The sequence below is a fragment of the Aquabacterium parvum genome, assembly GCF_001447195.1.
Taxonomy (GTDB): Bacteria; Pseudomonadota; Gammaproteobacteria; order Burkholderiales; family Burkholderiaceae_C; genus Aquabacterium; species Aquabacterium parvum.
In genome coordinates, this window is record NZ_LFRI01000386.1 from 280539 (window position 1) to 336283 (window position 55745).

The window sequence follows — 55745 nt, forward strand, 5'->3', positions numbered from 1 at the left end:
GCCAACCAGCTGATGGCCGCGCTCAACCACGTCATCAACTCGTCGAGCTCGGCCGTCAAGGCGCGCATCGACACCAGCCGCCTGGCCGTGGCGGGGCACTCGATGGGTGGCGGCGGTGCGCTGATCGCCGCGCGCGACAACCCCACGCTCAAGGCCTCCTACCCGCTGACGCCCTGGAACATCAACTCGGCCTTCACGACCGTGCGTGTGCCGACGATGATCGTCGGGGCCGATGGCGACACCATCGCGCCCGTGGGCACCCATGCGCGGCCTTTCTATGCGGCGTTGCCCGGCGCCACCTCGAAGGCCTATGGCGAACTCAACGGCGCCACGCATTTCTCGCCGAACTCGACCAACACACCGATCGGTCGCTATGGCGTGGCCTGGATGAAGCGCTTCCTCGATGGCGACACCCGCTACTCGACCTTCCTGTGCGGCACCGAGCACACGCGATACGCGACGGCGCTGGTCTTCGATCGCTACAACCAGAACTGTCCTTACTGATCGGAGGCGCGCCATGGTCATCTCGATCACGTCGCGCCGCCGGCCATGGTCCGGGCCTGCCCTCGCGCTGTTGGCGCTGGTCGGCCTGGCGACCCTGGCCCTGGCTGGCTGGCTGGGGGTGTTTTCGGGCGGCGCTCCACCCGCGGCGAAAGCACCCCTGGTCCAGCCGCCTGGTCCGGATCGCTGGATCCAGCCTGAGGTGCCGGTGCCAGGGCAGCAAAGCGGCTTTTCTTCCGGGGTGTCTGTTGGTGATGAGGGCCCGGTGCGCATTGGCACGGTCAAGCCCTTTCGCACCGATGCCTCGGGTGCCTTGATGCTGGATGCCGACACGGTGGTGACGCTGGAGCAACTGGTGGCCTTCAGCACCCCCGATCAGCTGACAGCCCTGGCCCGCGAAGCCGCCGCTGGCTTGTCGCCCGGCTTGCAGGCACAGGCGCTGGAGCTGGCGCAACGGTTCGACCGCTACCAGGAGGCCGTTCGTCAGCGCATCCAGTCGGAGCAGGCGCCCACCACGGTGGACGACATGGCCCGTGACCTGCAAGCCCTGCAGGTGATGCGCCACGATCACTTCGGCGCTCAGGCCGCTTTGCTGATGTTCGGTGACCAGGAGGCCGTGACCGCCCGGCTCATCGAGCTGATGAGGCAGGACACCCTGGTGGAGACGCCCCTCGAAGAGCGGGCCATGCGTGCGCAGGCGCGCTTGCTGGCGGAGCGCAACGGACGCGACAGCGGCGGCGGCTGACAGGCGCTGCCAGCCTTCTCTGGCTCAGCGCTCGGGGGGGCGAACCTGTGAAGCGAAGGCGAAATCAGGGAGGGCCAGCGTGGCCTCGGCCACATCCAGCAGCCGCTTGTTGTGGTCCATCGAGGCCTTTTGCAATGCGCGAAAGGCCTCTTCTTCGCTCAGGCCCAGGCGCGACATCAGCGCGCCTTTCGCCCGCTCGATGACCTTGCGCTCGTGCAGGGCGCGGCGCGCGGTGTCGAGCTCGGACTCCATGCGGCTGAGCCGGGCGGACTGATCCTGCAGCAGCTCGACCAGGGCCGAACCCGCCCCTGCGCCCGGCGCGTCTTTCAGGCCATCGGGCAGGTTCGACAGCACGGGTGCTTCGGATTGTTCGGCGTCGTTGAAGAAGCGGTCGACCGCGTGGCTGTGTCGCGGCGGGTTCTGGCGCAGGCGCTCGAGCAGGCCCTCGGAGTCTTGCAGGTCTTGCTCGGTGGCGCGGATCTGGGCGTCGCAGTCGTGGCGAACGGCGTGCACCAGGGCCACGAGCATGTTTTCCATCTCACCGATGCGCGCGCTGGTGACCTCGAACCAGCTTTCGCTCAAAGCGGTGTCGAGCTTGGCGCCGGCGCGTGCCGTGCACAGGCTGCGGCGCAAGCGTTCGAGCTGTGCCATGTTGGGCGTGAGCTGCGACTGCTGCCAGCGTCCGCGCAAGGTCGGGTCGGTGAATTCTTCGAAGACGTGCAGGCTGCGCTCCTGCGCGTCGATGAGGTGGATGACGCGCTGCTGCTCGGCCTCGCTGCACTGCCCGGAGGCGAAGAGCTGGGCGCCGACAGCGCGCTCCTGACCGGCGGCCTCTTTGCCCTGAACCAGGTGAACAAAGGCCACCAACAGGCGCGAGATGCCAGGGTGCAGCGTGGCATCGGCCACGTGGAAGATGAGCTCCACCAAGCCGGCGATCAGGCGGCTGTAAGCCGTCACCGCAGCGTGGGCGGTGACCGTGTGTTGCACAGTCTGGGCGCGCAGGCTGGTGAGGGCGTCGAGGTCCAGCACCACCCAGGCCATCAGCGAGAGCATGCGCGCAGACGCGCCCGCCTCGGGGGCGAGTTGCGCCTCGAACAGCTCGCGCAGGCGAGCCTCGATGGGCGTGACCGACTCGAGCGTGGCCTGGCGTTCGCTGGCGAAACGCTGCCCGCTGGAGGCCAGGTAGATGCTGGTGGCCCCGCGCTCGCGCTGCAAGGCGTGGATCAGCTGCCCGATGACATCGACCAGCTCGATGCGGCCGGCGAGGTGCCGGATGCCCTCCAGCTCCAATTGCTTGGCGCGCAGGACGAGGCTGGAGACGGACAGGGACATGGCTTGGGGCAAGGGGCGTCGGACAAGCCTGATTGTCCCTGCTTTGCTCCGGTCTGGCGAGGGGGGCGATGCGGAAGTTGGCATGGCAATGGGTGAGGTCAGCGTCCCGTCAGGCGCAGGCCCAGCAAAACCAGGCAGCCCACAGCGAGCAACAGGCTCAGGCCACGCCAGAAGGCCACCGGGTTGCGCTCGATGAGCGGCGTGCCCCGGTGGTGGTGAGCGGCGGAGCCGCGCGCTGTCAATTCGTGCATGAACTCCGAAAGCGCTTCGTGGCGCCGATGCGGATCAGGGTGCAGCGCCCTGCGCAGGACGATGTCCAGCCAGGCCGGCAGGTCAGGGCGGTGGTCGCGCAGCGGCACATAGCGCAGCTTCTTGACCTCGGCGGGCTCGCGCAGCCGGGCGACCTGCAAGCCGTAGGGCAACTGGCCGGTGAGCATCTGGTAGGTCAACACGGCCAGCGAGAACAGGTCGGAGGCTGCCGTGCCGCCGTGGCCCAGCATGTATTCGGGCGCGGTGTACTGGAGCGAGCCCAGCAGGGCATCGGCACGGGCGTGCTCGCTGCCTTCGGCCAGGCCGGCCACGTGCACCGAGGCGAAATCGATGATGCGCACCGTGCCAGTGCGGTCGATCATGATGTTCTCCGGGCGCAGGTCCTGGTGCAGCATCTCGCGGCGATGAAAGGCCTGCAGCCCTTTGGCGACCTGGTCGATCACCTGGCGCACGCTGTCGAGGTCGGGGTGCCGGTGGTCGTTCATCCACTGCGCCAGCGTCTGGCCTTCGATGTACTCCATGGCGACGAACAGATGCTGGCGCGGGCGGGGCAGGCCACAGGGTTTGAGCACGTGCGGGCTGTCGAGCCGGCGGGCCACCCATTCTTCAAGCAGGAAACGATCGAGGTAGTCGGGCTGCTCGCGCATGTCCACCGACGGGGTCTTGAGCGCGACGTGCTGGCCGCTGAGTTCGTCGATGGCCAGGTGCACGTGGCTGCGCGAGCTGGCATGCAGCGGACGCACGATGGTGTAGCCCTCGAAGCTCATGCGCGCCTGCAAGGGTGGCGGCAGCGTCAGCTCGGCGCGTTGCTGGTGCAGGGTGTGAACGGCCGCCTCGCCCAGCTCTTGCACGCGAACGATCTGCAGCGTCAGGTTGTCCGGGCTGCCCCGCTCAAAAGCCATGTCCGCGAGCGCGGAGGCCGCGGCGTCGAGGTCAGCAGGGTGCGCGGCCAGGGCCTGGTGCACGTCCGCAGCATCGATGAACTCGTGCACGCCGTCGGTGCTCAGCAGGTACACATCGCCGACGTTCAGCGTCCAGGTGCGGTGGTCGACTTCTACCGAGGGGCCCACACCCAGGGCGCGGCCCAGGTAGGTTTCCGAGGCGCTGACCTGCACGCGGTGGTCTTGCGTGAGCGGCTCCAGCGCCTTGGCGTGGAACTGGCACACGCGGGTGTCGCCCACGTGCAGCACGTGCCCCGCGTTGCCTTTGAGGATCAGGGCGCTGAAGGTGCAGACCTGCCCTCGGTCGCGGTCGAAGCGGGCATCGCTGCGCTGGTTCTGCGCATGCAGCCACGAGTTCGTGGCCTGCAGCACGCGCTGGCCCGACCGCTGCACGCTCCAGGCTTCCGTGGTGCAGAGGTAGTCGTCCAGGAAGCCCCGCACGGCCGCCGCGCTGGCGAGCTGGCTGACCGGGCTGCTGCCGATGCCGTCGGCGATGGCCAGCGCGATGCCCTTGTTGCTCAGCAAGGGCTCTTTCGGGATGGCCGCGCCGTGGAAATCCTGGTTGATTTCCTTGCGCCCGGCCCGCGTGTGCTGGCCGAGCGAGACCCGCAGCATCAGGCCGATGCGCGCTTGGGCGCGGTCTTGTAGTGGGTCGAGTAGAGCGTGGCGCCCACGAAGGTCAGGCCGCCCACGAGGTTGCCGAGCACGGTCGGGATCTCGTTCCAGATCAGGTAGTCCATGAAGGTGAAGTTGCCGCCCAGCATCAGGCCGGAGGGGAACAGGTACATGTTCACGATGGAGTGTTCGAAACCCATGTAGAAGAACATGAGGATGGGCATCCACATGGCGATGACCTTGCCGGAGACACTGGTGGACATCATGGCCGCCACCACGCCGGTGGAGACCATCCAGTTGCACATCACGGCGCGCACGAACAACGTGAGCATGCCGGCCGCGCCGTGTGCGGCGTAGCCCACCGTGCGGCCTTCGCCGATGTGGCCGATCTTCTGACCGATGGCGTTGGGCGCTTCGGAAAAGCCGTTGGTGAAGATGATGGCCATGAACACCGCCACCGTCATCGCACCGGCGAAGTTGCCGGTGAAGACCAGGCCCCAGTTGCGCAGCACGCCGGACCAGGTGGCGCCCGGGCGGCGGTCAAACACGGCCAGCGGGGCCAGGGTGAACACACCGGTCAGCAGGTCGAAGCCCAGCAGATAAAGCATGCAAAAGCCAGTCGGGAAGAGCAGGGCGCCGATGAGCGGGTTTCCGGTGTTCACCGAGACGGACACCGCGAAGGCCGCGGCCAGCGCCAGGATGGCGCCCGCCATGTACGAGCGGATGAGCGTGTCACGGGTGGACATCAGCAGTTTCGATTCGCCTGCGTCGACCATCTTGGTGACGAATTCGGCTGGTGCGAGGTAAGCCATGTGTGTGTTCCTGTTGTCAGCGGGGGAGTGGGCCTGCGCGCCTCTGTCGGGTCGTCGTCAGGCGAGCGGGGCGGTGGGCCGCCCTCTGCTTTCGCGGTCTGTCTCTTCGGTACGGTCTGGATCAGGGAGCGGTCAGCGCAGGCTGACCTGCACGAGGCCGCCCTCGGTGCGCACCGCGTGGGCGCTCACCGAAAGTTCGGGCTGCTCGATGCATTCGCCACTCTGCAGGTCGATGTGCTGCTTGTAGAGCGGCGAGGCCACGACGATGCGATCGCCCAGGCTGCCCACCAGCCCGCGCGAGAGCACGCTGGCGCCGGACTTGGGGTCGACGTTGTCGATGGCGAAGAAACGATCAGCGCCCACGCGGAAGACCGCGACGTGGCGGCCCTCGACCAGGGCGCAGACGCCGGTGTCGGGCAGGATGTCGTCGGTCGGGCAGACGTCGGTCCAAGTCGAAGTGGAAGCAGACATGGTGGGAGAGATGACAGCGTTCATGATGGTTCTCTGGCCTCGGCTCAGGCGGTCTCGGTCGTGGCGGCGTCGCGTTCTTCAGGGCGCGCCGGCCGGATCTGACCGCGTTCCTTGACGAAGACGATGCGCTCGTCCTTGGCTTCGCTGTTGACGAAGGAGCGGAAGCGCTTGCGCACCTCGGGGTTGGTCACCGCCGTCTTCCATTCGCACTGGTAGGTGCTCACCACGTGCTGCATCTGCGCTTCGAGCTCGGCGCCCAGGCCCAGCGAGTCGTCGATCAGCACGGACTTGAGGTAGTCCAGGCCGCCTTCGAGGTTGTCGCGCCAGGTGCTGGTGCGCTGCAGGCGGTCGGCCGTCTTGACGTAGAACATCAGGAAGCGGTCGATCATGGCGATCAGCTGCGGCTTGGTCAGGTCGGAGGCGATCAGCTCGGCGTGGCGGGGCTTCATGCCGCCGTTGCCGCACACGTAGAGGTTCCAGCCCTTTTCGGTGGCGATCACGCCCACGTCCTTGCCTTGGGCTTCGGCGCATTCACGCGTGCAGCCGGAGACACCGAACTTGATTTTGTGCGGCGCACGCAGGCCCTTGTAGCGGTTTTCCAGTTCCACCGCCAGGCCGACCGAATCATCCACACCGTAGCGGCACCAGGTCGAGCCCACGCAGGACTTCACCGTGCGCAGCGACTTGCCGTACGCGTGGCCCGACTCGAAGCCGGCGGCGATCAGCTCTTCCCAGATCAGGGGCAGCTGCTCCAGGCGGGCGCCGAACATGTCCACGCGCGCGCCACCGGTCACCTTGGTGTACAGGCCGTACTTCTTGGCGACCTGGCCGACGGCGATCAGGCCATCGGGCGTGACCTCGCCACCGGGCATGCGAGGCACGACCGAGTAGGTGCCGTCCTTCTGGATGTTGCCCAGAAAGTAGTCGTTGCTGTCTTGCAGCTTGGCCAGCTCGGGCTTGAGCACGAAGTCGTTCCAGACCGATGCGAGCACGCTGGCGGCGGTGGGCTTGCAGACGTCGCAGCCCAGGCCCTTGCCATGCTTGGCCAGCAGCTCGTCGAAGGTCTTGATCTGGCCGACGCGGATGAGGTGATACAGCTCCTGGCGCGAGTAGGCGAAGTGCTCGCAGAGGTGGTTGTTGACCTCCATCCCCTGCTTCTTCATCTCGAACTTCATCACCTGGGTGACGAGCGGAACGCAGCCACCGCAGGTGGCACCGGCCTTGGTGCAGGCCTTGAGCTTGGCGATGTCGGTGGCGCCGTCGCAAACGGCGGCACAGATCTGACCCTTGGTGACGCTGTTGCACGAGCAGATCTGGGCGCTGTCGGGCAGGGCTTCGACGCCCAGGCCGGGCTTGGCCTTGCCGTCGCTCGAAGGCAGGATCAGGAACTCGGGGTCGGCGGGCAGGGCGATGCCGTTGAGCGCCATCTGCAGCAGGGTGCCGTATTCATCGGCGTTGCCGACCAGCACGGCGCCCAGCAGCTTGGTGCCATCGGCGCTGACGACGATCTTCTTGTAGACCTGCTTGACCTCGTCCACGTACTGGAACGAGCGGCAGCCTGGGGTGCGGCCTTGAGCGTCGCCGATGGAGGCCACGTCCACGCCCATCAGCTTGAGCTTGGTGCTCATGTCGGCGCCGGTGAAGGCGGCTTGCGCGTCGCCCGCGATGTGCTTGGCGGCCACGCGGGCCATGTCGTAGCCGGGGGCCACGAGGCCGAAGGTCTGGTCGTGCCAGGCGGCGCATTCACCCACGGCGTAGATGTGGTGGTCGCTGGTGCGGCAGTGGTCGTCGATGGCGACGCCACCGCGCGCGCCGATGGCCAGCACGCTCTGGCGGCCGAGTTCGTCGCGCGGGCGGATGCCGGCCGAGAACACGATCATGTCGGTGTCGAGGTGGCTGCCGTCTTCGAAGACCATGCGGTGGCGGTGCTCGGCGCCGTCGACGATCTTGACGGTGCTGTGGCTGGTGTGCACGTGCACGCCCAGTTCTTCGATCTTCTTGCGCAGGATGCGGCCACCGCCGTCATCGACCTGCACGGCCATCAGGCGCGGGGCGAACTCGACGACGTGGGTGTCCAGGCCCATGTCGCGCAGGGCCTTGGCGCATTCCAGGCCGAGCAGGCCACCACCGACCACGACGCCGGACTTGGACTTGGCGCCCGAGGCCTTCATCTGGTCGAGGTCTTCGATGGTGCGGTAGACGAAGCAGTGTTCGCGGTCGCGGCCGGGGATGGGCGGCACGAACGGGTTCGAGCCGGTGGCCAGCACGAGTTTGTCGTAGACGATTTCTTCGCCGTCGACGGTGGTGACGGTGTTGGTGCGGCGCTCGATCTTGGCGGCGCGGGCGGCCAGGCGCAGGTCGAAGCCGGTGCGCTCGAAGAAGCCGGGCTCGACCACGGAGAGTTCTTCTGCCGTCGTGCCCGAGAAGTAGGCCGACAGGTGGACGCGGTCGTAGGCGGGGCGGGGCTCTTCGCAGAGCACGGTCACCTGGGCGCCAGTCAAGCCGGATTCGGCGAGGCTTTCCAGGAATTTGTGGCCGACCATGCCGTGGCCAACAACGACGATTTTCATGATTGCTCCAGAGAAGACGAGGACGTGCAGGTGGGGACCGGCGCAAAGCGCAGGTGCCGACTGAGTCCGCCGTCGTCAGCGGGAGTCGTGCATGACCGGGGCGACTTCACCACCGGGTCGGATGCGTCAGCTCATGCAAGGGCCGTGCCGGTCTGTTTTGGCAGGCGGAGCAGGTTCATGAACAGGCGTTTTGCACCATTGCGGTGCTTTTGCGGCCGTGCTGCCCCGGGTGTGAGGCAGCCAGGCACGCTGAAGGTGCATCAGCGGTAGAAGGCTTCGACCTTGCCCTTGAGCTTGATGCACATGGGGCGGCCCTTGCGGTCCAGCGTCTTGCCAGCGGGCACCTTGACCCAGCCTTCGCTGACGCAGTATTCCTCGACGTCGTTGCGCTCCTTGTCGTTGAAGCGGATGCCGATGTCATGCTGGAACACGGCAGCGACGTGGTGCGGGCTGCGCGGGTCGATCGAGAGGCGGTCGGGCAGTTCGGGGCGTTCGGTCTGGCTCATGGTGTTCGGCGCCGGGCAGGGCGTGGTGAGGGCAAGGCGGCGCCCGAGGGCGCCTGCGCGAAGGGCGACAGTGTACCGAGCCGCAGGCGTGGTGGGGCTCAGCCCGGGCCAGCGGGGTAGCTGAAGGCCAGCAGGTGCACCGCGTTGACGCTGAAATGGGTCAACACCGCGGCTTCGATGCGGCCGGTGCGAGCGAAAACCCAGCCGCTGCCCAGGCCGACGATCGTGGCCAGGGCGGCCATCTTCGGCCCGCCCGCCAGGTGGACCAGGCCAAACAGCGTGGCGGGCAGTGCCACGGCGCACCAGCGGCCACCCCAGCCGCTCGGCGACAACCGTTTCATCAAGGCGGCCTGCAGCAGCCCCCTGAAAAATGCCTCTTCGGCCAGGCAGGTGACCAGCAGGTTGAGGAGCAGGAAAAGTGGCAGCGCCATGGCATGGCCGGGCACGCGGGGCCAGCGCCACGCTGGCTCGGTCAGGCCCCAGGCCCAGCCCAGTCCCAGCGTCAGAGCCGGGGTCAGGCTGGCGATCGACAAGGTGGTGAGCGAGGGGCCCCCACGCCAAACCAGCGGTCGCCCACGCGGTACCACCGTCACCAGCAGCATCAATCCCGCATTGGCTTTGTCGAAGGATGCCGTCAGTGCAAAGGCCGGATCACCCGGCCGCCATCGGACGCCGTCGAGCACCAGCGGGTTGTGAAAGCCTGGCACGGCGTGCAGCGCCAGGGCCAGCGCGAAGGCCCCAACGGCCCAGGGCATCCAGCGCGGCGCAGCGCCCTCAGGCCCGTGCATCGCGGTGTGCGCCCCCCAGCAGGACAGGCCGATGCAGGCGGCCACGGCGGTCACGCCCAAGGCATCCAGCAAACCGCTGCACCCGCCCAGGATCGCGGCAGCCACCCAGCACAGCGCCCAGGTGGGCAGGCCGATGCGGCCCCACCAACTTGGCAGAGCCGGGCTCGGCGCAAGGTGGCCCAGCGCATCGGGCCTGGGTGCTTGAAACCACCAGGCCAGACCGGCAAGTCCGAGCGCGATGAAGGGCAGTGAGGGTGGCATGGGGGGCGATTGTGGGGCCCGATCAAGAAGCCTGGTGCGGCAGTTCGTGGTTGAATCCGCGCATGGCACAGCCCCCCTCCCAGCGTCGCAGCGATCCCGTGGCCGCCCATGTGGCGGACAACGTGGCCGACAACGTGGCTGATTGGGCCCGTCGGTGGCGCACGCCCATGCTGCGCTTCGCACAACTCCACATCCAGCCCAAGGAAGACGCCGAGGACGCCGTGCAGGAGGCCCTGGCTGCTGCGCTGGCGGCTTCGGCCGATGCGCCCCCGGTGCTCGATCCTCGCAGCTACCTGTTCGGCATCCTCAAGCACAAGATCACCGATCGGCTGCGCCAGCGTTATCGGCGTGAGCAGCCCGTCAGCGAGTTGGTGTCGAGCGACCTGGACGAGGCCCTGTTCGACGACAAGGGGCACTGGCACCCTGGGGTCGAGCCCTCGCTGTGGCAGTCCCCCGAAGGCATGCTGGCGTCGGACCAGTTCTTCGCGGTGGTCGACGCCTGCGTGCACAAGTTGCCCAGCAAGCCGGCGCGTGTTTTCAGCATGAAAGAGCTGCTCGAGTGCGAGGCCGATGAAATCTGCGCCACGCTGGGCATGAGCAAGACCGACTACTGGCAGTGCATGAGCCGTGCGCGCAAGCAGCTGCAGGTGTGCCTGACGCAGAACTGGTTCGACGGGGGCGAGCGATGATCAGTTGTCGCCGTTTCACGGACCTGGTGGCATCAGGAGAGCTGGACGATTCGGGTTGGCTCACGCGCCTGCAGGCCGGGCAGCACCGCTTGGCCTGCAGGCGATGCCGGGCTTTCGAGCGCAACGACCGCGCGCTCGACGACATCCTCTCGGCGCACCGAGATCGGCTGATGCGCCCCGATGACCCACCGGATCAGGACGGTTCTGGCGGGTCTGGCGGGTCTGGCGGCTCTGCCGGGTCGCCGGGCTGAACACCACGCTGGCTCAGTTCTGCCAGGGCAGCCTGAACCTGTGCCACCCGCTGAGCCAGGGGTCCGCCCACCCGCAGCACGGGCTCGCTTCGTTCGAGCAGTTGCGCTTCGTACCAGGCGTGTTGCTCGCGCTGGAAGTCGGCACCGCGTCGCGTGCCGTCCTGCACGAAGCCGAAGTCGGGCTCGCACAGCACGATCAGGTCGTAGCGGCGCATGGCCGCCTGGGTCAGCTCGGGCGGCTGCTGCTGGAACATCCAGCCCGCATAGCCCCATGTTGTCAACGGTGAGGTGTCGCACACCAGCCAGCGGTGTGCCTGGGACAGCCGAGCTTCTTCGTGTGCGACCTGGGTATGGGCGATGTCAACGAGGTCTTGCAGCGTGAGTTGGCCACCGCAGGCCAGCCAACGATCGCGACCGTGCTCTGGCACCCACACCGTGCCTTCGGCGTGGGCCAGCGCCTCGGCCAGGGTGGTCTTGCCGCTGGACTCGCCACCCAGCAGGACCACGCGCTGCACGAAGTCGCGGTAGACGTCGGCGTGCAGCCATGTGCGGTGGGCGTGGACGTCCTGGCGCAATGTGCGCGCGCTGATGGGGTGGCGCGCCCGATGGGGGTCGACGCTCACCGGCGTGACGGGCTGAGCCCAGGTGCGTGCCAGCCGTTCGCACGTGGGCCCGAGGTAGGGCTCGCTGGCGAACATGGCGTCAGGGCGCAGGCCGATGGGGCCGTCGAGCAGCCAGGCCAACCAGTCCTGTTGGGCCTCGTCGCTGGCGAGGTTGTCGGGCATGGGGCGCCAGGGCAGTCCGCGCTCGGCGCAGCGCGCTCGCACCCAGTCGTCATCGATCTGGAGGTTGATGACGCCCGGAAAGCGCCGCTGCACCCAGGCCTCGCGGCGCGCGCGTTCGCAACCCGGGAAGCTGGGTTGGCTGTAGCCGAGCACGAGCACCTGCTCGCAGGCCTGCTGCGCCCGGCCGATGACGTGCTCATGGCCCAGGTGCAGGGGCGAGAACTTGCCGACCACGAGGCCCAGTCGGTGGCTTGCCGAGGTGTTCATGAGCTTGGCCTGCGCCACACCCACCAGCCATGCCAGGCGTTGAGCCACAGCAAGGCGTAGAACACGGCGGTGATGTGCAGCCCTCGGCTCAGGTAGAGCGGCACCGAGAGGGTGTTGACCAGGATCCAGCAGGGCCATGTTTCGCGCCGGCCCTGCATGAGCAGCCATTGCGCGATCACGCTGGTGGCCAGCACGGCCGAGTCCCAGAAGGGCGCGTAGGCCTGGGTCCAGTGCGCCAGCAGCGCACCGTAGGCGATCGTCACGCCCAGGCCCAGCACCAGCAGCATCAGCCAATGACTCAGGTCCAGCCGAGGTGTGGCGTGCGGGGCGTGCGCGGCGCTGGCATGCGCCTGCCTGAGCCAGGCTCGCCAGCCCCAAAGACCCGTGCCGATGAAAAATAGCTGCAGCGTGGCGTCAGCGTAGAGCTGGGTGTCGTGGAACAGCCGCATGTACAAGGCGCTGCCCACGATGCCCACGGGCCAGGTGGCGATGTGCCGCCTGGCGGCCAGCACCACGCACAGCGCGGTCGTCAGCGTGGCCGACCATTCCAGCAGGGCGAGCGAGTCAGGCCAGGACATGGGGCGGCTTCAGGTCGCTGGTGTACTGGCGGACTTTGTCATCAGCCTCGAGGGCTTCGATGCGCAAAGGCAGCTCGCCCAGCAGCTCCCACAGGATCTGCCGGATGGTGGCGTGCACCGCGGCGATGTCGGGGGCACCGCTTTGCAGTCTCAGCACCAGCGATCGGTCGCTGTGCTGGTGCAGGGCGTGGCGCTGCAGGTCGAGGTGGCGCAGGCGCTGGCTCAACTCCACGTTGTTGACCCAGCTCCCGTCGGCATGCTGAAAGCTGACCGGTGGGCGACCCTGCAGGTCGCGCAGGGCCGGGCCCAGGGGCGTCCACACCAGCCGCGCGTGGTCGCCGGTTCGGTAGCGCAGCAGCGGCAGGCAGGGGTTGATGCCGCCGGTGAGCGTGACCTCGCCGCGCTCGCCTGTTGGCACCGGTCGGCCTTCGTCGTCGAGCACCTCCAAGTGCAGGCCAGGTTGCAGCAACACGAAGGCATCGACCTCGGGCACGTGTGCCGCGATGGGCCCGGCTTCGTTCATGGAGTACAGGTCGACGACGGGGCAGCCGAAGTGCGCGGACAGGCGGGACCGCAGGCCCTCGCTCATCGCCATCGACGTCGACAGCATCGCTCGGGGGCGATGCCGCAGCGCCAGGGTCGCCAACTCGCTGAGCGAGACCGGGTCGCCCGAGATGAGCTCGGGGGCCATGGCATCGAGGTAGGCGGCTCGGTCGGCGGGTTGGCGCCATTCACCGGGGTGGAGGTTCACCTTCGCCAGGCCGCATTCGCCCCGCATGGGGTTGACCGACACATAGGTGAAACAGCGTTGCTGAAACCCGACCAGCACGATGCCGACGTCGCCGCGACCGGCCTGCGTGCGAACACCGTGCAGACGCAGCGCCCGCTCGTGCAGGACGGCGTAGGCGGCCGCAGCCAGCGGGCTCGACGGCACCCGCAAAGGGTGGCCGGTGGTGCCGCTGGTGCTGAAACACAGCAGGGGCGAGTCGGCGCCGGGCCGCTGCACATGCCGACGCGAGACATGTCGGATCAGGTGGCTCGACAGGTCGGCGCGGCAGGTGGTGCGGACCTGGTGCCAGCCGCGTGACAGGGTGCGCCAATCGGGCCAGTCGGCCACGTTGTGCCGGTTGGCCAGCAGCCAGGGCCAGACCCAGGCAGGGGGCGTGCCGCTGGACACCGGGGCATGCAGCAGCCACGGCTGTCGGCAAAGGGCCTGCCAACGCAGGCTGGCGCCGAGTCGGTGACCGCTCATGTCTCGGAAGCAAGGGGCCGCTGGGTGCTCGCGAAGCCGCCGCAGCATGGCCTGCCCGTGAGCGCTCAAGCCAGGCAGCCGGCGCGGCAAGGTCAGGGCCTGCCAGTCAGCCGAGGTCGAGGACGGGACCGGCGCGTGCACGGGCTCACTCGCGGGTGTACTTGTCGGCGCCTTCCTGGGCCTCGGGGCTGTCCAGGTGCGCCTCCAGGGCGTGTTGACGGGCGCGGGCTTCTCGGCGCAAGCGGCGCTTGCGGGCGAGAGGGGTCTCGTGCGGTTCGGGCTCGGTGGCGTCTTCCGCTGCGCCCAGGATGTCGGCCAAGGCCGCTGCGGCCGCTTGAGCCTCTTCTGAGGCCAGCTCGTCTTCGTGGGCCTTGAGTTCGCGCGTGGCTTCTTGCTGTCGGTCGAAGCGGGCGATCGCATCCAGGCGTTGCAGCCACACGAACCAAACGGGCAGGCCGATGGCCAGCGAGCCCAGCAGCCACCAGCCCAGCGGCGCGACCTCGGGCATGACCGTGTTCAGCCCGAGGTGGGTCAGCGCGCTGACACAGACCAGCCAGAGCGGGCCAGCGACGTAGATCGCGTTCTCGCGCATCTGAAACGGCAGCGCCACGAAGCCGATGGCGAACACCCACACCGGGGCGTCGAAGCTGTTCGCGACCACCAGGGCGCCCACCTGGTGCAACAAGGCCAGCGCGAAGGAGGCGCTGCCCAGCCAGGCCAGCCAGCTCGCGGGGCGCGGCATGACCGGGTGATTGGCCAGCGTGAAAAGGCTCAGGCTTGCGATGACCGACAGTGGCAGCGCCACCGTGCTCGACTGCATCGACTGGCTCAAGCTGCTCAGCCACCAGCATGCCTCCTGCACGATCGGGGCACTGGCTTGCCAGCGATCGGCCGCGATCGGCGCCAGCCAGACGGTCAGCAGCAGCACCAGCGCGCCGATGACCTGCATGCGGCGTTCGGGGGCACGGTCGGGGTCGGCGGACACGCCACCCAGCCATGCCGCACCTGCTGCGATCAGGGGCACAGCCGCGTGCCAGCCCCGCCACCAGCTTTGGCTCAGCTCGGGCTGCCAGGGCACCATCACAGCGATGCCCAGCGCCATCAGGTAGCAGGTCAGGGAGAGCCAGGGAATGCGCGAGACGGACATGGGAAGCCTTGCAGAGCGGACCGGCACTATAGGGCGCACAAGCGGTGCGCAGCCGCGCGCAAGGCCCCACCGCGCAGCACGCTCCCCGACTCTGGTGTCACCAGATGTATCGGCTCGAAGCCCGCAGCAGCGGTGAAGGACAATGCGCGCCTCACAAATCAACAAGCAAGCAGGGAAGTTCAGGCGCCTCGGGTGAGGCGCCTCGATGCGGCGTCCCTGCTCGGTGTCGCCATGCAAGAGCCTGCCAAGACCGTCGTTTCTCCTGTTCGCAAGCACGTGGTGCGAGCATTCGCCGTTGTGGGCTTGCTGTTCTTCGTGCTCATTGGCTGGTTCGCGTTCGACAGCTGGCGCGAGCGGCAAGCCCCGATCCCCGAGGCCGAAACCATCGAATCGATCATGGGCGCGACCTACGGTCGCTACGACGAAGAGCAAAAGGGCTGGCTGTACGTGGGCAACGACAAGCGCAGCTACGTGGTGCGCGTGGTGCACCAGGTCCAGTTGCAGGACAAACGGCCGGGTGATGGCCTTTACTTCGTGGCCAGTGGCACGCCGCTGGATGGGCAGCCAGGGCACCTGTATGGCGTCTTCCAGGTCACACGCAATGCCCAGACCGGTGAGCTGGAGCAGGTGGCGTTGTCCGAGCGCTCTGACTGGGGTGTGCCGCTCACGCCGGAGCGCGTGCGCTTCGAAGCTTTGAGCGACGTGGTGTGGGGCTGGGTCCTCAAGCAGCAGAGCGAGCAGGAAGCCCCCGACATCACCGTGAACGTCACCAACGTGGTGCTGGCCCCGCGCGATGCCGCCATCGTCGAGCTGGCGCGCTTTCGTGCTGCCGCGACGACCAAGCCCAGCGTGAGCTGCGCGCAGGCGGATGAGCGCTACGCGAAGTGGCAAGCCCGCATGGAGAAGGAAGTCATGGAGGCCGAAGAGGCTGCCGAGGAGGCTGCGTCGGCGGCCTCTTCGGCCAGCGGTGCCGCCTCGTCGCAAGAAGAGCCGCAAGAAGAGCCGGAAGACGCCGAGACGGTGCCCGACGCCGAGCCGCCTGCCCGCTGCGATGCAGCCACCTGGACCTACCGCACCGACCCGATCCGCGAGGGAGGGGCCTTCACTCCCTTGCATGTTCGCCAAAGCGGCATGCTCGATGGGCAGCCCCTGCCTGAAAAGAGCTGGAAGATCGTCTTCGACCCGAAGGCGTTTGTGTACCTGGTGCCCGACGAGCTGAAGCGGCATTGACGGAGGGCACGCAGATCGGGGGGCTCGCGGTCAGGGCCATGTGGCGTCCCACAGTTTATTTCTGACCTGCGCTCGATAACCTTCGTTTCATGTTTTCCGGCCTCCCAACATGAAACGCATCGCCTCCAGCCTCTACTTCTGGGTCGTGCTCGCCATCGTCGCTGGCGCCTGCATCGGCATCGTCAACCCGCAGCTCGGCGTGCAGCTCAAGCCGCTGGGCGATGGCTTCATCTCGCTGGTCAAGATGCTGATCGCACCGATCATCTTCTGCACCGTGGTGCTGGGCATCGCCAATGGCAGCGACATGAAACAGGTCGGCCGCGTGGGCGTCAAGGCCTTCACCTACTTCGAGGTGGTCTCGACCCTGGCGCTGGGCATCGGCCTGCTGGTGGCCAATGTGCTCAAGCCGGGTGCCGGCTTCAATGCCGACCCGCACACGCTTGACGGCAAGGCCGTGGCCGCTTTCGCCAAGAAGGCCGGTGAACAGAGCACGGTGGACTTCATCCTGCACATCATCCCCAAGACCTTCACCGACGCCTTCACCGGCTCGGGTGACCTGCTGCAGGTGCTGCTCTTGGCGCTGCTGTTCGGCTATGCCATGCAGCGCATGGGCGGTCGCAGCAAGGCGGTGCACACCTTCATCGAAGAGTGCTCGCACATCTTCTTCGCGATGATGAACGTGATCATGAAGCTCGCCCCGATTGGCGCGGGTGGCGCCATGGCCTTCACGCTGGGCAAGTACGGTGTCGATTCGCTCAAGCCGCTGATGTTCCTGATGGCCAGCTTCTACCTGTGCTGCCTGCTGTTCGTGGTCGGCGTGCTGGGCACCATCGCGGCGCTCACCGGCTTCAACATCTTCAAGCTGATCGCCTACCTCAAGGAAGAGCTGCTGACCGTGCTGGGCACCTCGTCATCCGAGTCGGCGCTGGTGCCGCTGATGCACAAGCTCGAGCGCCTCGGGTGCGCCAAGCCGGTGGTGGGCCTGGTCGTGCCATCGGGCTATTCCTTCAACCTGGACGGCACCAACATCTACCTGACCATGGCGGCGTTGTTCGTGGCCCAGGCCTTGAACATCGAGCTCACGCTGATGCAGCAGCTCTCGCTCTTGGCCGTTGCCATGCTGACCTCCAAGGGGGCCTCGGGTGTGACGGGTGCCGGCTTCATCACCCTGGCTGCCACGCTGGCCGTGGTGCCCGAGGTGCCGGTGGCCGGCCTGGCCCTGATCCTGGGCGTGGACCGGTTCATGTCCGAAGCCCGCGCGCTGACGAACTTCATCGGCAACAGCGTGGCCACCATCGTCGTCGCCCGCTGGGAAGGCCAACTTGACCGCGAGGCCCTGGACCGGGAACTCAGCGGTGGCAGCCTGGCGGGGGCGGTGGCATCGGTTGCGTTGGCCCAGAGCGGCGGCCACCACGCTGAACACACGGTTGAGCCCGCTGCTTCGGTGGGGCGCTCGCAAGCTTGATCGCAGGGCGGGGTGGACAGGGTGCCCCCCGCTGTTCACCTCAAGGGGACGTCGTCGGCGACAATCCAGTCCCGATGAAGTCCTCTTTCGCTTTCCCATCATGATCCAGGGCCTGGTGCTGCTGGTGGCCGGCCAGCTGGTCGGCGAGGCCGTGGTCACGGTGACCGGCCTGCCCGTGCCATCTGCCGTGGTCGGCATGGTGCTTGTTCTGGCCGCGTTGCTGGCGCGCAAAGGGCAGATGCCCGAGGTCAAGCGCGCCGGGCACACGCTGCTGATGCTGGTGCCGCTGTTTTTGGTGCCGGTGAGCGTGGGCATCATGGCGCAGTTCGATGCTTTGCGTGCCGACGCCTGGCCCCTGACCGCCGCGCTGTGCGTGAGCATCGTGCTGGGCATGGCGGCCACCGGGCTGGCCGTGCGCTGGTTCAGCCGATTCGATGGGGCCGAAGCACCGGTCGGTGCAGCGGATTCAATGCAGCAAGGTGATCGAGGGGGCGCTCATGAGTGAGCCCATGCTGGCTCCCGCCCTGGCGGCCCAGGCCACCCATGCCGTCCTCGCCCACCCGATTTTCCCCCTGGGCCTGACGCTGTCGGCTTACGCGGCGGGCACCTGGCTGCACCGCCGCGCCGGGCAGTCGCCCTTTTTTCACCCGCTGATCCTGGCCGTGGCCATCGTCATCGTGGCGCTCAAGGCCATCGGCATGCCCTACGCCACTTACTTCGAGGGCACGCGCTTTCTGCACTGGATGCTGGGGCCGGCCATCGTGGCGCTGGCCATCCCGCTGTACGGCGAACTCACTCAACTCAAGGCGCGCTGGCGCAGCACGCTGGCGGCGCTGCTGGTGGGCAGCGTCGTGGCCACGGGTTCGGCCGTGCTGGTGGCCTGGGCTTTGGGCGGCAGCCAGGGTCTGCTGCTGGCCTTGAGCACCAAGTCGGTCACCACCGCGCTGGCCACCGTGCTGGCGCACGAGATTGGTTCCAACCCGGCCATCGCGGCGACCATCGTGTTGGTCACCGGCCTGTTGGGCGCCGTGGTCGGGCCGTGGCTGTTTGCGCGCCTGCGGCCGGGTGACGATGCGGCCCTGGGCACCGCCCTGGGCACCTGCGCACACGCCATCGGCACCTCGCGGGCCATCCAGCTCAGCGAGGCCTGCGGCGCTTTCGCTGCCCTGTCGATGGGGCTCAACGGGCTGCTCACCGCCCTGGTGTTGCCTGCGTTGATGAAGTGGCTCCAGGGTTGAGCGCTGCGCGCAGCGTGTGATCAGACCGTCGAGCTGACGGCCTGCCCTGAGATCAACGTCGCCCCACACGCGCACTTGTCGCCATGGCGTGCAGCCGGCTGGCCGTCGATGATCATCGTCGGGTCACCCGAGACGATGACGGTGGTGCCGCCATGGCCCTTTTTCGGGCACGTGACCTGGTCGCCGACGCGGGCGATGCGCTTGCCGTGGGTGTCGGTGGTTTGCGAGGAGCCGATGACGACGCCGCCGTGGTCGGTGCGGTCGCCGATGACGATGAAGGGCCGGGACATGGGGTCGGGTGCTCTCTGGGTGATTCGTGTGGCGCGCGGGTGCGTTGCCCGTGCAGGCGCGACTTTAAGCGGGCAGGGGCCCCAGCCTCGTCCCCCCATCCGGGGCAAATTGTTACTGTTTGCGGGGTGGGCCCCGCAGCGGTTCAGTCTTTGGGCATGGGCACGCCCGGCGCCGGCACCACCGAGATGCTGTTGTCCGGCGAGCCTTCGATGAGGCGGTCGGAGTAGCTCAGGTAGACCAGGGTCTGGCGCTCGGGGTCGAGCATGCGCACGATGCGCAGGCGCTTGAAGACCAGCGAGGTGCGCTCGGTGAAGACCTCTTCTTGCCGGGGCAGCTTGCCTTTGACGCTGATCGGTCCCGTCTGGCGGCAGGCGATGGACGCCTCGGAGCGGTCTTCGGCCAGGCCGAGCGCGCCTTTGACGCCCCCGGTCTTGGCTCGCGAGACGTAGCAGGTCACGCCCTGCACCTTGGGGTCGTCGTGCGCGTCCACCACGATCTTGTGGTCCGGGCCGATCAGCTTGAAGACGGTGTCGACCTCGCCGATCGAGTCGGCGTGGGCCTGGTTGGCGAGCAGGCAGACGATGGCGAGGGCCCCCGCCAGGGTGCGACCTGGCAGGAGGCGTCGAGCGGTGTGGTTTGGCATGTCGTGACTTCCTGGTTGCGAGCACATGGGCTCAAGGCTGGTGGGGTGTGGACCGTGCAGCCACGCCATGGACAAAACACAGCTTGTCCAGCACGGTCTCGCTCAGCACAAAGGGGTAGGCGTCGCCATGTCCCAGGCTGCGACCCAGGCTGTTGAGGCATTGCGACAGCGGCAGCCAGGCGTCGATGAGGACCTGGCGGAAGGCCTGCGGATCATCGGGCAAACCGGCGGGTACGCGCGAGGCCAGGGACATGGCAGGCGTGGGAGGGGAGGGCGTGGCGTGGCCGTAAGCCGAGCCGCTGCCCTGGCCGAGGGCCAGACCCCAATGCGCCGCCGTGTCCATGGCATCGACGATGTGCAGCCAGTGCGCCCAGGTCTCGGCCCAATCCTCCCAGGGGTGGGCCGATGCGTAGGCGCTCACCCAATGTGCTGTCCAACCGGCAGGCGGGCCCTGTTCGTGGTGCCTGGCCAGGCTCTGGCCATAGTCGCTTCGCTCGTCGCCAAACAGGGCGCGAAAACCCGCCAGGTGCGGGCCGTTGGCCACCAGCCGATCCCAGTAATGGTGTCCGACCTCGTGACGCAGGTGCCCGGTGAGCGTGCGGTAGGGCTCGCCCATTTGCGCTCGCACCGCTTCGCGCACGGCGTCATCGGCCTCGGCGAGGTTGAGCGTGATGCGGCCGTGCAGGTGCCCTGTCATCACCGGCTGCTCACCGGCCATGTCGGCTTTGAACTCGAAGGTCAGGGCACCCGGGGTGCCGGGCTCGTCAAGGGGCAGGCCCCAGCTCAGCAGCGTGTGGAACAGCCGCCGCTTGGCCGCTTCAAGCTTCATCCAGAGCCGAAGTTGCTCGGGGTCTCCCAGGTCAGGGACCACGGCCGTGTGCTGACAGCTCAGGCACAAGCCCTGGTCGGCGCCCTCGGGCTGCAGCCAGTTGCACGCCGCCAGGCCCGCCAGCTCGGTGGCCGCGTGGGTGCATGCCCGCCACCCTGAACCGACGAGCTGCATCTCGCCTGTTTGCGGGCTGTAGCCGATGGCTTGTCCGCAGTTTTCGCAACGGTTGTTCTCGAAGAAGACCGTTTGCTGGCAGTGGGGGCAGGAAAACGTCTTCAATGTGACGCCTCGGTTAGTCAGATGAGCCTGATCTTATTGCGATGCGAAATGCCGTCAATGACATGGGCGCCTTGGTTCACAAAACCTCACAACATGACGCGTGCAGATGCCGAGTGACGTTGTTGGCGCCCTGGGTATTTGCTTGCTGCTGCGTGGTGTTTGGGTCGCCTGGGGCGTTGTCGCCGGTCGCTTGCGAGCCCGGGTTTTGGGGTCCAATCGGGTCATGCCCCGAGCCCCTGACATGCCCTCTGCCGCCTCCATCCCCTCGCTGAACGAGCAGGTCGATCAACGCCTGACCGAGCTGGAGATCAAGGCCGCCTTCACCGAAGACCTGGTGGAAGAACTCAACCGCACCATCGTGCGCCAGCAACAGCAGATCGACTTGCTGGTGCGCGAGCTGCTGCAGTTGCGTGACCAGGCCGATTCGGCACAGCCTGGCTTTCGCAGCCTGCGGGACGAGCTCCCGCCGCACTATTGAATTGCGCCGGCTTGGACCCCTTGTTGAGCCCCTGACCCGGCTCAAGTTTCACATCGCGCTTGTCGATAGCCCGTCACGGGCGTAGGCTGTGGGTTCACCAGCCTGTCGCGGCTTTTTTGTGCACAAGGAGGGTTCATGGGCATGATGGCGTTTTTCACCCGTCGGGATCCGGCGGCGTGGGCCATGCGCCCGGAAACGCAGCGCGAGGCCATCGTTGGCAGCCTGCTGGCCTGGGCCTGGGCCGTCGAAGCCCGTGACCCCTGGACAGGCGGCCACCTCTGGCGCGTGGCCCGCTACACCGAGTTGCTGGCCGACCGCGCCGGCATGGCGCCCCAGGAGCGCGCGCAGGTGGCGCTGGCCGCTTTCGTGCACGACCTGGGCAAGCTTGCTGTGCCGGACGCCCTGTTGCGCCAGCGCGAACCCCTGAGCGAAGCCGATCACGCCGTCATGCGCACCCATCCCGAAATGGGCGCGCGCCTGCTGGCCGGTCACCCCTATGGCCCCTTGGTGCACGACATCGTGTTGCTGCACCACGAAACCCCCGATGGCCAGGGCTACCCCCGCGGGCTGAGCGGTCCGACCATCCCCACCGGGGCGCGCATCGTGGGCCTGTGTGACGCGTTCGACGCCATGACCACCCGCCGAGCCTGGCGCGACGCCATGAGCGTGGACGAGGCCCTGTCGGCCATCGAGGTGCAACTCGGTCGCCAGTTCGATGACTTCCTGGGCCGGCATTTCCTGGCCCTGGCCCGTGAAGGCGCCCTGCAGGGCATCATCGGGCACAGCGACGAAGGCATGCCGCTTCAGCACTGCGCCACCTGTGGCCCGACCATGGTGCAAAGGCGCGAGCACCGCATCGGCGAGCACCTGCATTGCCCGGTCTGCGGTGCCCGGCATCGACTGGTGGCGGCTGCAGGCGCTGTCGCCGGACCACGTGCGTTGATCGCCGAGCCCACCGGTGCCTTTGGCTCGCCCATGGACATGCTGCCGCAACCGGATCACGCGCTCATCCGCCGGTTCGTGCAGGACACGGTCGGCCTGGCCGTGCAAGCGGGCTACGCGCCTGCCTGAGGCCTGTTCCCAGATGGTGGCAAGCGCTGTGACACACTGCGCCGTTCGCGGGCTGCTGTGCGGGGCCCCGTCACCCTCGGCCGAACCCACATGACCGCTTTCGATCGATTCCTCCTCTTCGGGGTCGTCCCCCTCGTCGCCCTCATCACCGTGCTGGAAGGCTGGTGGCTGTCCCGACGCGCCCGCACCGGGGCCGGCGAGGCCTACGACTGGGGCGCCCCGGCATGTCGGTGCTCGACCTGGTCACGCGCCTGCTGGTCAACCTTTACGTGCCTTTTGCCTTGTCCACCCCGGTGACCAACTGGGCGCGCGAGCACCGCCTGGCCGACCTGCAGCTCGATGGCTGGCAGGCCTTCCTGCTGCTCTTTTTCGGGCTGGAGTTTTGCTACTACTGGTTCCACCGCGCCTCGCACCGCATGCGATGGTTCTGGGTCAACCACTCCATTCACCACTCGCCCAACCAGCTCAACCTGGCGGCGGCCGTTCGCATCGGCATCTTCGGCAAGGTCACGGGCACTTTCGTGTTCTTCGTGCCGCTGGTGTGGCTGGGCTTTGACGCCAAGCTGGTGGGCCTGGCGCTGACGGTGAACCTGCTGTATCAGTTCTGGATCCACGCCACCTGGTTGCCCAGGCTGGGCTGGCTGGAGGGCATCCTCAACACGCCTTCTGCACACCGGGTGCACCACGCTTGCAACCCGCAGTACATCGACGCCAATTACGGCGGCGTGCTGCTGATCTTCGACCGCCTGTTCGGCACCTACGTGCCCGAGCGAGACGACGTCAAACTGCGCTACGGCCTGGTCAAGCCCATCCTGAGCAACAACCCGTTGAAGGTGTGGTTCACCGGCTGGCTCGACCTGCTGCGTGACCTGGCCTCGGCGCGCAGCCTGCGCGAGGCGATGGGCTACGTCGTGATGCCGCCTGGCTGGCGTCCCGGCCTGCCTGTGCCCCGCGCCGATCGCGCCGACCGCGATGCGGTGGAGGTGTCCCAGCCGTGAGCGTGACCGTGCCGGACGCCCAGCGTCGACTCGTTGACCGCCTGCATGAGCGGCTGCTGGAGCAGGCGCATGGCCATGGCGTGGCGCGCATCGAGACGCACCTGAGCTGGGTGCTGGTCACGCCCACCGAGGCTTTCAAGGTCAAGAAGGCGGTGGACCTGGGTTTTGTGGACCAGCGGGGTCGCGAGGCGCGTCGCCAGGCTTGCGAAAACGAGGTGCGCCTCAACCGACGCACAGCGCCTTCGCTGTACCTCGGGGTGCGCGGCATCGATGCCACGGGGCAGTGGGTGCTGCCCGACGATCGCCAAGCTGTGGACCACGCCGTGCACATGCGTCGCTTCGACCCGGCGGCCACGCTCGATCACCTGTTGTTGCCCGGTCAGGGCCTGGATGCGGGTGTGGCCGAAGGTTGCATCGACCAACTCATCGACCAGGTCGTGGCCATGCACGCGCAGGCCCGCCACGTCACGCACGGTGGCTTGCCCGATGATTTGCGCCGCGCCACCCACGAGTCTGCGGAGACCTGGCGCTCGGTGTGCGCCAGCCCCGAACAATGGGGCCGCGTGGACAGCGTGCTGCACGACATCGCGCAGCGCGAGCAGGCGCTCGACGCCTTGCTGCGCCAGCGTCGCACCGACGGCTTCGTGCGCGAGTGCCATGGTGACCTGCACCTGGGCAACGTCTGCGTGTTCGAAGGCCGCGTCACGGTGTTCGATGCCATCGACTTCTGCGAGCCCCTGCGCACGCTGGACGTGATGAACGACCTGGCCTTCCTGATGATGGACCTGCTGGTGCGCGGGCAGCCGCAACTGGCCTGGCGTGCCTTGTCGCGCTACCTCGATGCCACGGGTGACCACGCGGGCATCCCGCTGCTGGCGTCGGCCATGGCCTGGCGCGCGCTGGTGCGCTTCAAGGTGGAGCGGCTCAAGGGCGATCCGCAGGCCGATGCCTGGGCCGAGCGTTACCTGTCCGGGGCGCTGCGCCTGCTGGCGCCGCGCCAGCCGGTGCTGGTCGCCATGCAGGGGGTCTCGGGCAGTGGCAAGTCGGCGATCTCGCAGCGCCTGCTGGCCTGGCTGGGCGCGATCCGCTTGCGCTCCGATGTCGAACGCCACCGCCTGGCTCGGCCTGGCGAGCCCGCCGATTACGCCCCGCATGCACGAGACGAGGTCTACGACACCCTGTTCGACCGGGCCGAGGGACTGTTGAGGGCCGGGCAGCGCGTGGTGCTGGACGCCACCTTCCTGCGCGCCGATCAGCGCCAGCGTGTGCAGGAGCTGGCCGAGCGCCTGCAGGTGCCCTGGGCCTGGGTGCAGTGCGAAGCCCCGGTCGAAGTGATGCTGGCCCGCCTGGCTGCCAGGCAGGGCGATGCCTCCGAGGCCGATGGCAGGGTGCTCTTGCACCAACTGGCCCACACCCTCGAGCCCTTCGAGGAGTCGCAGCAAGCCCGCCTCATGCACGTGAGCACGACATTGCCGTTGACGCACTGGGAGGCCCCCGCTTCGTGGTTGCCTCTGTGGTGCCTGTTGGGGCTGCCTCCGTTCAACGTGGAGCAGGCTCAGGGCTGAGTGCTTGAGGGCAGCAGGCCGGCAACCAGCCCGGCCACCGTCAGGTCCAGCATGACGTCCAGGGTGTGGCCTGGGTCGCGGCCATCGAGCAGGTTGAGCCGATCGAGTTCGACCAGCCCATGCAGCCCCGCCCACAGGGCCATGCCGACGTCTTGTGGATCGTGGGCCAAGGGCAGGGCGCCAGACAGCTCCAGCACGAAGGCCCAGATGGCGTCGTGGCTGGGCGAGGTGTGTTCGCCGCAGCGCACCTCGGCCATCTTGACCTGGTAGAGCGCGGGCCGCGAGCGGGCGAAGTCCAGGTAGGCGCGGGCCAGTGCGCGCAGCGCGAGCAGCGGGGGCTGGCCTTCGCTGGCTTGGCGCAAGGCGGCCAGCAAGATGCTGCTGCCGGCCTCGGCCAGCGCCGCCACCAGCTCGGCTTTACCGGGGTAGTAACGGTACAGCGCGTTGGGTGCCACCTGCAACTCGGCGGCCACGGCGCGCATCGACAGGGCCTGCGAGCCCTCGCGCTCGAGCACGCCCAGGGCCACCTCCAGGATGGCTTCTTGGCTGAGCTTGCGGGGGTAGGACATGCGGGCGAATGTACCCGGGTTGACGGATGCGTTGTGCAAAGTGTACGCTGTCCACCATGATTCAGTTCCAGCTCAATGGCCGCCCCGTGCAGGCCGACGTCGAACCCGACATGCCCCTGCTGTGGGTGCTGCGCGATGAACTCGGCCACACCGGCACGAAGTTCGGCTGCGGGGTGGGCGCCTGTGGCGCTTGCACGGTGCACCTGCAGGGCGCGGCCATCCGCTCGTGCGTGATACCGGTGGTGGCGGTGGCCGGCCAGTCGGTGCAGACCATCGAGGCCGAAGGCGATGCGGTGCTGGAGCGCCTGCAGGCGGCCTGGGTCCAGCACCAGGTGCCGCAATGTGGCTACTGCCAAAGCGGCATGCTGATGGCCGCAGCCTCGCTGCTGCGCCAGAACCCGCACCCGAGCGATGTCGACATCGACGCGGCCATGACCAACCTGTGCCGCTGCGGCACCTACGTGCGCGTTCGTGCCGCCATCCACACGGCGGCCGAGACGCCCGCTCCGCCGAAGACGGAGATCGCATGAAGCCGCGTGTTGACGCCAGCCGCCGCCGCTTCCTGCTCGCGGGTGCCGCGCTGGGCGGCGGCCTGCTGGTCGGCTGCAGTGCCCCCACGCCCGAAGACCGCCTGGGCAGCCCCGATGTGCTGCCCGTGCGCGAAGGCCACGTCGCCCTCAATGGCTGGGTGCGCATCGCCACCGATGGCACCGTGACGGTGGCCGTGCCGCGCGCCGAGATGGGGCAGGGCGTGTTCACCGCTTTGCCCCTGCTGCTGGCCGAAGAGCTCGATGCCGACTGGGACGACGTGCGTTCCGAGCCCGCCCCGGTCGACCGCATCTACGCCAACCAGGCCATGATGCTCAACGCCTTGCCCTTCGGTGTCGAAGAAGAAGGCTGGATGGTGCGCGCCGGGTCGGCCGCGCTCGAGCGCCTGGGCAGCGTGCTGTCGCTGCAGGCCACCGGCGGCTCCAGCAGCATCCGCGACGCCTGGGGCCCACTGCGCGTGGCCGGTGCCACCGCACGCGCCATGCTCGTGCAGGTCGCTGCCAAGCGCTGGCAGGTCGACGCCAGCACTTGTCGCACCGAGGCGGGCCGCGTCATCCACCCCGATGGTCAGCGCAAGCTGGGCTATGGCGAACTGGCCGCAGACGCCGCCGTGCTCGCCCCGCCCGAGCGCGTCCGCTTGAAGGACCCCAAGCAGTTCCGACTGATCGGCCGCGCTGCGCCTCGCCAGGACATCCCCGCCAAGGTCAATGGCTCGGCCGTGTTCGGCGTCGATGTGCGCGTGCCCGGCATGGTCTACGCCGCCTTGATCCAGGCGCCGGTCTTCGGCGCCGATGTCGTGTCCTTCGATGGCAGCGAGGCCCTCAAGCAGCGCGGCATCCTGCAGGTGGTCCGCATCCCGCACGCGGTGGCGGTGATCGCCGACAACTGGTGGCGTGCCAAGCAAGCACGCGAGAGGGTCAAGGTGCAGTGGACGGCCACGCCCCACGACGCCTACACCTCGCAGGACCTGGCTCGCGCGGCCGACGAAGCGCTGCGCGATGGTTTCGGCATGCCGTATGTCATGCGTGGTGATGCCGAAGGGCGCATCGAGCAGGCGCGACACAGCGGGGCAGGGCGAGCGCAGGATGGCACTCCGGCAAAGGGCGCCGGACCTCGCGTGCTCGAAGCGCGGTATCACGCGCCGCACCTGGCTCACGCTGCACTGGAGCCGATCAACTGCACGGCCCGCGTGCACGAGGGCCGTGTCGAGCTGTGGGTGTCGACCCAGGTGGCTTCGCTGGCGCGCTGGCGGGCGGCCCAGGTGGCCGGTGTCGACACCGAGCAGGTCACGCTGCACCTGGCGCTGGTGGGCGGTGGCTTCGGTCGTCGCCTGGAGGTCGACATGGTCGAGCAAGCGGTGCAACTGGCCATGCAGACGCAAGGCAAGCCCGTCAAGATGGTATGGACGCGCGAGGAAGACACCCAGCACGACTTCTACCGACCCGCGGCCTGGGCCGATTTCCGGGCTGCGCTCGACGAGCAGGGGCGCGTCATCGCCTGGCACAACCGGGTCGCGGCCCAGCCGCCCACCAACATGGCCACGGTGCGCCTGTTGCCCTGGGCGTCGAGCAAGCTGCCAGACAAGAGTCAGATCGAAGGTGCCTTTGATGTGCCCTATGCCATCGAGCACATGAAGGTGCAGCAGCTGCAGCTGGAGTCGCCCGTGCCCGTGGGCTTCTGGCGCAGCGTGGGGCACTCGTACAACGCCTTTTTCACCGAATGTTTTGCCGACGAACTGGCGCACGCCGAAGGCGCCGACCCGTTGGCCTGGCGGCGCGCGCGTCTGGGCTCTCAACCCCGTCACCGCGCGGTGCTCGACGAGGTCGCGCGTCGCTCGGGATGGGGCACGCCTTTGCCCGCCGGGCGCGCCCGGGGCATCGCCTTGCAAGGCAGCTTCGGCTCCATTTGCGCGCAGGTGGTCGAGGCCTCGCTCGAGGGCGGCGAGGTGCGCGTGCACCGCGTCACCTGCGTCATCGATTGCGGCGTGGTGGTGCACCCCGACACGGTGGTGGCGCAGATGCAAGGCAGTGTCGCGTTCGCGCTGACGGCGGCTTCGCATGGCGAAATCACCGTGGCGCAAGGGCGGGTGCAACAAAGCAGCTTCCCTGACCAGCCACTGCTGCCCATGGCGCGCATGCCGCGGGTCGATGTGCACCTGATGCCCAGCGCTCACCCACCCGGTGGCGTGGGCGAGCCGGGCGTCCCGCCGCTGGCGCCTGCCCTGGCCAACGCGCTGTTTGCCCTGACCGGCGAGCGACTGCGCAGCTTGCCTTTGCGCCCCCAAGCCAGGGGCGACGTCACGGCGGTGTCCTGAGTCCGCATGTTGGTGAACCCCGCATCGCCTCCCGCACCTCGGGTCGTGGCCCTGGTGCTGGCCGCCGGTCGCGCTCGCCGCTTTGGCTCTGACAAGAGGCAGGCCTGCCTGCCCGATGGCCGCAGCCTGTTGCAAGCCGTGCTGCAGACGCAGCTGCAAGCCTGCAGCGATGTGCGTGTGCTGCTGCGCGAGGGCGACGACTGGGGCCAGGCCTTGTGCGCGCAGTGGGGTGCGGCGTGGCAGGTGGTCCCCGATGCCGACCAGGGCATGGGGCACACCCTTGCGGCCGGACTGCGTGCGCTCGTGACCGAGGAGGTGGTGGGCACTGGCGGCGACCACGGTGATGCCCAGTGCGCAGCCCACGGCGCCCGTCGCTTCGACGCTGCCCTTGTGGCGCTGGCCGACATGCCCGCCGTGCAGCCCGACACCGTGCGCGCCCTGATCGAGGCCTTTCACCGAGACGGCCGACTGGCCTGGCCCTGGTACGCGGGCCGGCCGGGCCACCCACGCCTGCTGCCCCGCTCGAGCTGGCCCGCTTTGCTCGACCTGCAGGGCGACGAGGGGGCGCGTCAGCGGCTGGACTGGTCCTTGGCCACGCGGGTCGATGTGCCCGACGCTGGCATCCTCGTCGACATCGACACACCTGGCGACCTGGGCGGCTAACATCCCGTCCAGGCTCTCTGCAGCGCGGCTGCAGTCCGGCTTGGTCCGATCACCTTTTGCTTGCCTGCGGTGCACTCCCGCCTTGCCATGTCCGACGCTGACGCCCGAACCAAGACGACCTCCGCCCAACGCAGCCCCCTGCGCAGCCTCACCCGCGTGCTCGTGGGCGTGGCGCTGGTGGCCCTGACCTGGACAGGCCTGGTTGGGCATTGGCTGCCCGGCTGGCTGCGCCCACGCGTGGAGGCCGCAGCGACCGAGGCCCTGGGCACCCCGGTGAAGCTGGGGGCCCTGGCCATCGCGCCATGGCGACTGGAGGTCACCGCATCCGACCTCGCGGTGGGCCCCACCGAGCGACCCTGGCTGAGGCTCAAGCAGGCCGAGGTCGGGCTGTCGCTGGAGTCGCTGTGGCGCTTTGCCCCCGTGATCAAGCGCGTGGACCTGCATGCCCCCCAGCTCGATGTCGAGCGAGTGAGCGCCGACCGCTTCAACTTCTCGCCGCTGCTCGACAAGCTGAGCCAGCCATCGCCCGATGCCCAGGCCGATGCCGAGCCAGCGCGCTTCGCCGTCTTCAACATCAGCCTGCGCGATGGGGTGGTGCGCTATGCCGACCGCGTGCTCGACCAGTCGCACCTGGTCGATGGCATCCGGCTGGAGGTGCCCTTCCTCAGCAGCCTGCCCAGCCACGTCGAAGTGACGGTGCAACCGCTGCTGGAGGCCCGCATCGACGGCAGCGCCTTGCGCGTGGCCGGGCGCACGCTGCCCTTCCATGCGGGCCTGCGCAGCGAGGTGGACGTGCGCTGGCAGGACGTGGACCTGGCCCATTGGCTGGAGGCCGCGCGCCCTTTGCTGCCACCGCCATGGCGACCGCAGGCGCGCAGCGGTCGACTCGACACCGACCTGAAGGTTGTGTTCGAGCAGCGACCCTCGCCCGCCATGCCTGTGCTGGCGGTGCAGGGCCGGCTGGGGGTGAAGGCGCTTGACTTGTCTTTGCCGGCGGTGCCGGGCGCGGGGGCGCTGGACGCTGGCTGGCAGCAGCTCGAGCTCAGTGGCCTTGACCTGCAACCCCTGAACCGCCGGGCTGCCTTGGCCAAGTTGCAGCTCGATGGATTGAGCGTGAAGCTGCGTCCGTCGGACGCGGGCGCCGCGTTGCAGGCCAGGGCTCCTGAGCGCGACGCATCGCCGGCGAATGGTGCATCGGTGTCGGGTGCAGCCGCGTCGGGGGCATCCGCGCCTGCGGGGTCGAGCACCAAGCCCGCCGCACCCTGGAGCTGGTCTGTCGGCCAAGTCCGCATCGGTCTGCGGGACATCGACGTGCAGACCTTTGCTTCGCCCTGGCCGCGCCTGACGCAGGGCCTGGTCGAGGTGCAGGGCCTGGACAGCAGCGAGCGCGCACAGGCTGCCAAGTGGACGCTGTCGCTGCGCGACGAACACGAGGGCCTGGTGTCTGCCCAAGGGCAGGTGCAGGTGGCCGCGCAAACCGCTGAGCTCGACCTGCAGGTTGACAAGTGGAGCCTGCCGCCTTGGCTGGCGCCGGTTCAGCAAAGTGGCCTGCTGCCGGTCACGGTGAGCCAGGGTCTGTTGAGCCTGCACACCCGCATGCGCCTCAATGCCCTGCCCACGGCAGCAGGCCAGCCGCCTGCGCTGCGCATCGAGGGCACCGACCTGGCCGTCCAGGGTGCGCAGGTCTCGCTGGGGGCACCGCCGGTGAGCAAAGGCTCGGTCAAATCCAACGCAGCGCCATCTTCCCGCTCCGATGCCGACCAGGCCAAGTGGCAGTTGTTGAGCCTCGATGGCATCGAGGCCGATGTGGGTCTGGCCACCGGCGGATCGGGTGGGGCGGGCGCATCAAGTGCATCAGGCCTGCAGCGCCTGAAGGTGGGCGCAGTCACCCTGGACGCGCTGGACGCATCGATTTCGCGCGACGCCCAGGGCCGTGTGCTGGCTGGACTGAGCGCCCAGTCATCGACCGAGCAGCCTGGCCGGCGAGCCCCTGCGCCATCGCGAGCCGGCTCGCCTGCTGCCAACCAACCCGCCATCTCCGTCGACACCGTGCAGTGCCGTGGCTGCGCCGTGCGCTTCACCGACCACAGCGTGCAGCCCGCTGCCCGCTTCGCGCTGCAGCAAACCGATCTGAGCGTGCAGGGCGTGTCCCAGCGGCTTGACCAGGTGTTGAAGGTCGACCTGCGCACCCGCGCCCAGGGACGGGGGCAGCTGGGGTTCCAGGGTGAGGTGCGGCCCGAGCCCTTGCAACTCAAGGGGCAGGTGTCCGTGGCCGCGCTGGAGTTGCGCGCGCTGCAGCCCTACCTTGATCCGCACGTCAACGTGACCCTGGCCGGTGCCGCCGCGCTGGCCCAGGGGCGCGTAAACGTCGACACGGTGCGCCAGCGGGGCAGCGATGCGCTCAACGTCCGCTACCAGGGGCGATTGGGCCTGCAGGACCTGCGACTGCGCGACCGCGTCAACGACGCCCTGCTGCTGCGTTGGGCCAGCTTCACGCTGGACCGGGCCGACCTGGCCTGGCGGGAGGGCGCCATCGACGCCGACCTCGGGTTCATCGCGCTGAAAGACTTTTACGGGCGCGTCATCGTCAACCGCGACGGCAGCCTGAACCTGGCCAGCGTCGTTCGAAAAGCGGGCGATGCCGAGGGCACCTCGGTGACCACACCCCAGCCAGGTGGCAAGCCGGCCGTGGCCGCACCCCAGGCTGCGCCTGCCTCGTTGCCGGCGCCCGAAGCAAGCGCTTCGGCGGCCAACGCCACCGCGGCGTCGAGCCCTGACCAGGTCGCCTCCACGCCCCCCCGCCTGCGTTGGCAGGGCATCCACCTCGAAAAGGGCGAGGTCGATTTCACCGACACCTTCATCCAGCCCAACTACTCGGCGCACCTCACCCGCCTGGCCGGTGACATCTCCGCGGTCTCATCGACCCAGCCCGAGCCCGCCAAGGTCGAGGTCAACGCCACGCTCGACGACAGCGCGCCCGTGCGCATCAGCGGGCAATTGCACCCACTGGGCCCCAGGCTGCTGACCGACATCCAGGGTGTGGCCAAGGGCATCGAGCTCACCCGCCTGACCCCGTACGCGGCCCGCTACGCCGGCTACCCCATCGAGAAGGGCACCCTGTCGGTGAACGTGCACTACCGAATCGATGGCGGCAAGCTGCAGGCCGACAACCAGGTCTTCCTGGACCAACTGACCTTTGGCGAACGCGTCGACAGCCCGGATGCCACCTCGCTGCCGGTGCTGCTGGCGGTGTCCTTGCTGAAGAACTCGCGTGGCGAAATCGACGTCAGCCTGCCCGTCTCCGGCTCGCTCGACGACCCGCAGTTCTCGGTGGGCGGCATCGTCTGGCGCGTGATCGTCAACCTGCTGACCAAAGCCGTGACCGCGCCGTTCTCGCTGCTCGCCGGTGACGACGGCGGTGAGCTGGGCAACGTGCCTTTTCAACCCGGCGTGGCCCAACTGGACGAGGCCGCTCGCACGCGCCTGGACAAGCTTGCCGACAAGCTCAAGGACCGGCCGTCCCTCAAACTCGAAGCCACCGGCTGGGCCGATGCCGACCTGGACCGCGAAGGCCTGCGTCAGGCCCATGTGGAGCTGCTCATGCGGCGAGCCAAGGCCAAAGCCAAGGGGTTGGATGTGGACGAGGTGGTGGTCGAGTCTGGCGAGCGCGGCACCTGGCTGAAGGCCGCCTACCAAGCCGCCGACATCAAGAAGCCGCGCAACCTGATCGGCATGGCTCAGAGCCTGCCCGACGAGCAGATGACGGCTTTGCTCAAAGCCAGCGCCGTGGTCGACGCGGCCGTCCTCAAGGCCTTGGCCGACGACCGTGCCGGCGAGGTCAAGGCCTACCTCAGCGACCGGCTGGACCCGGAGCGCGTGCGCCTGACGGCCTCTCGCGTCGGGGCCGAAGGCAAGGTCGATGAAAAATCGGGTGACAGCAGCGTGCAGTTCCAGCTGCGCTGAAGCGGCGGCTGGTGCGGGCCTTTGAAGGCCGCTGAAAATGGAAAACCCGCTGCCTGGTGACCAGGACAGCGGGTAAACCCTTTTGAACCCGAAGCGTTCGCGTCGTTCGGGTCGATGACAGCGCCGAGACACAGACCTCACACCCGGCTTGCTGCCTTGGGCGTCATGAAGGCTGTGTGCTGAATTTCTTTAGAATGAAACAGATTGTCAGGTTGATGCGCTGCGCCGTCCTGAAGAGAGTCTGAAAAACTCCTGAAGCGCCCCCGTTTCTTCCCCGCCGGCAGGACGCCGGTGCTGCAGCCGATCGAGGCACGTCCGAGGAACCCTTGGCACAACGTTACCGGTTCGATGGCTTCGAGCTCGACACCTCCGAGAGGCTGCTGTACCGCGAGGGCCAGCCGGTCGGACTGGGCGCGAGGGCCATTGCCCTGCTCACCGCGTTGTTGGGACGCCCAGGCCGGCTGTTGACCAAAGCCGAGCTGCTGGACCGTGTCTGGCCCGGGCTGGTGGTCGAAGAAAACAACCTGCAGGTGCAGGTTTCGGCGCTGCGCAAGGTGCTGGGTGCGCACACGATCGTCACCGTGCCGGGTCGGGGTTACCGATTTGTGCAGGCCGTTCACGCTGTGCACACCGTGGCACCCGGTCCACCGAACGCTGACACGACACAGGCCACCAGGCTCACTGCCAGGCCAAACCGAGCCTGGCACACCCACGCTGCCGCCGACGCCCTCTCGGTGCTCCCCGAGCCAACGACCCGCCTCTTGGGGCGCGACAGCGACCTGTCCGCACTGGATGCCTGCCTGCCAGCCGCCCTGATCACCGTGGTGGGTCCGTCCGGCATGGGCAAAACCGCTTTGGCTTTGGCCGCTGCCCACCGCTGGCGGGCGGATCGCCCCGATGGATCGGCCTGGATCGACCTGTCTGCCCTGCACGACCCCGCCCAAGTCGTGAGCTCGGTGAGCCAGGCATTGGGACTGGGTGTGGTCATCGATCCCGAGCGAGGGCTCTCGACCTTGGTGGAAGCCTTGCGGCCCCTGAAGGTCCTGATCGTGCTCGACAACGCGGAGCAGGTGGGGGGCGCCGTGGCTGAACTGGCTGCCGCCATCCTGAGCGGCGCCACTGGGGTGCGGCTGCTGGTGACCAGCCAGGTGCCGTTGAAGGTGGCTGGCGAGCGCGTGTTTCGCCTCGGCCCCCTGGCGGTGCCACCACCCGAGGCCAGCTCGCATGAGGCCATGACCCATGGTGCCCTCGAGCTGCTGCTGGATCAGGTGCGTGCGGTCGATCGGCATTTCGAGCTGCAGGCCAACCAGGTCGCCGAAGCGACGCAGCTGTGCCGGCGACTCGATGGGATGCCCCTGGCCATCAAGCTCGCGGCCGCCCGGGTCCCCTTGCTGGGCTTGAGCGGGGTTCTCAAGCGCCTGGACGAACGCTTCGAGCTGCTCGCCCAAAGTCAGGTCGGCTCGCCAGAGCGCCACCAGACCCTGCAGGCCGCACTCGACTGGAGCCACGGTTTGCTGGAGCCGCCCGAGCAGGCCATGTTCCGTCGCCTGGCGGTGTTCGCGGGCAGCTTCCCGCTGTCGCTGGCGTCGATCCTCGGGCATCCTGGGCCCAAGGGCGAAGCGCTCGACGAGTGGCGCGTGCTCGACACCCTGGGTGCGCTGGCCGAGCGATCCCTGGTCGTGGTCGAAGGCGGTGAGCAGCCGCGTTATCGCCTGCTCGACAGCGTGCGTGAGCACGCCTTGCTCAAGCTGCAGGCCAGCGGCGAGCAGGCAGGTCTTCAGCGCCACCACGCCTTGGCGGTGGCCGACTTGCTCGAAGTGGCCTATGACACCCATTGGTCGTCTTCCGATGTCGACTGGTTGGGGCGCCACGCGGCCGACATCGACAACGTGCGGTTGGCGCTCGATTGGGCGACCGAGCACGCGCCCCCCCTCGGCGTTCGACTCCTCGGCTCGGCGGGGCCGCTCTTTGCGCTGCTGGGGCTGGCGCCCGAGGCGCGCCGCCGGAGCGACACGTTGGCGGCGTCGGCGTTGGCGCAGGGGGCGGTGCCCGAAGCCACTCGCTTCTGGCTTGAATGCGGTCGCATGCAATGGGGCGTTGACAACGACCGCATGCTGGCCTGGTCCCAGCGTGCCACCGAAGGCGCGCGCCAGGGCCGAGACCAGCGAGGCATCTTCCTTGGCCTGCACGGCCAGTTGAGCAGCGGCCTGCTGAGCGGCGAGCAGGCTCATCAGGCGCTGCGCGAGATGGCCCGCCTGGAGTCGTCCACCTGGCCCCCGCGCCTGCTCAGCCAACGCCTGCTGGCCGAGGTGGGGGTGCTGCGCGCGCAAGAGCGCATGGCCGATGCACGCCGCACCTGCCAGGGACTCATCGTGCAAGCCCAGGCTGCGGGGCTTGATGGTGTGCTGTCGGCTGCGCTGAGCGACCTGGCTGCCATCTGCCTGGCTTTGGGCGACACCGATGGTGCCTGGCGCGTGAGCCAGCAGGTCCTGGCGCGCAGCCGCCACCGGCGTGACCATTTCGTGGCCCATGCGCTGGCCACCGTGGCTTGCGTGGCCTTTGTGCGGGGCGACTTGGCACAGGCCCGGGCCAGCCTGCTGGCATTCGCTGAGGCTTCGCGCAGCCGCAGTTGGGAATGGTTTGGCCGCTACTCGGTCTTGTTGGCCCTGTTGGCTTCGCAGGAAGGGCGCATGGAAACCGCGGCGCGCTTGCTGGGCCACGCCGAGCGGCAGCGCGCGCAATGGGGGGCCGGCGATGTCTTGGGTGTCTACGCCCGGACCCGGGTGCGCGCCGCGGTGGAAGATGAGCTGGAGCCATCGGTGCTGCGCAGCCTGACCGAGCTGGGTGGTCGGCTCGCGCCCGAAGAGGTGTGCGCCTGGGCGTTCGGGCCGTCAGCTGGGCAGATGCCGAGCAATCCGCACGATCACGGGCTCTGAATCGAGGCAGGCGGGTGACGCGGCCCAACTGGCGCGGCACACTGTGCACACCAGGAGGGCGCCATGAACGTCACATCCATTGCCTTGAGCGGCGTGCAGGCGGCGTCCACCCGCCTCGACGCCGCAGCCAACAACATCGCCAACAGCCAGACGCCGGGCTTCCGGCGCGATCAGGTCATGCAGCAGACCCAGGAGCAAGAAGGCGTGCTCACCGTGGTCGGCAAGGCCCAGGAAGTGGGCCCCGATCTGGCCGCCGACCTGGTTGAACAGATGCAGGCCACCTACGCCTTTCGCGCCAACCTGCGCACCATCGAGGCGGAAAAGCGCATGACCGGCAGCCTGCTCGACATGCAGGCCTGAGCTGAGCAACTGGCTGAGCCGGATGGCGCAGGCGGTCTGAGGGCACGGCGCCTGCGTCGGTCGCCGGCTCGCGCGACAATGCGTTGGTTGCCCAGCACCTTGCTTGCTTGGGCGCTCCAACGTGACCGAGCCCCAAACTGATCGCCTCATCGCCCACCTCGACATGGACGCTTTCTACGCGTCGGTCGAACTGCTGCGTTACCCGCAACTGCAGGGGCAGCCGGTGGTGATTGGCGGTGGTCGACGCCACCAACCAGAGGCCTTGGTCGATGGCGCGCACCGCTTTGCGCGGCTTCGCGACTACGCGGGCCGAGGCGTCGTCACCACCGCCACCTACGCCGCCCGCGCTTTCGGCGTGCACTCCGGCATGGGCCTGATGAAGGCCGCAGCGCTGGCCCCCGATGCCGTGCTGCTGCCCGTCGATTTCGATGAGTACCGCCGCTGCTCGCGCCTGTTCAAGGCGGCGGTGGCCGAGATCGCGCCGGTCATCGAAGACCGCGGCATCGACGAGATCTACATGGACCTCGGTGACGTGCCCGGCGCGCGCGATCGAACCCCCGAAGACCCGCTGTCCGGCGTGCGCGAGCTGGCCGAGCGCATCAAGCACGCGGTGCGCCGCGCCACCGGGTTGAGTTGCTCGATCGGTGTCACGCCCAACAAGCTGCTCAGCAAACTCGCCTCCGACCTCGACAAGCCGGATGGCCTGACCCTGCTCACCCACGCCGACGTGCCCTCGCGCGTGTGGCCTTTGCCTGCCGCGCGCATCAACGGCATCGGCCCGAAAGCCAATGCGCGACTGGCCGAGCGCGGCATCCACACGATCGGCGAGCTCGCTGCCGCCGACCCGGCACAACTCATCGAGACCTTTGGGCGAAGCTATGGCCATTGGCTGCATGAAGCCGCTCACGGCATCGACAATCGCCCGGTCGTCACCTGGCGCGAGCCCAAGTCCATCAGCCGCGAAACCACCTTCGAGCGCGACCTGCACCCGCGCGAAGACCGCGCCGCGCTCACGCCCATCTTCACGCGGCTGTGCGAACAACTCGCCGCCGACCTGCAGCGCAAGGGCTACGCTGGCCACAGCATCGGGGTCAAGCTGCGCTACGACGATTTCCGCATCGTCACCCGCAGCCTCACCTTGCCCCATGCGACGCGCGACGCCGCCGTCATCCGGCAATGGGCGGGCCGTTGCCTCAAGACCGTGCCGCTTGATCAGCGCCTGCGCCTGATTGGCGTGAAAATGGCGTCCCTGGTGCCTGGCGACGGGGGGGAGCCCCCGCAGCGCGAAGCCGTGCCGCAATCCTTGCCTTTGTTCGATCAGACCGACGCGGCACCAGCCTGACCGGTTCCGAATCTTTTTTTGCAGTCCACACCATGTCCATGTTTTCCATCGACCGCCTCGTCGTTGCCCGCTCGCTGATTCGCACGACCGCCGCCACGGCCTTGCTCGTGTCGATGTCAGGTTGCAGCGTGCTGGCCGTGGCCGATGCAGCGGTCACGGTGGCCGCCACCGCTGTCAGCGTGACCGCCACGGTGGTCGAGACCACGGTGGACGTGGCTGCCGCGGGTGTGCGCGCGGTCACTGCGGAGGACAAGGACCAGAAGGCGGGAGAGGGCGGCAAGGCCGATGACAAACAAGGCGCCGAGCAGCGCCGTGAGCCCGCGCCGGATGCCCCTGCAACACCCGCTGCGCCCCAGCGAAACTGGCAGGCCCCGGATTGGCCAGCCAGCCGCTGAGCTGGCAGGGTGCGAGGCCATGTCCCCACCGACCACGCCCCTTGACACCCACCCGCCCGTGACTGGCGGCACCTGGCTGACCTTGCAGCCTTTGGGTTTGCGCGTGCCCGTTCGCCCTGGACAGAGCCTGCTGGAGGCCGCCTTGGCTGCCGGCGTGGACATGCCCCGCTCCTGCCGCAACGGCACCTGCCGAGCCTGCCGTTGCCGGATGACGCAAGGCCGCGTTCGTTACCGCACCGAGTGGCCGGGCCTGAGCCCGGATGAGCACGATGCAGGGGAGGTTTTGCCTTGCGTGGCGCTGCCCGATGGCGACGTCACGCTCAACCAGCCACTGGCGCGTCAGGTGTCCACCTGAAGCGGGCCTGGCGCTTGCCTTCGATCACCACCTCGCCGGTGAACATCTCGAAGGGCCGCACCCACAGCGCGCCTTCGCCGTACAGCGGGCGATAGACCACCAGTGCTTCGTGTGTTTCGCTGTGGCGGGCCACGCCAAACACCTCGTATTGGCCGCCCTTGTAATGGGTGTAAAGGCCGGTGGGGAGGGTGGGCAGGGGCGTGAGGTCGTCGTCGTTGCGCATGGCGGTTGGGCTTTACATGGCCTTTACGGGCCGTTACGGGCGCGATTGTCCACGGTGCGGGGCAAGTTGGCGTTGAACAAGCCAAGGGCGCATGCCCTGACCCCTCAACCTCGAATCAAGGACACCACCATGAACATCCGCCTGATCGCTGCTGCCCTGGTCGCCGCCGCTTCGGCTTCGGCTTTTGCCCAGGCGCCTGCTGCCCCGGCCGCCCCGGCTGTTCCGGCAGCGCCCGCCGTCACCGCTGCCCCGGCTGCATCCGGTGCCCACAAGGCTGGCCACGAGTTGCGCAAGGAGCGCCGCGATGTGCGCGAAGAACGCCGCGAAAAGCGCGAGGCCCGTCACGACCGCAAGGAACAGCACAAAGCCGCTCATGCCGCGCACCACGCTGCTTCGGCCGCCCCGGCCGCATCTGCCGCCAAGTGACCGGCCCGAGCCTGTGGCGCAGGCACAATGACAGGCTTTGGCCGCGCGCGCCAGCGCATGGCCGATGTGTTCGCCTGACATCCTGCTGCCCGCGCCCATGCTCTGGTCCTCCCTGAACCGACAACTCGACCGCCTGCGCCCACAGCGCCAGGCGGTCGTCCTGCTGGCGGACGCCTGCCTGATCCTGCTGGCCTGGCACCTCACCTACCTCTTCCGAATGGGGGTCGAGCGCTGGTTGCACGAGCGTCCGTCGTACGACTGGGCCGTGATCCTGGGCGTCATCGCCATCTACAGCGTGCTGTCCTGGGCACTGGGCGTGCCGCGCGCCACCTGGCGCTACGTGAGCTTCCATGACATCAGCCGCCTGGGCTGGGTTTGCCTGGGGGCTGGCCTGACCAGCGCCGTCATCGTGCTCATGGCGCAACTGGTTGAAGTGCCGCGAGCCGTGCTGGCGCTGCATCCGCTGCTCGCCCTGACGCTGCTGGCCATCGGGCGCATGGCCGTGCGCATGCTCAGTGAATCGTCCCGCGCGCGTCGCGCCGGGGCCTCGCCCAACGGGCAGCAGGCGCTGGTGCTCGGCGCCGGGGCCGCTGCCAAGCTGCTGATCGCCGGCATCCAGCACCGGGGCTGGACCGTGGTCGGTCTGCTCGACGATGAACGGCGCAAGCACGGCAGCACCATCTCGGGCGTCACCGTCTGGGGCGGCCTCGAGCTGCTGCAGGACCCGGACACCCTGCGCGACGTCACCCACCTTATCCTGGCCATGCCCTCTGCCAGCCAGGAAGAGCGCAAGCGCGCCCTCGACCTGGCTGCGGCCACCGGTCTGCCCGTGGCCACCGTGCCCTCGGCCGATGAACTGCGCGAGGGCCGCTCGCGCATCGACCGCGTGCGCGACATCGAGCCCGAAGACCTGCTGGGCCGCCAGCCCGTCAAGCTCGACGAGAGCGCCGTGTCAGGCCTCATCAGTGGCCAGACCGTGTTCGTGACCGGGGCAGGGGGCTCGATCGGCTCCGAACTCTGCCGCCAGATCGCCCGCTTCGGCCCCAGCCGCATCGTGCTGTTCGAGCTCAGCGAGTTCGCGCTTTACCAGGTCGAGCAGGAGCTGGGCGAGCACTTCCCGCACCTGCCGTTGGTGCGCCTGGTCGGCGACGTCAAAGACCTGGGCGCCCTGCAGCGCGCCATGGCCCAGCACCGCCCCGACCTGGTCTTCCACGCCGCCGCCTACAAGCACGTGCCCCTGATGGAAGACGACAACGCCTGGATCGCGCTGCGCAACAACACCCTGGGCACCTACTTGTGCGCCCAGGCCGCGGCCGAAGCCGGCGTGCAGCGTTTCGTGCTCATCTCCACCGACAAAGCCGTCAACCCGACCAACGTCATGGGTGCCACCAAGCGCGCCGCCGAGATGGTGGTCTCGCACTGGGCGGCGCAGGCCCCGGGCACTCGCTTCATGGTCGTGCGCTTCGGCAACGTGCTGGGCTCCAGCGGCAGCGTCATCCCCAAGTTCAAGGAGCAGATCGCCCGGGGCGGGCCGGTCACCGTCACCCACCCCGAGATCACGCGGTTTTTCATGACCATCCCCGAGGCCGCCCAGCTCGTGCTGCAGGCCGCCTCGCTGGCCGACACCGGTCAGGTGTTCGTGATGGACATGGGCCAGTCGGTCAAGATCGCCGACCTGGCGCGCGAGCTCATCCGCTTGAGCGGACACACCGAAGCCGAGATCCCCATCGTCTTCAGCGGCCTGCGCCCGGGCGAAAAGCTCTACGAAGAGCTGCTCGCCGACGCCGACACGACCCTGCCCACGCCGCACCCGCGTCTGCGCCTGGCCCGCCTCAACGGCGAGTTGCCCGCCGACTGGATCGAGCGCCTGCTGGCCCTGGCGCAAGACGAGGCCGCCGGCACACCGTCGGTGCTGCGAGCCAGGCTGCACCAGCTGGTGCCCGAATACGCGCCACGCTGAGCCCCTGGGCCAACGCACTTCGGCGCCTGCGACCTCTGCCGTCTGTCGTCGATTCGATTCAATCGCGGGCAATCCCTGCATCTGGGCCATGACAAGCCGCCTGATCGCCTGCGCAAGGCACTTGCCACACCCTATACTGCCTCCCACACTGTGAACGTGGGCCTCACTCCTGCCATGACTTCCAAACTCAAGATTGCCGGCTGGGTTGCGCTGGGCGCGCTCGCCGGCGGCCTGACCACCCTGCAATTCGGTGCCACCGCACGCAACACGGTCTCGCCCCTGCCCCTGGAAGAAATGCAGCAGCTCGCGGCGGTCTTCGGCATGATCAAGACCGATTACGTCGAGCAGGTTGACGAGAAAAAGCTCATCAGCGACGCCATCGGCGGCATGGTTTCGGGGCTGGACCCGCACTCGGTCTACTTCGACAAGACCACGTTCAAGGAATTCCGCGAAGGCACCACCGGCAAGTTCGTCGGCGTGGGCATCGAGATCGGCATGGAAGACGGCCTGGTCAAGATCGTCTCCCCGATCGAAGGCTCGCCCGCCTTCCGCGCCGGCCTCAAGAGCGGTGACCTCATCACCAAGATCGACGACACCTTCGTCAAGGGCCTGACCATGGACCAGGCCGTCAAGCGCATGCGCGGCGAGCCCAGCACCAAGGTCGTGCTGACGGTGTTCCGCAAGTCCGAGAACCGCAGCTTCCCCGTCACCATCGTGCGCGAAGAAATCCGCGTGCAGTCGGTGCGCGCCAAGATCGTCGAGCCGGGCTACGGTTGGGTTCGCGTCAGCCAGTTCCAGGACCGCACCGTCGAAGACTTCGTCACCAAGGTCAACGCGCTCTACAAAGAAGACCCCAAGCTCAAGGGCCTGGTGCTCGACTTGCGCAACGACCCGGGTGGCCTGCTCGAAGGCGCCATCGCCATCTCGGCGGCCTTCCTGCCCAAGGACGTGACCGTGGTCTCGACCAATGGCCAGCTGCCCGAATCCAAGGCCATCTTCAAGGCCCGTCCGGAGGACTACACCCGCCGCTTCGGCTCTGACCCGCTGGCCAAGCTGCCGGTCGCGATCAAGACCGTGCCCCTGGTGGTGCTGGTCAACGAAGGCTCGGCCTCGGCTTCTGAAATCGTTGCCGGCGCCTTGCAGGACCACAACCGCGCCGCCATCCTGGGTGGCCAGACCTTCGGCAAGGGCTCGGTGCAGACCGTGCGACAGCTCACCGCTGAAACCGCGCTGAAGATCACCACCGCGCGCTACTACACCCCGAGCGGCCGCTCGATCCAGGCCCGCGGCATCGTGCCCGACGTCATGATCGACGAGACCGAAGACGGCAACGTCTACGCCGCGCTGCGTGTGCGCGAAGCCGACCTGGAAAAGCACATCACCTCCGGCCAGGGCAAGGAAGAAAAAGACGCCGCCCGCGAGAAGGCCCGCGAAGAAGCCATCAAGAAGCTCGAAGAGGCCAGCAATGGCAACGGCAACGGCAAGAAGGCCGACGCGCCCAAGCCGCTGCCCGAGTTCGGCAGCCCCGAAGACTTCCCGCTGCGGCAGGCCCTCAACAAGCTGCAAGGCAAGCCCGTGACGGTCTCCAAGACCATGACCGAGCGCAAAGCCGAAGGCGCTGCGGCCGCGGCGTCTGGTGCAGCGGCTGCCTCTGCCCCGGTCGCCCCTGCTGCCCCGGCGCCTGTGCCCGCTTCCTCACCCGCCAGCGCTCGCTGACCCCTCTGCCTGCGCACTCGACCACGGTCGGGCGCCAGGTTTGCTCACCGTGCAGGACGATCAGGAACTCCGCTACAGCCGCCACCTGCTGCTCGACGAATGGTCCGAAGCAGCCCAGGAGCGGCTGCTGCGTGCCCATGCCGTGGTCATCGGGGCGGGCGGGCTCGGAGCGCCCGCCCTCATGTACCTGGCCGCGGCCGGCGTTGGCCGCATCACCTTGGTCGACCCCGACACCGTCGAGCTCAGCAACCTGCAGCGCCAGGTCGCGCACACCACGGCCAGCATCGGTGAGCCCAAGGTCGCGTCCGCCGCCCGAACCCTCGCCGCGCTCAACCCCGACGTGCGCGTGCACACCTTCGCGCAAGCCGCCGATGAGGACTGGCTCGCCAGCCACCTGCCCGGTGCCGATGTCGTGCTCGACTGCACCGACGCCTTCGCCACGCGCCAGCGCATCAACCGCGCAGCCTGGGCCGCCGGCGTGCCCCTGGTCTCGGCTTCGGCCCTGCGCTGGGACGGCCAGATCAGCGTGTTCGACCCGCGTGACCCCGGCAGCCCCTGCTACGCCTGCCTTTTCCCTCCCGAGCCTGCGCCCGAAGAAACACGTTGTGCGCTCATGGGCGTGTTCGCGCCGCTGGTCGGTCAGATGGGGGTCATGCAAGCCGGCGAAGCCATCCGCCTGCTGGCGGGTCTGACAGGGGTTGACGGCTCGGCCTCGGGGCACCGCTCGCTCACCGGCATCTTGCAGATGGTCGATGGCCGCGACGGCAGCGTCACCCGCCTGCGCGTCAAGCGCCAGCCCGCTTGCCCCGTCTGCGGGGGCGATCACCCGACGACGCCTTCGGTCTCGGTCTCGGCCTCTGCCTGATCACCCGGGCCGGCCTGGCTCACGCGGCCCACACGGCTCGCGAGGCAGTCGCGTCGCCGCAACTCTGCCCGCTTGATCGGCCTTTTCTGCGCCTGAGCCCGAAGACATCGCACCATACTGACCTCCAGGCCCCGTGAAGGGGCGAGACCAGGATCGCCGAGCATGAACAACCCCACGGAACTGCGCGAACGCAATTTCCCCACCGCCGGCCAGGACGCTCAGGCCGCCGCGAAGTCACCGCTGTACGGCGGCCCGGACAGCAGCTACGCGCTGGCCTTCACCGACACCGACTTCCTGCTCGACCCCGAAATGCGCCCGGTGCGCATGCAGCTCGAGCTGCTCAAGCCCGAGCTCATCCAGCGCGAAGAGAACATCGAGTCGACCATCGTCGTGTTCGGCAGTGCCCGCATCCAGCCCGCCGACGTGGCCCGCGAACGCCTGGACGAGGCCGAAGCCCTGCCGCCCGGCAGCGCCCGTGAGCAGGCCATCCGCGCGGCCAAAAGCCAGCTCGGCATGTCGCGCTTCTACGAAGAGGCCCGCCGTTTCGCCAGCCTGGTCACCGAGCACTCGGCCCGCCTGGCGCACCCGATCTACGTCGTCACCGGTGGTGGCCCCGGCATCATGGAAGCGGGCAACCGGGGCGCGCACGAGGTCGGCGGCAAGAGCATCGGCCTGAACATCGTGCTGCCTCACGAGCAAGAGCCCAACCCCTACATCACGCCCAAGCTGTGCTTCCAGTTCCACTACTTCGCGCTGCGCAAGATGCACTTCCTGATGCGCTCGGTGGCGCTGGTGTGCTTCCCGGGCGGCTTCGGCACGCTCGACGAACTCTTCGAGACGCTCACCCTGATCCAGACCGGCAAGTGCCGCAAGCGCCCCGTGTTGCTGTTCGGGCGCGAGTTCTGGACCAAGCTCATCAACTTCGACCACCTGGTCGAGACCGGCATGATCAGCCCCGAAGACGTGCACCTGTTCCGCTTCGTCGAAACCGCCGACGAAGCCTGGACCACCCTGCAGCAGCTCTATGGCCTGGGGCAACCCGGGGCCGACTCGGCCTGCGGCTGGTGAGGCCCTGCCAAGGATTGCCGTTTCGCGGTGCCCAGAGATGTCCACCAGCGCACCTCAACCCAGCGATCCTGCTAACTTGCAGTCAGGCGCACCGACCTCGTCCAACGCAGCAGCCATGAGCAAGCCTGACAAGACCGCACTGATCCTGACCGGGGGTGGCGCGCGAGCTGCCTACCAGGTGGGCGTGCTCCAGGCCTTGCAGCTGATCCGCCGCGACGCGGGCGAGAAGCGGCGCACCAGCCCCTTTCGCATCATCTGTGGCACCTCGGCGGGTGCACTCAACGCCATGGCCCTGGCCAGCCGGGCCGACCACTACGACCTCGCCTTGCGCGCCATGGTCGAGGTCTGGCGCGACTTCCGCACCGAGCAGGTCTACCGCTCCGACTCCTTCGGCGTCATCCAGAGCGGCGCCAAGTGGCTGACCCTGTTCTCACTGGGCTGGGCCGTGGCCCGCTGGCGCCGCGCCCGTCCGCGCTCGCTGCTCGACAACGAGCCCCTGCGCGAGTTGCTGCCGCATCTGTTCGACATGGGCCGCTTGCCGGATCTGATGGCCAAAGGGCACCTGGACGCGGTGGCGGTCACGGGCTCAAGCTACACCAGCGGCGAACACGTCACTTACTACGACAGCGCCGAGCCCATCGAGCCCTGGACCCGTTCGCAGCGCCTGGCCGTGCGCGAGCGGCTCACGCTCGACCACCTCATGGCCTCGTCGGCCATCCCCTTCGTCTTCCCAGCCGTCAAGCTCGGCGTGCAGGGCCGTCCGCACTACCTGGGCGACGGCTCCATGCGCCAGGCCGCACCCATCTCCCCAGCCATCCACCTGGGCGCCGATCGCATCCTCGTGGTGGGCGCCGGTCGCCTGCACGAGCCCCAGGCCGAGCGCCCGATGGCCAGCGAGTACCCCAACCTGGCGCAGATCGCCGGCCACGCCATGTCCAGCATCTTCCTGGACGCGTTGGCCGTGGACATCGAGCGCATGCAGCGCGTCAACAGCACCCTCAAGCTGCTCACGCCCGAGCAGCGCGAGCAGACCCAGCTGCGCCCGGTCGACATCCTGGTGATCGCGCCCAGCCAGCGCATCGACGACATCGCCGCGCGCCACCTGTGGGCGCTGCCGCCCGCGGTGCGCGCCATGCTGCGCGCCGTGGGTGTGTACGGCACCGGCCGCAGCGCCCGGGGCACGGCCCTGGCCAGCTACCTGCTGTTCGAGTCGTCCTTCACCCGCGAGCTCATCCACCTGGGGTTCACCGACGCGCTGGCCAAGCGCGACGAGGTGGTCAACTTCTTCGGCTGGGGGCAGGGTGCTGGCACGCAGGAGGGGGGCGCTGACGCATCCCCCAGCGCCTGGGGCGACCTCGACCCCGCTGACTTGACAGCCAACCCAGCCCAGGGTAGAGTCGCGAGCTTCGCGTAATTTGCCCGTCAAAGCCATGGGGTGCGCCTTTGGGTGTTCCCTTGACGTTGAATGCGGCGCTGGGATCGCAATGTCATGCGGTTTCACATCGCGCGAAGATCCAAGCTCTTTTCCTGAAAGGTCTCAACATGTACGCGGTCATAAAAACCGGCGGCAAGCAATACAAAGTTGCTGCTGGCGAAAAGATCAAAGTAGAACAGATTGCTGCGGACGTTGGCCAAGAGATCGTGATCGATCAAGTTCTGGCAGTCGGCACCGGCGCTGAACTCAAGGTCGGCACGCCCCTGGTGGCTGGCGCAACCGTCAAGGCAACCGTGGTTTCCCACGGCCGCCACGACAAGGTCCGCATCTTCAAGATGCGTCGCCGCAAGCACTACCAGAAGCGCCAAGGTCACCGTCAGAACTTCACCGAGCTGGAAATCAGCTCCGTGAACGGCTGATCCGTCCCGTCCCACTGCCCAAAGCTGAAGGAGCAATTCCATGGCACAGAAAAAAGGCGGCGGTTCCACGCGGAACGGCCGTGATTCCCAACCGAAGATGCTGGGTGTGAAGGTCTACGGCGGTCAAGTGATCTCCGCTGGCTCGATCATCGTTCGTCAACGCGGCACGCGCTTTCACGCTGGCCCCAACGTCGGCACCGGTCGCGACCACAGCCTGTTCGCGCTGGTCGATGGCACCGTGTCCTTCGCCGTGAAGGGCCCCCTGAACCGCAAGACCGTGGTCGTCACCCCGGTCTGATGTTCAGTCCCTGTCGCTTGGTGCCCTGGTGGCGCTGGCGACACCCCGAAGCCCCGGTCCGCCGGGGCTTTTGTCATTCTCAGGCTCCGTCCACGACGGGGCCCTGCGCGCACCATGCGCCCTGCGTCGATAATCGCCGCACCCAACCCGAAACGATCAGGACACGTCCATGAAATTCGTCGATGAAGCCACCATTGATGTGGCCGCCGGCAACGGTGGCAGCGGTTGCATCAGCTTCCGTCGCGAAAAGTTCATCCCCTTCGGCGGCCCCAACGGCGGCAACGGGGGGCGCGGCGGCCACGTCTACGTCGAGGCCGACCGCAACATCAACACCCTGATCGACTACCGCTACGCCCGCCGCCACGAGGCGCGCAACGGCGAGCAGGGCCGCGGCTCCGACCAGTTCGGCGCGGCCGGCCCGGACATCACCCTGCGCATGCCGGTGGGCACCATCATCCGCAACGCCGAAACCGACGAGGTGATGATCGAGTTGCTCGAGCACGGTGAAAAGCGCCTGCTGGCCAAGGGCGGTGATGGTGGCTTCGGCAACCTGCACTACAAGACGGCCACCAACCGCGCCCCGCGCAAGAAGACGCTGGGCTGGCCTGGCGAGCTCTTCAAGCTCAAGCTCGAGCTGCGCGTGCTGGCCGACGTGGGCCTGCTGGGCATGCCCAACGCCGGCAAGTCGACGCTGATCACCGCCATCTCGAACGCCCGCCCCAAGATCGCCGACTACCCCTTCACCACGCTGCACCCCAACCTGGGCGTGGTGCGCGTCGGCCCTGAAAAGAGCTTCGTGGTCGCCGACATCCCCGGCCTGATCGAAGGCGCCTCGGAAGGCGCTGGCCTGGGGCACCTCTTCCTGCGCCACCTGCAGCGCACCCGCGTGCTGCTGCACGTGGTCGACCTGGCACCGTTCGACGACGATGTCGATCCGGTCAAGCAGGCCCGCGCCATCGTCAACGAACTCAAGATCTACGACGAAGAGCTGTTCAACAAGCCACGCTGGCTGGTGCTCAACAAGCTGGACATGATCCCGGAAGAAGAGCGCGTCGGCCGCGTGGTGGACTTCGTGCGTCGCTACGGCTGGAAGGGTCCCGTTTTCCAGATTTCGGCGCTCACGCGTGAAGGCTGCGAAAAGCTGGTGCAGACCATCTACCAGCATGTTGCCAGCATGCAGGAGCACCACGAAGAGTCCGACGTGCGCTTTGACGTCGAGGCGTCGCTGCCCACGGGTGCAGAGCTGCTGGCCCAGCACGGCGTGAAGTACGACGCCGACATCGAGGCGCTGGTCAAGCCCAAGTCGGCCGCCAAGAAGAAGGCTGCACCCGCCAAGAAGGCTGCACCTGCGAAGAAGGCTGCACCTGCGAAGAAGGCTGCACCTGCGAAGAAGGCTGCACCTGCGAAGAAAGTGGCCGCCGCCAAGAAGGCCAAGCGCTCATGAGCGACACCCTGAAAAACGCCCGCCGCATCGTCGTGAAGGTGGGCTCCAGCCTGGTCACGAACGAAGGCAAGGGCGTTGACGCCGAAGCCATTGGCAACTGGTGCCGCCAGATGGCAGCGCTGGCCGCCGACGGTCGCGAAGTCATCATGGTATCCAGCGGCGCGATCGCCGAAGGCATGAAGCGCCTGGGTTGGACCACTCGCCCGAAAGAGCTGCACGAGTTGCAAGCCGCTGCCGCCGTCGGCCAGATGGGCCTGGCGCAGATGTACGAGACGCAGCTGCGCTCGCATGGCATGGGCAGCGCCCAGGTGCTGCTCACCCACGCCGACCTGGCCGACCGCGAGCGCTACCTCAACGCCCGCTCGACGCTGCTGACGTTGCTGTCGCACAAGGTGGTGCCGGTCATCAACGAGAACGACACGGTCGTCACCGACGAGATCAAGTTCGGCGACAACGACACCCTGGGTGCCCTGGTGGCCAACCTGGTCGAAGCCGATGCGCTGGTCATCCTGACCGACCAGAAGGGCCTGTACAGCGCCGACCCGCGCAAGGACCCAGCCGCCCGTTTCATCGACGTGTGCACCGCGGGCGACCCGGAGCTTGAGCGCATGGCCGGTGGTGCCGGCTCCAGCGTGGGCACGGGCGGCATGATCACCAAGGTGCTGGCAGCCAAGCGCGCCGCGCGCAGCGGGGCCTCCACCGTCATTGCCTGGGGCCGCGAGAGCGACGTGCTCGTGCGGCTGGCTCAAGGCGAGTCCATCGGTTCGCTGTTTGTGGCGGCCACGCAGAAGGTCACCGCCCGCAAGCAGTGGATGGCCGACCACCTGCAACTGCGCGGCGCCGTCGTGGTCGACGAAGGCGCGGCCACCCGCCTGCTCGAGGGCGGTGCCAGCCTGCTGCCCATCGGCATGGTCGAGGTGCTGGGTGATTTCCACCGCGGCGACGTCATCGCCGTGCGCAACCTGAGGGGCGAAGACATCGCGCGCGGCTTGGCCAATTACGCCAGTTCCGAAGCGCGCCTGCTGGTGCGCCGGCCCTCTGTCGAGATCGAGGCCCGCCTGGGTTTCGTCAACGAAGCGGAGATCATCCACCGGGATAACCTCGTCCTGGCTTGACGGCTCGCGCCAGGGTGAAATCAGGGTTATCCCCGGCCTGTGGGTGAGGGGGGCGGGGGCATTTTTGACCGCTGCTGTGGTCACTTTCCGGCTGGTGACAATTGCAGGGTTGAATTGACGGCATGATGATCGGGTGCCGCACGGGGCACCCGGTTCCCCCAGAAGGACGGACCAAGGGTTGTCACTGTCGGACACACCCCCACGCGGGGCGTTACAACGCTGTACCCGATCGGTTTCCGCCCCCACCTTGGAGTCCTGTTCCATGTCCTTGTTCTCTCGCGCAATCTCGCGTTCCAAGCCCCTGGCCCTGGCCGCATCCGCCACCATCGCTGCCCTGGGCGTTGCCCCCGCAGCGCAGGCCAAAACCCTGGTCTGTGTCTGGGACGTCGCCGGCAAGACCGGTGATGTCTATGCCCAGGCCACCGACTACGCCATCTCCATGCAGAAGCAGAAGGTGGACATCGAGCTCAAGGGCTATGTCGACGAACGCGTGGCGGTCGAAGACTTCCGTGCCGGTCAGTGCGATGCCGTCATCTCCACCGCCCTGCGCCTGCGTCAGTTCAACCAGGTCTCGACCTCGATCGACTCCATCGGCTCGACCACCATCGTCAAGGGCGGCAAGGTCGACATCGACGCCTCGTACGAAGTCGTGCGCAAGGTCATCCAGGTGTTCGCCGACCCGAAGGCCTCCAAGCTGATGGTCGATGGCAACTACGAAGTCGCTGGCATCTTCCCCCTGGGCGCCGCCTACCCGATGGTGCGCGACCGCAAGGTCAATTCCGTTGAAGCCCTGTCGGGCAAGAAGATCGCCGCTTTCGACTACGACAAGGCCCAAAGCGTGATGATCCAGCGCATCGGCGCCCAGCCCGTGTCGGTGGACGTGACCAACATCGGACCGAAGTTCAACAACGGCAACGTCGACATGGTGACCCTGCCGGCCGTGGCCTTCAAGCCGTTCGAGCTGCACAAGGGCCTGGGCAAGACGGGCGGCATCGGCAAGCTGCCCATCATGATCCCGACCGTGCAGATGGTCATCAACCGCAGCAAGTTCCCTGACACCTTCGGTCAGGTCTCGCGCGAGTACTGGCTGACCAAGTTCGACCACGCGCTCAAGCTGATCAAGGCTGCAGAGTCCGGCATCCCCGCGCAGTACTGGGATGAACTGCCCGCTGAAGCCGTGCCCAGGTACGTGATCATGTTCCGCGAGTCGCGCATCGACATCGCCAAGGCCGGCCACTACAACAAGCAGGGCTTGAACATCATCAAGCGCGTGCGCTGCGGCATCAACCCGGGCGACGCCGAGTGCGTCAGCAAGACCGAGATCGACTGATCAACGGTGGGCGGCTCGCGCCGCCCGCGCCTGGCTCAACGGTGGCGCCCTTTGAGGCCAGGTGCGGCCCGTTGGTGGCCTGTCAGTGGATCACTTGCAGCTCACTTGGCACCGATTGAATTCAGCCCACCTGGTTCGTCGCTCGCCAATTCGGCGTCGGCCGCGTTGCTGGCGTGGGGCCAACCCAGGTCTTCGCATGCCTCCGCGAAATCTGCCCGGCTGGCCTGTGCGCCGCGCATGCTGCCGCGCAGGTAGCGGTTGCCACCACCGCCGCCATTGAGAGGCTTTGGCAGGAAGCGAGCCAGCTCGGACAGCGCCAACTGGTAGACGTCACGCTTGAACTCGATGACCGTCTCCAGCGGCACCCAGTACTCGTGCCAGCGCCAGGCGTCGAATTCAGGGTGGGTGCTGGCCCGCAGGTTCATGTCGCAGTCGCGACCCATGAGTTGCAACAAGAACCAGATTTGTTTCTGGCCCTTGTAGTGCCCGCGCGCGTCTTTGCGGATGAAGTGCTGAGGCACCTCATAGCGGAGCCAGTCCCGCGTGCGCGCCACGATGCGCACGTGCTCGGGCAGCAAACCCACCTCTTCGTGGAGTTCGCGGAACATCGCCTGCTCAGGCGACTCACCATGCTTGATGCCGCCTTGAGGGAATTGCCAGGAGTGGGTGCGGATCCGCTTGCCCCAAAATACCTGGTTCCGGTGGTTGAGCAGGATGATGCCGACGTTGGGCCGAAAGCCTTCACGGTCGAGCATAATCAACTCCGAATTTTCAACTGGTTTCATTATTGCACCGCTGAGCCGAAACGCCTAGAGCGTTTGTCAAGGCCTCAATCGAGCGGTGCTCTTTTTTTCTGCCATGAAAGCCTCTCAGTTCTTCATCTCCACCCTGAAAGAAGCCCCGGCTGATGCCGAGATCGTCAGCCACAAGTTGATGATGCGCGCGGGCCTGATCAAGAAGCTGGGGGCGGGCCTGTACAACTACATGCCCATGGGGCTGCGCTCGATCCGCAAGGTCGAGAACATCATCCGCGAGGAGCTGAACAAGGCAGGTTGCGTCGAGCTGGTCATGCCCGTGGTACAGCCCTCCGAGCTGTGGCAAGAAACCGGCCGCTTCGACAAGATGGGCGACGAGCTGCTGCGCTTCAAGGACCGCCATGGCCGCGACTTCGTCATCCAGCCCACGGCTGAAGAGGTGATCACCGACATCGCGCGCCAGGAGCTGCGCAGCTACCGCCAGCTGCCCAAGAACTTCTACCAGATCCAGACCAAGTTCCGCGACGAGCGCCGCCCGCGCTTCGGCGTGATGCGTGGCCGCGAGTTCACGATGAAGGACGCCTATTCCTTCGACCGCGACGTGGAAGGCGCTGGCAAGACCTACGACGCGATGTACGCGGCCTACTCGCGCATCTTCGAGCGCCTGGGTCTGCAATTCCGCGCCGTGGCCGCCGACACGGGCGCCATCGGGGGCGACCGCTCGCACGAGTTCCAGGTGATCGCCGACACGGGCGAGGACGCCATCGTTTACTGCCCCACGAGCGACTACGCTGCCAACATCGAGCTGGCCGAGGGCGTCGCGCTGATCGCCACCCGTGGGGCCGCAACGCAAGCGATGGAGAAGGTTGCCACGCCGGGCAAGAGCACCTGCCCCGACGTGGCCGAGCTGCTGGGCCTGCCGCTGAGCCAGACCGTCAAGTCGCTGGTGCTGGCCACCGACGAGACCAACGACCAGGGCGAGATCGTCAAGTCCACCATCTGGCTGCTGCTGGTGCGCGGCGACCACGACCTCAACGAAGTCAAGGCCGGCAAGATCGAGCTGACCGATGGCAGCGGCCAGACCACGGGCCTGAAGGCAGGCTTCCGCTTCGCCACCGAATCCGAAATCGTCGAGCACTTCGGCACCAAGCCCGGCTTCCTCGGTCCCATCAACCTGAAGAAGCCCGTCAAGGTCATCGCCGACCGCACCGTGGCCCACATGGCCGACTGGGTGTGTGGCGCCAACGAGGCGGGCTTCCACATCCGTGGTGTGAACTGGGGCCGTGACCTGCCCGAGCCCGACCTGATCGCCGACATCCGCAACGTTGTCGAAGGCAACCCCTCGCCCGACGGCAAGGGTGTGCTGGCCATCCAGCGCGGCATCGAGGTGGGCCACGTGTTCTACCTGGGCACCAAGTACTCCAAGGCGATGAACGCCACCTTCCTCGATGTGGACGGCAAGCCCAAGCACTTCGAGATGGGGTGCTACGGCATCGGCGTGACGCGCATCCTGGGCGCGGCCATCGAGCAAAAGCACGACGAGCGCGGCATCATCTGGCCGGACAGCATCGCCCCGTTCACCGTGGTGATCTGTCCGGTGGGCTACGACCGCTCCGAGGCCGTCAAGGCCGCCGCCGACGAGCTGCATGCGCAGCTGCTGGCCAAGGGTGTGGACGTCATCCTCGATGATCGCGGCGAGCGCCCGGGCGCCATGTTCGCCGACTGGGAGCTGATCGGTGTGCCGCACCGCGTGGTCTTCGGCGACAAGGGCTTGAAGGACGGCGTGGCCGAGTACCAGGGCCGCCAGGACACGGAAGCGACCAAGCTGCCCGTGAACGAAGTCCTGAGTCAGCTGCTTTCTCGCTTGCAGATCGGCTGATCGGGGCGATGTCGCTGGGTTAAGGTTGTCTTTGTCATGCTGCCGCCTTTGCGCCTTTTCTCGTGGTCACCTGCCTTGCCTGCGTTGCCTGCGTTGCCTGCGTTGCAGGAGGCGCGTGGCTGGGTGAGGCGCAGCCGGCTTGGTTTGGCGGTGCTGTGCCTGGCGATGGCGCCGCGACTGGCTCAAGCTGGTGCCCAGGCCGAAGAGCCCCTTGCAGACTCGGTGCGCACCGCGCTTTCTGCGGCCATCGGACGCAGCGCGCCAGCCCTGAGTTTTGCCGATGCCCGCCAGCGTCAGCAGTGCGAAACCTGGGCCGCGTCGCTGGAGAGCAAGCTCCTCAAACGCAAGCCCGATGAGCTGGTGCGCAAGGAGTTCCTGGTCACCGTCTGCTACGAGGCCAAGCGCGCAGGGCTGGAGCCCAGTCTGGTGCTGGGCCTGATCCAGGTCGAGAGCGGTTTCCGCAAATACGCGATCTCGTCGGTGGGCGCTCGGGGCTACATGCAGGTCATGCCCTTCTGGTCGCGCCTGATCGGCACGGGCGACCCGGCCAGCCTGTTTCACATGCAGACCAACCTGCGCTTTGGATGCGTGATCCTGCGTCACTACCTCGACCGCGAAAAGGGCAACCTCTTCATGGCCCTGGGTCGTTACAACGGCAGCCGAGGTCGGGCCGAGTACCCGAACATGGTCACGGCGGCGTGGCGCACCTGGAAGGGCGCCGATGACGTGCTGGGCACCACCCGCATGGCCGGCGCCGAGAACACCGGTGCAGGGGTGAGGCTGGTCAGCGAGGCGCCTCAGCGCTGATCGGGCAGGGCTGGCCGTTGGACGCCGTCGCTCGGCGACGGCTTCGCCAGGTTGCCCCTCAAAGCCCCTGCCACTCGCTGGGCCGAGCGCCTTCGATGCCCACCAGTTGCAGCACCCGCTCGACGGTGTCGTCGATCAGCTGTGCAATGGTCTGCGGCTTGTTGTAGAAGGCCGGAAGCGGCGGAAAGACGATGCCGCCCATCTCGGTGACGGCCGTCATGTTGCGCAGGTGGGCCAGGTTGAAGGGCGTTTCGCGCACCATCAGCACCAGGCGCCTGCGTTCCTTGAGGGTGACATCGGCCGCGCGCGTGAGCAGGTTGTCGCCGAAGCCATGCGCCACGCAGGCCAGCGTCTTCATGGAGCACGGAGCGATCACCATCGCGTCGGTGGTGAAGCTGCCGCTGGCGATGCAGGCACCGACGTCGCCGGGCGCGTGGGCCTGGGTGGCCAGGGCTTCGAGCGAGCTTCGGTCAAGCCCCAGCTCGTGGTGCACGTTGAGGATGCCAGCCGGTGTGGCCACCAGGTGGGTCTGCACGCCGATGTCGCGGGCGCGCTCAAGCAGGCGCACCCCGTAGGCCGCGCCGCTCGCGCCGGTGATGCCGACGATCAGGCGCGGCACCCTGGGGCTCACTTGGCCAGTTCCTGCTGCAGCTCGCCGGACTGGTACATCTCCATCATGATGTCGGAGCCGCCAACGAACTCACCGTTGACGTAGAGCTGCGGGATGGTGGGCCAGTTGGCGTATTCCTTGATGCCCTGGCGGATGGCTTCGTCTTCCAGGACGTTGACGGTCTGCAGGTCTTGGACGCCGCAGGCCTTGAGGATCTGCACGGCGCGACCGGAAAAACCGCATTGCGGGAACTGGGCGGTGCCCTTCATGAACAGGACCACCTTGTGGCCTTTGACCAGGGCATCGATGCGTTGTTGAACGTCGCTCATGGGTGCTTCTCTCGGGGGAAATCGAAAACAGGCCCGGTTATATCAGGCCTGTTCACCTGAGCGTGGCGCAGGGACACCCGGCTTGCAGGGGCTCGGACCCTCGTTGGCGCTTCAGAAGGCGTAGCCGACCGAGACCTTGACCACCGGGCGCATGCGCAGGCCGCGCACCAGGTCGCTCACCGAGCGGTCGCCCTGCAGCAAGCCGGTGAAGCGGTCGGTGCTGTCCGGGTCTGTGTTGAGCAGGCCTAAATCGGCGTTGAAGCGCCAGGTGCTGGCCTGCCCGATGGATTCGGTGCGGGTGCTGTAGCCTGCGCCCACGTAGGCCTGGGCCTGGGGCAGCAGGTTGCGGCGCCTCAGGCCAAGGGGTGAGCCGAGGGTGTCGAGTTGCTGCAGGCTCAGGTTCAAGCCGCCACCGTGTTCGCCACTGGACCACCAGGCCTGACCGGCTTCGCCGCTGACCAGGCCGACGGTGGCGCGAAAGCCGCCTTCGACGTAGTGGTCGGCCAGGACGTGCAGGCTGCGCATGCGCAGGCCGCCTTCGACGGGTTGGGCCAGCACGAAGCTGTCGCGAACGGGGTTGACAGGGCGCTCGATGACGGCGCCGATGCGCCCTTCCCAGTCGGGCCAGGGGCCGCTGTCGCGCAGGGCGAGGCCACCACCGTCGATGCCGCCTGTCGCACGCTCGGCGGAGGCAGGTGAGCCCAGGCGCGCGGGCCAGGGCAGGCGGGCGGTGGTGATCCCGTCACCCGTGC

At 67.8% G+C, this 55745-nt stretch carries 52 protein-coding genes and 1 pseudogene (2 of these 53 cut by a window edge); 33 read left to right on the plus strand and 20 right to left on the minus strand.

From position 1 onward, the window contains the following. On the plus strand, positions 1 to 504 hold the 3' portion of the coding sequence (locus ABG80_RS15395) for an alpha/beta hydrolase family protein (RefSeq protein WP_058088494.1). The gene continues 336 nt to the left of window position 1, outside the view; only the last 504 of its 840 coding nucleotides appear in the window; the start codon falls outside the window, past its left edge; its stop codon occupies positions 502 to 504. Positions 505 to 517: 13 nt separating this feature from the next. Further along, entirely contained in the window at positions 518 to 1246 is a 729-nt protein-coding gene (locus ABG80_RS15400; protein ID WP_058088495.1) for a hypothetical protein, read from the plus strand. 24 nt (positions 1247 to 1270) lie between these two features. Here the strand turns inward: ABG80_RS15400 and ABG80_RS15405 are convergent, their stop codons facing one another. From ABG80_RS15405 to ABG80_RS15435, 7 genes are all read right to left on the minus strand, one after another. Further along, positions 1271 to 2578: a nitrate- and nitrite sensing domain-containing protein gene (locus ABG80_RS15405; RefSeq protein WP_058088496.1), complete on the minus strand. Its 1308-nt coding sequence runs from the start codon at positions 2576 to 2578 to the stop codon at positions 1271 to 1273. Positions 2579 to 2676: 98 nt separating this feature from the next. Next, positions 2677 to 4404, minus strand: coding sequence for a bifunctional protein-serine/threonine kinase/phosphatase (locus ABG80_RS15410; RefSeq protein ID WP_058088497.1), 1728 nt, complete (start codon positions 4402 to 4404; stop codon positions 2677 to 2679). Then, complete coding sequence (locus ABG80_RS15415; RefSeq protein WP_058088498.1) at positions 4404 to 5216, minus strand: formate/nitrite transporter family protein; 813 nt, start codon at positions 5214 to 5216, stop codon at positions 4404 to 4406. Before ABG80_RS15415 ends, ABG80_RS15410 begins: the two co-directional genes overlap by 1 nt. A gap of 132 nt (positions 5217 to 5348) precedes the next feature. Beyond that, complete coding sequence (nirD, locus tag ABG80_RS15420; protein WP_200964327.1) at positions 5349 to 5711, minus strand: nitrite reductase small subunit NirD; 363 nt, start codon at positions 5709 to 5711, stop codon at positions 5349 to 5351. 20 nt (positions 5712 to 5731) lie between these two features. Further along, complete coding sequence (gene nirB, locus ABG80_RS15425) at positions 5732 to 8257, minus strand: nitrite reductase large subunit NirB (RefSeq protein ID WP_058088500.1); 2526 nt, start codon at positions 8255 to 8257, stop codon at positions 5732 to 5734. Positions 8258 to 8517: 260 nt separating this feature from the next. Beyond that, complete coding sequence (locus ABG80_RS15430) at positions 8518 to 8763, minus strand: DUF3297 family protein (protein WP_058088501.1); 246 nt, start codon at positions 8761 to 8763, stop codon at positions 8518 to 8520. Between the two features lie 98 nt (positions 8764 to 8861). Continuing rightward, complete coding sequence (locus tag ABG80_RS15435; protein ID WP_058088502.1) at positions 8862 to 9812, minus strand: CPBP family intramembrane glutamic endopeptidase; 951 nt, start codon at positions 9810 to 9812, stop codon at positions 8862 to 8864. A gap of 62 nt (positions 9813 to 9874) precedes the next feature. On the opposite strand from ABG80_RS15435, the gene ABG80_RS15440 reads away from it, so the two are divergent. Beyond that, on the plus strand, positions 9875 to 10501 hold the full coding sequence (locus ABG80_RS15440) for a sigma-70 family RNA polymerase sigma factor (RefSeq protein ID WP_083506152.1): 627 nt from the start codon (positions 9875 to 9877) through the stop codon (positions 10499 to 10501). Positions 10502 to 10694: 193 nt separating this feature from the next. On the opposite strand, the gene ABG80_RS15445 is transcribed toward ABG80_RS15440, so the two are convergent. The 4 genes from ABG80_RS15445 to ABG80_RS15460 are packed head-to-tail and all read right to left on the minus strand — an operon-like array spanning position 10695 to position 14781. Beyond that, positions 10695 to 11804, minus strand: coding sequence for an AAA family ATPase (locus ABG80_RS15445; RefSeq protein ID WP_152987650.1), 1110 nt, complete (start codon positions 11802 to 11804; stop codon positions 10695 to 10697). Next, positions 11801 to 12382 (minus strand): nicotinamide riboside transporter PnuC, encoded by a 582-nt coding sequence (pnuC, locus tag ABG80_RS15450; RefSeq protein ID WP_058088504.1) that lies wholly within the window; start codon positions 12380 to 12382, stop codon positions 11801 to 11803. Before pnuC ends, ABG80_RS15445 begins: the two co-directional genes overlap by 4 nt. Then, entirely contained in the window at positions 12369 to 13775 is a 1407-nt protein-coding gene (locus ABG80_RS15455) for an AMP-binding protein (protein WP_200964328.1), read from the minus strand. Before ABG80_RS15455 ends, pnuC begins: the two co-directional genes overlap by 14 nt. A gap of 4 nt (positions 13776 to 13779) precedes the next feature. Continuing rightward, positions 13780 to 14781, minus strand: coding sequence for a hypothetical protein (locus tag ABG80_RS15460; protein WP_058088505.1), 1002 nt, complete (start codon positions 14779 to 14781; stop codon positions 13780 to 13782). A 231-nt stretch (positions 14782 to 15012) separates the two neighbouring features. On the opposite strand from ABG80_RS15460, the gene ABG80_RS15465 reads away from it, so the two are divergent. From ABG80_RS15465 to ABG80_RS15480, 4 genes are all read left to right on the plus strand, one after another. Then, entirely contained in the window at positions 15013 to 16011 is a 999-nt protein-coding gene (locus tag ABG80_RS15465; RefSeq protein ID WP_152987651.1) for a hypothetical protein, read from the plus strand. Positions 16012 to 16129: 118 nt separating this feature from the next. Then, positions 16130 to 17476 carry a dicarboxylate/amino acid:cation symporter gene (locus ABG80_RS15470; RefSeq protein WP_407638764.1) on the plus strand — a complete coding sequence of 449 codons (1347 nt, stop codon included), beginning with the start codon at positions 16130 to 16132 and terminating at the stop codon, positions 17474 to 17476. Positions 17477 to 17576: 100 nt separating this feature from the next. Beyond that, positions 17577 to 17981: a CidA/LrgA family protein gene (locus ABG80_RS15475; RefSeq protein WP_058088507.1), complete on the plus strand. Its 405-nt coding sequence runs from the start codon at positions 17577 to 17579 to the stop codon at positions 17979 to 17981. Positions 17982 to 17985: 4 nt separating this feature from the next. Next, entirely contained in the window at positions 17986 to 18714 is a 729-nt protein-coding gene (locus ABG80_RS15480; RefSeq protein ID WP_058088660.1) for an LrgB family protein, read from the plus strand. A 20-nt stretch (positions 18715 to 18734) separates the two neighbouring features. On the opposite strand, the gene ABG80_RS15485 is transcribed toward ABG80_RS15480, so the two are convergent. From ABG80_RS15485 to ABG80_RS15495, 3 genes are all read right to left on the minus strand, one after another. Continuing rightward, entirely contained in the window at positions 18735 to 19004 is a 270-nt protein-coding gene (locus tag ABG80_RS15485; protein ID WP_058088508.1) for a PAAR domain-containing protein, read from the minus strand. A 143-nt stretch (positions 19005 to 19147) separates the two neighbouring features. After that, complete coding sequence (locus ABG80_RS15490) at positions 19148 to 19648, minus strand: CreA family protein (protein WP_058088509.1); 501 nt, start codon at positions 19646 to 19648, stop codon at positions 19148 to 19150. 31 nt (positions 19649 to 19679) lie between these two features. Further along, a complete protein-coding gene (locus ABG80_RS15495; protein WP_058088510.1) occupies positions 19680 to 20756 on the minus strand; it encodes a zinc-binding metallopeptidase family protein in 1077 nt (358 codons plus the stop codon). Between the two features lie 223 nt (positions 20757 to 20979). Here ABG80_RS15495 and ABG80_RS15500 point away from each other — a divergent pair, with 223 nt between their 5' ends. The 4 genes from ABG80_RS15500 (at position 20980) to ABG80_RS15515 (ending at position 24868) form a co-directional block, all read left to right on the plus strand. Further along, the gene (locus ABG80_RS15500; protein ID WP_235513882.1) at positions 20980 to 21234 is read left to right on the plus strand and encodes a SlyX family protein; all 255 of its coding nucleotides are present in this window, start codon (positions 20980 to 20982) and stop codon (positions 21232 to 21234) included. A gap of 144 nt (positions 21235 to 21378) precedes the next feature. After that, a complete protein-coding gene (locus tag ABG80_RS15505) occupies positions 21379 to 22305 on the plus strand; it encodes an HD-GYP domain-containing protein (RefSeq protein ID WP_235513883.1) in 927 nt (308 codons plus the stop codon). 224 nt (positions 22306 to 22529) lie between these two features. Continuing rightward, positions 22530 to 23303: a sterol desaturase family protein gene (locus ABG80_RS15510; protein WP_152987652.1), complete on the plus strand. Its 774-nt coding sequence runs from the start codon at positions 22530 to 22532 to the stop codon at positions 23301 to 23303. Then, positions 23300 to 24868 (plus strand): bifunctional aminoglycoside phosphotransferase/ATP-binding protein, encoded by a 1569-nt coding sequence (locus ABG80_RS15515; RefSeq protein ID WP_058088513.1) that lies wholly within the window; start codon positions 23300 to 23302, stop codon positions 24866 to 24868. The genes ABG80_RS15510 and ABG80_RS15515 overlap by 4 nt, the downstream gene beginning before the upstream one ends. Here ABG80_RS15515 and ABG80_RS15520 read toward each other — a convergent pair. Then, positions 24859 to 25437 (minus strand): TetR/AcrR family transcriptional regulator, encoded by a 579-nt coding sequence (locus ABG80_RS15520; protein ID WP_058088514.1) that lies wholly within the window; start codon positions 25435 to 25437, stop codon positions 24859 to 24861. The two genes, ABG80_RS15515 and ABG80_RS15520, sit on opposite strands and share 10 nt — an antisense overlap. A gap of 56 nt (positions 25438 to 25493) precedes the next feature. Between ABG80_RS15520 and ABG80_RS15525 the strand changes: the two genes are divergently transcribed. The 9 genes from ABG80_RS15525 (at position 25494) to ABG80_RS15565 (ending at position 38314) form a co-directional block, all read left to right on the plus strand. Beyond that, the gene (locus ABG80_RS15525; protein WP_058088515.1) at positions 25494 to 25967 is read left to right on the plus strand and encodes a (2Fe-2S)-binding protein; all 474 of its coding nucleotides are present in this window, start codon (positions 25494 to 25496) and stop codon (positions 25965 to 25967) included. Then, complete coding sequence (locus ABG80_RS15530; RefSeq protein ID WP_058088516.1) at positions 25964 to 28300, plus strand: xanthine dehydrogenase family protein molybdopterin-binding subunit; 2337 nt, start codon at positions 25964 to 25966, stop codon at positions 28298 to 28300. The genes ABG80_RS15525 and ABG80_RS15530 overlap by 4 nt, the downstream gene beginning before the upstream one ends. A gap of 6 nt (positions 28301 to 28306) precedes the next feature. Then, entirely contained in the window at positions 28307 to 28963 is a 657-nt protein-coding gene (locus ABG80_RS15535; RefSeq protein WP_083506156.1) for a nucleotidyltransferase family protein, read from the plus strand. 87 nt (positions 28964 to 29050) lie between these two features. Further along, positions 29051 to 32926 carry a DUF748 domain-containing protein gene (locus tag ABG80_RS15540; RefSeq protein ID WP_058088518.1) on the plus strand — a complete coding sequence of 1292 codons (3876 nt, stop codon included), beginning with the start codon at positions 29051 to 29053 and terminating at the stop codon, positions 32924 to 32926. A 326-nt stretch (positions 32927 to 33252) separates the two neighbouring features. Continuing rightward, positions 33253 to 35862, plus strand: coding sequence for an ATP-binding protein (locus ABG80_RS15545; protein ID WP_058088519.1), 2610 nt, complete (start codon positions 33253 to 33255; stop codon positions 35860 to 35862). A 63-nt stretch (positions 35863 to 35925) separates the two neighbouring features. Further along, on the plus strand, positions 35926 to 36222 hold the full coding sequence (locus tag ABG80_RS15550) for a flagellar basal body protein (RefSeq protein WP_058088520.1): 297 nt from the start codon (positions 35926 to 35928) through the stop codon (positions 36220 to 36222). A gap of 121 nt (positions 36223 to 36343) precedes the next feature. Continuing rightward, positions 36344 to 37564, plus strand: coding sequence for a DNA polymerase IV (dinB, locus tag ABG80_RS15555; RefSeq protein WP_268760984.1), 1221 nt, complete (start codon positions 36344 to 36346; stop codon positions 37562 to 37564). Between the two features lie 32 nt (positions 37565 to 37596). Next, the gene (locus ABG80_RS15560; protein WP_058088521.1) at positions 37597 to 37959 is read left to right on the plus strand and encodes a hypothetical protein; all 363 of its coding nucleotides are present in this window, start codon (positions 37597 to 37599) and stop codon (positions 37957 to 37959) included. Positions 37960 to 37978: 19 nt separating this feature from the next. Next, entirely contained in the window at positions 37979 to 38314 is a 336-nt protein-coding gene (locus ABG80_RS15565) for a 2Fe-2S iron-sulfur cluster-binding protein (RefSeq protein ID WP_058088522.1), read from the plus strand. Here ABG80_RS15565 and ABG80_RS15570 read toward each other — a convergent pair. Then, on the minus strand, positions 38280 to 38537 hold the full coding sequence (locus ABG80_RS15570; protein WP_058088523.1) for a DUF1653 domain-containing protein: 258 nt from the start codon (positions 38535 to 38537) through the stop codon (positions 38280 to 38282). The two genes, ABG80_RS15565 and ABG80_RS15570, sit on opposite strands and share 35 nt — an antisense overlap. Before the next feature lie 129 nt (positions 38538 to 38666). Here ABG80_RS15570 and ABG80_RS23270 point away from each other — a divergent pair, with 129 nt between their 5' ends. From ABG80_RS23270 to ABG80_RS15625, 11 genes and pseudogenes are all read left to right on the plus strand, one after another. After that, positions 38667 to 38963, plus strand: coding sequence for a hypothetical protein (locus ABG80_RS23270; RefSeq protein WP_058088524.1), 297 nt, complete (start codon positions 38667 to 38669; stop codon positions 38961 to 38963). Positions 38964 to 39060: 97 nt separating this feature from the next. Further along, entirely contained in the window at positions 39061 to 40923 is a 1863-nt protein-coding gene (locus ABG80_RS15580) for a polysaccharide biosynthesis protein (protein ID WP_058088662.1), read from the plus strand. Between the two features lie 174 nt (positions 40924 to 41097). Further along, positions 41098 to 42639 carry a S41 family peptidase gene (locus ABG80_RS15585; RefSeq protein WP_083506157.1) on the plus strand — a complete coding sequence of 514 codons (1542 nt, stop codon included), beginning with the start codon at positions 41098 to 41100 and terminating at the stop codon, positions 42637 to 42639. Between the two features lie 49 nt (positions 42640 to 42688). After that, a complete protein-coding gene (locus tag ABG80_RS15590) occupies positions 42689 to 43504 on the plus strand; it encodes a HesA/MoeB/ThiF family protein (protein ID WP_058088663.1) in 816 nt (271 codons plus the stop codon). 162 nt (positions 43505 to 43666) lie between these two features. After that, positions 43667 to 44572, plus strand: coding sequence for an LOG family protein (locus ABG80_RS15595; protein WP_058088525.1), 906 nt, complete (start codon positions 43667 to 43669; stop codon positions 44570 to 44572). Between the two features lie 115 nt (positions 44573 to 44687). Then, positions 44688 to 45986, plus strand: coding sequence for a patatin-like phospholipase family protein (locus ABG80_RS15600; protein ID WP_152987654.1), 1299 nt, complete (start codon positions 44688 to 44690; stop codon positions 45984 to 45986). 128 nt (positions 45987 to 46114) lie between these two features. Then, complete coding sequence (gene rplU, locus ABG80_RS15605; RefSeq protein WP_058088526.1) at positions 46115 to 46426, plus strand: 50S ribosomal protein L21; 312 nt, start codon at positions 46115 to 46117, stop codon at positions 46424 to 46426. 40 nt (positions 46427 to 46466) lie between these two features. Further along, positions 46467 to 46724, plus strand: a complete 258-nt coding sequence (gene rpmA / locus ABG80_RS15610; protein WP_058088527.1) for a 50S ribosomal protein L27 — start codon at positions 46467 to 46469, stop codon at positions 46722 to 46724. Between the two features lie 169 nt (positions 46725 to 46893). Continuing rightward, positions 46894 to 47946: pseudogene (cgtA, locus tag ABG80_RS15615) on the plus strand (Obg family GTPase CgtA); the annotation flags it as partial. Between the two features lie 218 nt (positions 47947 to 48164). After that, a complete protein-coding gene (gene proB, locus ABG80_RS15620; protein ID WP_058088528.1) occupies positions 48165 to 49283 on the plus strand; it encodes a glutamate 5-kinase in 1119 nt (372 codons plus the stop codon). Positions 49284 to 49545: 262 nt separating this feature from the next. Next, on the plus strand, positions 49546 to 50613 hold the full coding sequence (locus ABG80_RS15625) for a putative solute-binding protein (RefSeq protein ID WP_058088529.1): 1068 nt from the start codon (positions 49546 to 49548) through the stop codon (positions 50611 to 50613). Positions 50614 to 50714: 101 nt separating this feature from the next. Here the strand turns inward: ABG80_RS15625 and ABG80_RS15630 are convergent, their stop codons facing one another. After that, a complete protein-coding gene (locus tag ABG80_RS15630) occupies positions 50715 to 51368 on the minus strand; it encodes an RNA pyrophosphohydrolase (protein ID WP_083506159.1) in 654 nt (217 codons plus the stop codon). A gap of 103 nt (positions 51369 to 51471) precedes the next feature. Between ABG80_RS15630 and ABG80_RS15635 the strand changes: the two genes are divergently transcribed. Both ABG80_RS15635 and ABG80_RS15640 read left to right on the plus strand, forming a co-directional pair. After that, positions 51472 to 53247: a proline--tRNA ligase gene (locus ABG80_RS15635; protein ID WP_058088530.1), complete on the plus strand. Its 1776-nt coding sequence runs from the start codon at positions 51472 to 51474 to the stop codon at positions 53245 to 53247. Between the two features lie 165 nt (positions 53248 to 53412). Beyond that, on the plus strand, positions 53413 to 54054 hold the full coding sequence (locus tag ABG80_RS15640; protein WP_058088664.1) for a lytic transglycosylase domain-containing protein: 642 nt from the start codon (positions 53413 to 53415) through the stop codon (positions 54052 to 54054). A 58-nt stretch (positions 54055 to 54112) separates the two neighbouring features. Here ABG80_RS15640 and ABG80_RS15645 read toward each other — a convergent pair whose 3' ends face one another. The 3 genes from ABG80_RS15645 to ABG80_RS15655 form a co-directional block, all read right to left on the minus strand. Further along, on the minus strand, positions 54113 to 54685 hold the full coding sequence (locus ABG80_RS15645; RefSeq protein WP_058088531.1) for a UbiX family flavin prenyltransferase: 573 nt from the start codon (positions 54683 to 54685) through the stop codon (positions 54113 to 54115). Beyond that, a complete protein-coding gene (gene grxD / locus ABG80_RS15650) occupies positions 54682 to 54993 on the minus strand; it encodes a Grx4 family monothiol glutaredoxin (RefSeq protein WP_058088532.1) in 312 nt (103 codons plus the stop codon). Before grxD ends, ABG80_RS15645 begins: the two co-directional genes overlap by 4 nt. Positions 54994 to 55104: 111 nt before the next feature. Next, positions 55105 to 55745: the 3' portion of a hypothetical protein gene (locus tag ABG80_RS15655; RefSeq protein ID WP_058088533.1), read on the minus strand. The gene runs 175 nt beyond the window's last position; only the last 641 of its 816 coding nucleotides appear in the window; its start codon lies off the right edge, out of view — the gene reads right to left on this strand; the stop codon is at positions 55105 to 55107.

What these genes read in the sequence shown, in the direction of transcription:
- ABG80_RS15585 (WP_083506157.1), top strand. Translation starts at nt 41,098, where the DNA reads ATGACTTCCAAACTCAAGATTGCCGGCTGGGTTGCGCTGGGCGCGCTC.
- ABG80_RS15510 (WP_152987652.1), top strand. Translation starts at nt 22,530, where the DNA reads ATGTCGGTGCTCGACCTGGTCACGCGCCTGCTGGTCAACCTTTACGTG.
- ABG80_RS15540 (WP_058088518.1), top strand. Translation starts at nt 29,051, where the DNA reads ATGTCCGACGCTGACGCCCGAACCAAGACGACCTCCGCCCAACGCAGC.
- ABG80_RS15630 (WP_083506159.1), bottom strand. Translation starts at nt 51,368, where the DNA reads ATGCTCGACCGTGAAGGCTTTCGGCCCAACGTCGGCATCATCCTGCTC.
- ABG80_RS15430 (WP_058088501.1), bottom strand. Translation starts at nt 8,763, where the DNA reads ATGAGCCAGACCGAACGCCCCGAACTGCCCGACCGCCTCTCGATCGAC.
- ABG80_RS15440 (WP_083506152.1), top strand. Translation starts at nt 9,875, where the DNA reads ATGGCACAGCCCCCCTCCCAGCGTCGCAGCGATCCCGTGGCCGCCCAT.
- ABG80_RS15500 (WP_235513882.1), top strand. Translation starts at nt 20,980, where the DNA reads ATGCCCCGAGCCCCTGACATGCCCTCTGCCGCCTCCATCCCCTCGCTG.
- ABG80_RS15570 (WP_058088523.1), bottom strand. Translation starts at nt 38,537, where the DNA reads ATGCGCAACGACGACGACCTCACGCCCCTGCCCACCCTCCCCACCGGC.
- ABG80_RS15460 (WP_058088505.1), bottom strand. Translation starts at nt 14,781, where the DNA reads ATGTCCGTCTCGCGCATTCCCTGGCTCTCCCTGACCTGCTACCTGATG.
- ABG80_RS15485 (WP_058088508.1), bottom strand. Translation starts at nt 19,004, where the DNA reads ATGTCCCGGCCCTTCATCGTCATCGGCGACCGCACCGACCACGGCGGC.
- rplU (WP_058088526.1), top strand. Translation starts at nt 46,115, where the DNA reads ATGTACGCGGTCATAAAAACCGGCGGCAAGCAATACAAAGTTGCTGCT.
- ABG80_RS15410 (WP_058088497.1), bottom strand. Translation starts at nt 4,404, where the DNA reads ATGCTGCGGGTCTCGCTCGGCCAGCACACGCGGGCCGGGCGCAAGGAA.
- ABG80_RS15435 (WP_058088502.1), bottom strand. Translation starts at nt 9,812, where the DNA reads ATGCCACCCTCACTGCCCTTCATCGCGCTCGGACTTGCCGGTCTGGCC.
- ABG80_RS23270 (WP_058088524.1), top strand. Translation starts at nt 38,667, where the DNA reads ATGAACATCCGCCTGATCGCTGCTGCCCTGGTCGCCGCCGCTTCGGCT.
- proB (WP_058088528.1), top strand. Translation starts at nt 48,165, where the DNA reads ATGAGCGACACCCTGAAAAACGCCCGCCGCATCGTCGTGAAGGTGGGC.
- ABG80_RS15475 (WP_058088507.1), top strand. Translation starts at nt 17,577, where the DNA reads ATGATCCAGGGCCTGGTGCTGCTGGTGGCCGGCCAGCTGGTCGGCGAG.
- ABG80_RS15490 (WP_058088509.1), bottom strand. Translation starts at nt 19,648, where the DNA reads ATGCCAAACCACACCGCTCGACGCCTCCTGCCAGGTCGCACCCTGGCG.
- ABG80_RS15480 (WP_058088660.1), top strand. Translation starts at nt 17,986, where the DNA reads ATGCTGGCTCCCGCCCTGGCGGCCCAGGCCACCCATGCCGTCCTCGCC.
- ABG80_RS15505 (WP_235513883.1), top strand. Translation starts at nt 21,379, where the DNA reads ATGGCGTTTTTCACCCGTCGGGATCCGGCGGCGTGGGCCATGCGCCCG.
- ABG80_RS15580 (WP_058088662.1), top strand. Translation starts at nt 39,061, where the DNA reads ATGCTCTGGTCCTCCCTGAACCGACAACTCGACCGCCTGCGCCCACAG.
- ABG80_RS15640 (WP_058088664.1), top strand. Translation starts at nt 53,413, where the DNA reads ATGGCGCCGCGACTGGCTCAAGCTGGTGCCCAGGCCGAAGAGCCCCTT.
- ABG80_RS15535 (WP_083506156.1), top strand. Translation starts at nt 28,307, where the DNA reads ATGTTGGTGAACCCCGCATCGCCTCCCGCACCTCGGGTCGTGGCCCTG.
- ABG80_RS15635 (WP_058088530.1), top strand. Translation starts at nt 51,472, where the DNA reads ATGAAAGCCTCTCAGTTCTTCATCTCCACCCTGAAAGAAGCCCCGGCT.
- ABG80_RS15595 (WP_058088525.1), top strand. Translation starts at nt 43,667, where the DNA reads ATGAACAACCCCACGGAACTGCGCGAACGCAATTTCCCCACCGCCGGC.
- ABG80_RS15445 (WP_152987650.1), bottom strand. Translation starts at nt 11,804, where the DNA reads ATGAACACCTCGGCAAGCCACCGACTGGGCCTCGTGGTCGGCAAGTTC.
- pnuC (WP_058088504.1), bottom strand. Translation starts at nt 12,382, where the DNA reads ATGTCCTGGCCTGACTCGCTCGCCCTGCTGGAATGGTCGGCCACGCTG.
- ABG80_RS15465 (WP_152987651.1), top strand. Translation starts at nt 15,013, where the DNA reads ATGCAAGAGCCTGCCAAGACCGTCGTTTCTCCTGTTCGCAAGCACGTG.
- ABG80_RS15625 (WP_058088529.1), top strand. Translation starts at nt 49,546, where the DNA reads ATGTCCTTGTTCTCTCGCGCAATCTCGCGTTCCAAGCCCCTGGCCCTG.
- ABG80_RS15550 (WP_058088520.1), top strand. Translation starts at nt 35,926, where the DNA reads ATGAACGTCACATCCATTGCCTTGAGCGGCGTGCAGGCGGCGTCCACC.
- ABG80_RS15520 (WP_058088514.1), bottom strand. Translation starts at nt 25,437, where the DNA reads ATGTCCTACCCCCGCAAGCTCAGCCAAGAAGCCATCCTGGAGGTGGCC.
- nirD (WP_200964327.1), bottom strand. Translation starts at nt 5,711, where the DNA reads ATGAACGCTGTCATCTCTCCCACCATGTCTGCTTCCACTTCGACTTGG.
- ABG80_RS15415 (WP_058088498.1), bottom strand. Translation starts at nt 5,216, where the DNA reads ATGGCTTACCTCGCACCAGCCGAATTCGTCACCAAGATGGTCGACGCA.
- ABG80_RS15560 (WP_058088521.1), top strand. Translation starts at nt 37,597, where the DNA reads ATGTCCATGTTTTCCATCGACCGCCTCGTCGTTGCCCGCTCGCTGATT.
- ABG80_RS15400 (WP_058088495.1), top strand. Translation starts at nt 518, where the DNA reads ATGGTCATCTCGATCACGTCGCGCCGCCGGCCATGGTCCGGGCCTGCC.
- ABG80_RS15405 (WP_058088496.1), bottom strand. Translation starts at nt 2,578, where the DNA reads ATGTCCCTGTCCGTCTCCAGCCTCGTCCTGCGCGCCAAGCAATTGGAG.
- ABG80_RS15530 (WP_058088516.1), top strand. Translation starts at nt 25,964, where the DNA reads ATGAAGCCGCGTGTTGACGCCAGCCGCCGCCGCTTCCTGCTCGCGGGT.
- rpmA (WP_058088527.1), top strand. Translation starts at nt 46,467, where the DNA reads ATGGCACAGAAAAAAGGCGGCGGTTCCACGCGGAACGGCCGTGATTCC.
- ABG80_RS15525 (WP_058088515.1), top strand. Translation starts at nt 25,494, where the DNA reads ATGATTCAGTTCCAGCTCAATGGCCGCCCCGTGCAGGCCGACGTCGAA.
- ABG80_RS15565 (WP_058088522.1), top strand. Translation starts at nt 37,979, where the DNA reads ATGTCCCCACCGACCACGCCCCTTGACACCCACCCGCCCGTGACTGGC.
- grxD (WP_058088532.1), bottom strand. Translation starts at nt 54,993, where the DNA reads ATGAGCGACGTTCAACAACGCATCGATGCCCTGGTCAAAGGCCACAAG.
- ABG80_RS15600 (WP_152987654.1), top strand. Translation starts at nt 44,688, where the DNA reads ATGAGCAAGCCTGACAAGACCGCACTGATCCTGACCGGGGGTGGCGCG.
- nirB (WP_058088500.1), bottom strand. Translation starts at nt 8,257, where the DNA reads ATGAAAATCGTCGTTGTTGGCCACGGCATGGTCGGCCACAAATTCCTG.